Origin of the sequence: Moritella sp. F3 (assembly GCF_015082335.1) — a bacterium.
GTDB lineage: Bacteria > Pseudomonadota > Gammaproteobacteria > Enterobacterales > Moritellaceae > Moritella.
This window is the reverse complement of sequence record NZ_BLRL01000002.1, coordinates 1-57,671: the sequence shown is the minus strand read 5'-3', so window position 1 is coordinate 57,671 and position 57,671 is coordinate 1. Positions and strand designations below refer to the sequence as shown.

Here is a 57,671-nt window from a genome sequence, read left to right as displayed (position 1 = left end):
CTGAGCTCATGTGTGATGATGTCAGCCGTGCCTAAGCGGTTAATGTCTGTCGCCGATATCTCAGGGTGGCTAGATAGAAAGAATTTATTTTTGGCATTGCTGATGAGGATGAAATCATTTTCTGCCAACCAGGGATCACTTAATGCGGTTAAGTCTACTTCGATGACGGCAATGCCAATTAATTTACCTTGATGGTTTATCGGCAAGCTTAAGTAATAATTGGCGATACCGTTGGAAATATAACTGGAGGTGAGCACGCCTCTGTCGTTATCTAATTCACCGTATTTATTTCGTAAGTTGGTGGTAATGTTCAGGGCTTTGTTGGTATCCCAGTTGGTATTATGACGGCTTGATACTAACAAGGAACCATCGGGTTTGAGCAGGTACCAGCCTTTGGTATTGGCTGCTTTATCAAATTGAGTGAGCGTTTGCTGGAGCAGCGTTGTCGGAGCCTGTGAATTAGTCAGGACTGTAATGACGCTTTTTTGCTCTGTGATCAGGTAAGGGAGGTACTTGTAACTTGCGAGTACACGCCTTATATCGACAACATAAGTAAGCAGTTGGTTTTCTGCTTGTTCCCGGTTGGAATCCAATAGCCAATCTCGGCATATTTCGCGTACGCTAAAGGTTGTGATGACTACGCTGCAAAGGATGACTGAAACTATGATTTTAAATTTGTTCGACACCGATACACCGCTGAAAATAAGCCAATCATTAGATAGCTAGTTACAAGAGAGCTAAGTTAACAAATTTTGGCTAATAAAACTGACTTTGTAATCACATTACACCTTATTAATCGCTTATTTTTGGATATAAATATGACGTAATTTAGTTGGGATTTAGCAGTTTAAGTATATAGTGGACTCTCTTATCTGAGCTATTGATGATCCTAGTTATTCATTATCAGTGGCCGATGCTGTTGGAGAAATGACAAAGTGAAAATGATTTCCGGTCTTAGCGACATTATTAACGATTTTGATACCTTTATCTTAGATCAATGGGGCGTGCTGCATAATGGCGGTGATGCCTTTCCTAACGCGATTGCGACATTAGAATTTTTAAAACAACACAACAAAAAAGTAGTGATCTTATCGAACAGTGGTAATACCCACAATTTCTCTTATCAGCGTTTAACCGATTCTGGTATTAGTCGTGATCTGTATATTGATGTGCTGACATCTGGTGATCACATGCGCCACAATTTCAAGCAAGGTAAATTTGACCATTTAGGTTCGAATGCCCTGGTGTTTGGCTGGGGGGAGGGGATTAATGGTACTGTACTCGAAGACTGCTGTTTAACAAGCGTGGCGATTGAAGATGCATCATTTATCATGTGTTATGGCGTTGAACGCGGTACGGTTGCTGATTATCAAACTGATCTGGATATTGCGCTTTCTCGAGGTTTAGAAATGGTCGTGAGCAACCCTGATTTAGTCGCGATGAGCCCAACGGGTGAGTTGAAGCTTTGCCCTGGCTCTATTGCCATTGCGTACGCAGCAATGGGTGGTAAGGTACATTGGCATGGTAAACCACAAGCGGAAGTCTATGCAATGTGTCATACCTTGTTAGGCGGTTGGGATAATGCTATTGCTGTTGGTGATAGTTTAGAGCATGACATCCGCGGCGCGAATACAGCAGGTATCGCTGGTTTGTTTTTAACCACGGGTATTCATGCTGACGAACTCAGTGCAAGAATGGCTAGTAAAGACGATGTGATCAGTGCGTCTGTGGTAGCTGATTTAAGCCGTGAGTTTGACGTAATGCCAAGTCATTATATTGATTGGTTTCAAGTCGATTAATTGATGTTTATGGTTTGTGCATTCAAATCCCAGCAGGTAATCTCTTAGTTAATAAGTTGACCATCTCTAAATAGGTAATAGTTAAATAGGTAATAGCTACATGCTAATGACCTTAAGAGAAAAAGGTTAGCAAAATAACTGAGGGGGTACTGATGGAGTTGGATGTAAGACAAACTGTTATTGTGGCGATTTTGGTGCTGTTTATAGGTAAGTACCTGACACGCAAAGTCGCTTTTTTACAAGAGTATAATATCCCCGAACCCGTTTCTGGCGGCCTAATTGCATCTATTGTCTTTGCTATTATTTATGGCGTATTTGATATCGAATTACAATTTTCATTAGCGGTGCGTGATACGTTATTGATTGTGTTCTTCACTATTATTGGCCTGTCCTCACGATTTTCAACGCTGCTTAAAGGCGGCAAACCGCTAATTATCTTACTGGTGATTGCGGTTATTTATTTGTTTTTACAAAACTTCACGGGCTTAACAGTTGCACAGTTTACCCAACAATTACCGGAAGTCGGTATTATTGGTGGTTCAGTTTCGCTTAGTGGTGGGCACGGGACTGCGATTGCGTGGGCGCCGCTGTTTGTTGAGAAATACAATATCAGCAACGCGATGGAAATTGGTATTGCGTGTGCGACCTTTGGCCTGATCCTTGGTGGTGTTATTGGTGGCCCGATTGCTAAATATTTAATCAGCCATTATAAGCTCGAACCGAGTAAAGAACCTGAACTCACCGTCGGTACTCTACATCAGGCTAAGCTGCATCAAAATAAGCAAAAACAGGCGAACACTGCGGCACCGATTGATTATCACCATATGCTTAATTCGATATTGATTATCAGTATTAGTATTGGCTTAGGCCTCGGGCTTAATGTCATTATCGGCAACCTAGGCTTACATTTACCTGAATTTGTCACTTGCTTGTTTGCAGGCATTATCGTGATTAATTTAGGCCCATTAATATTGCCTAAGCTGACGTGGCCTGAGCGCAGCCGTTCGTTAGCTTTAATTTCTGATTTGAGTTTGGGCTTGTTCCTGGCTATGTCATTAATGAGTTTACAGCTGTGGACATTAGGCGGGCTAGGTGGACCAATATTAATTATGCTTGCTGCGCAGGTGCTGATTGTGACTGGCTTTGTTATCTTTGTGGTCTTCCCGCTAATGGGTAAAGACTATGATGCGGCTGTCATGTCTGCTGGGTATGCAGGACTGGCGTTAGGCGCAACGCCGACAGCGATTGCTAATATGACGGCGGTAACCGAGAAGTTTGGCGCTTCTGCAAAAGCGTTTGTCGTTGTACCGCTGGTGGGCGCATTTTTTATTGATATTGCCAATGCGCTAATTATTCAATTCTTATTGGATATCTTTGCATCGTAACTTGGCTATCGTGTTATCAAATTTTACTGTGGTTTTAATATAGCTTGATAACATGATGGCAGGGTTTATAAGTGCTTCTCTGTTTCTGCTATCAGACTTTTTATGCGTCTCGATTTGTCGTCGTCAACATGGGGTGATTCGGCTATTTCTTTAACTTTTTCAATTGCTTCTATTACCTCTTCCTTAGCTTTATCTAGGCTTTCTTTACTTGACTCATTCATAGTGCGTCACATGTTGTTTAGGGTGTTTTATTTAACAATATAAATACAGCCAGCTTCAATAATAATGCACTAAGATAATGTTAATGTTCCTTTTGTCTTCCTTTTTTCTTTAAATAAAAGCGGGCTATCATCACTGATAAGCCCGCTTTTATTATCGTCGGTAAATACTGACTATCTGGTATTAATTAACATGACCCCACGTATTAACTAATTCCGTTAAGCCAGCGCCAATGCTGGTATCCGGAGTGATGTAAACATGTGTCGGCTTGTTAGCTGCACTTGCTTGATTGTTTGCAAGAGGCATTAATATGTCATTAATAAAGGGGGTTAAGTAATGACTATCTGCTGGATTAGAGCCAGGTGCTTTCGGGAAATAAATCATGTTTTCGTTGTGACGGCCAGAGAGTGTCGCGACAGGATCTTTTTCTCGAACCATATTAATAACGTTGTTGTAACGCATTTTATTGGCAAAAGCATGGATGTATTTTTCGATGATACGGGTTGCTGGTGATGAGAACACGCGTGCTAATACACCGGTTCTGACACTGGCATCAATGGCGGTATAAGCACCTAATGAATGACCTGTTAATACCACATTATAACTTGTCGCTGCGCTCGATGTTTGGTAACCACGGGTTAATGAGGCTGCGTTTGCTGGGTATTGCGCGAGAATTTGTTGAGTAAAATTATACGCATCAACTTGCCAGTCTTCATCTGTTTCTGAAAGGTTGGCCAGTACGAGTTCGATGTCTTGCATTACATCTCCGCCGTTACTCGTGCCTTTAAACGCAATAATGATCTCTTGTTCTAAGTTTTTGCTTGGTACCGCGGGTACTTTAATCGCTACACCGTGGACACCACTGTCACCAACATAACGAGCAATAACATCCAGTTCGAGGCTATTTTCGTTTAGCATTAACTGTTGGAAAGTAGGATTATCGGTAAATGAGAACGATGACGCTCCCTGCTCTGTACTGTAGACGTAACTTGATGCAAATGCATAACGCAGCATATTGTTGTACGCTACTGGCAATTCGCTATTGTTGATACCGAGTGCATCAACTTCGGTCATGACGGGATATTCATAACCTACCGAGCTGTCGGCCGCAAAATAAGTGACATTACTGGTGAACTCGTTTGAGTATTTATTCACTAGGGTGTTTTTACACATACTGGCTAACGTGCTGTGTACTTTATCGGATGTGACGGGCTGTGAATCAATCGCTTTTACGATGAAATAATTTTCAGTGTCAGCATTGTAACCGTTGTCCTTCCAATAACCGTCAAGTTTGAGATATTGATTGTTAGGGTTAACTGCCCATGATTTTTTGATCAAATCAGAGCGTGCGGCGAAACTGTCTTTGACGCCATAACATTGTAAGTAAGTACTATCGAGGGCAAAGCTGTTAAAACTCAGGGTTGATATTAATAACGTCAAAAAAGTGCGCATTTAAAACTCCATGTAATAGCTACTGTAACTAAATCAGACCTAGCGTAATTGCAGTGCGGTTATTACTAACTGCGATTGTTTATTACGCATCACAAATGTTAATTAGTTGTGAACGGAGGGGAGGTTATCGCATCTTTTTAATTAATTGTTCAATCAAGATCGCATTTTTACTTAATGAATAGGTTATTCGCAACAGGCTGTCCTATTTTGTCGTTGTTTTGTGATCAACAGGAACAATTAAGCGTACAACTGTATTTTAAAAGCATATAGGTAGTGAAACTTGGCGCTCTAGTGATTTAAGTTAGGCTATTATGCTGTGGTGCCGAGTCGCTAGTATCATGAGTAATATCCCATTCAGACAGCGGTTTAGGGCGTGCATAATAAAAACCTTGTGCGTAACGACAGCCTAGGCTTTTAAGGTGGTTGGCTTGTTCAATTGTCTCGACACCTTCTGCGACAATGTCGGAATTGAATGTTTCTGTCATGGTGATAATGGCGGCGATAATCGCTGCGTGGTTATCACTCTCGAGCATTTTGCTGACAAAAGAACGGTCTATCTTTAATGAATCAAACTGCAGTTGTGTCAGATAAGCCAGTGATGAATAACCTGTACCAAAATCATCAATAGCAATATGTATGCCTAAATCACGTAGTTCTCCGAGTAATTTATTGGTTAATAATGGCTGATTGACTAAGCGTGATTCGGTTATTTCTAGGGTCAGGTTCGCCGCTGGTAATTGGGTTATCGCCAGAATTTCTTTCACTCTTAATACATAATTTGGGTGCAGTAATTCGCGTACCGACATATTTACATGTAATGCAAAATTGCTTGGCCAATGACCGCTGTCTATTTGTTGTTTCGTTTCACTGCAAGCTTGCAATAAGATGAGTTTACCAATATCCACAATCATGCCAGTGTCTTCGGCGATGGGAATAAAATCCAGTGGTGATACTAGCCCTCGAACAGGGCTGTGCCAACGTACTAAGGCCTCGGCCCCTGCGATGCTATCATTGGTTAAATCAATAACCGGCTGGTAATACACGGTAAATTCATGATTGCTGATAGCACGTTGTAAGTCGGCTATTAAACGGGTTTTTTCTTGTGATGCTACGATCATATAATCTTGATAATGACAGCATTTTACTTGTTCTTGCTTCACGGCATAGGTCAGTGCAAGACTGGAATTTTGTAACCATGCATCCATCTCAATATTATCGAATTGACCACTCATAATGCCTGCGTCAGCACCCACTAATACTTCGGTACCGTTTATGGTAAAAGGGCGTTTAAAGTCGGTTAATAATTTTTCAGCGACTTGATGGCTGTGAGAAAGATCTATAAAGCCCGGATAGAATACTGCAAAGGTATCTTTATCAATGCGGCTGATCGTTACGTTGTCTGCCGCACTTTGTTGTAAGCGACAGGCTATAGCAACTAATAGCTGCTCACTTTTCTGTTGTCCTAAACTATTGCTAATGTGGCGGAACGAGCGTAGTCCAAGTAAGACCAAGATCCCTTGTTTTTGTGAGCTCGGATTATGCAGTTTTTCCACAAACCCATCACGACTTAATAATCCGGTCAGGGTGTCAGATAATAGCTGTTTACGTAATGTGGTAAACGAGTGTTCTAACCGCGACGACATCGACTTAAATGCAGAAATAAGCTGGGTTGTTTCATGCAGTTTGATACTTTCATTGATTGTGACATCCCAGTTGTTATGGTCTAAGTGCTGTGATACCTCAGCAATGTCCATAATCGGTTGAGTGATAGTCCGCAGTAAGAATAGCCCCATCAACAAACCACAAAAAGCGAGGACAAGTGCCGCTGCTAGACCTAAACGTTGCTGGCTTGGTAGCCCACCGAGTAATACGTCTTCTGGTAAGGTAACGACAATAAACCATTGTAGATTATTGTAGTGATAGGTGCTGACACGACTGAAATAACGTACACGCTTATGGTTGAATTCAAATGTTGCGGAACGCTTATCAACTTGTAAATTTTGCTCAATAATTTGCGCCGCGTTAAGCGCAATCAATTTGCTCTCGCTATTGGTCGCTAATATATGCTGATTGTCTGGGTCGATTAAAGGGGCTTGCAAAGAGTTAGCAATTAAAGCGCCATCGGTATTGGTGATATAGGTCAAACCACCGAACTCACTGCTGTCGGGTTTAATAAATTTAGACAATTGTAGTAAATCGATATCGGTGGCGACCACACCTAATAATGTACTGTCACGTATGACTGGCGCTGCACTGGAAATCGTGAAGGTTTTTTCGGCGTCAACGTTACTGTATATCTTTGCCCAACCCGCCGTTCTATTTTCAGCAAAAGGTGCATACCAGGGGCGGAGTATTGGGTTGTAATTTTTAATACTGTCAACAACTGCAGTATCAAGTGTCAATCCTTGATAAAAGTCGAGGTTATTATTGGTGCGTTTGTCTTGTAGGATCAAACTAAGCGTTTTGTCGGCATGACGGCGAAAGCTGACATAATCTTGCTGTTCGCTGGCAAATGCGATATTACTGATTTGTTGTTGCGAGCTATAAATATCAGTCATGGCGGCATGCAGATAGTTTTCAATTTTACTTAAGTCTGCAGCTTGATCGAGTTGATTACGCTGAATGCTATCGGCAATCGTTAGCGTGGTATTAAAAGGCTGTGCTAAAAACCGATCGAGGTTGTTACTGACGTTTTCTGAATAGGAACTGAGTAATTTGGTGCTGATCTCAGTGAGCATTCGTTCATAATTACTATTTTGAACAAAAGTAAGTACGGCCACAGTAAGTAAAAGCAGTAAGGTGAAAGGGAGCATCACCGCTTTACGAAGAGTTTGAGGTTTTGAAATTGTCATTACTGCGATCTTAGATCATTTATAGGGCTGAATACACAACACCATGTTTACTTATATTTGCTGTTTATGCAAAACTTCAAATTTATAATGAGAGTTGAGTCACAGAAAATGGATGCTCACAGCAATGAAACATTGAAGTCTACCCAAAAGAGGTGAATAACGTTTATTGTGGTATTAATAACTTTATGTATTTGTATTGTCGATATTTTATTTTGGTTTTATTTGCTTTAGTAGCGTCTTATTTTTGTGTCCATTGATACCACCCTATATAAATTGGCGGTATCAATGTCGAGTGAGAAGGGGGAAGCATCAATAACGATTTCTTAAGCTTGGTATATCGGTATTGTATTGCACAAATTCAACTTCGTAGCCATTTGGGTCAACAAAGTAAATATTTTCGCGGTAATCATCTTCCATACCGTCTTTGGCAATCGCGAAGCCTGCGTCGTTTAAGCGCTTGATGGTGCCTTTAATATCATCGGTGACAAATGCAAAGTGGGCAAGACCGACTTGATGCCCAGCTAAATCGCGATTTTCACCAACGCCATTGTCGCCAAATGCCAAGTATTGATAATCATCACCAAAATGGATCCAATTTCTTGGTTTTCCTGACCACAAGCCTTTATCGCCACCACGAATTTCCCAGTGTGGAAATGCGGCACGATAAAAAGTGAGTGTTTCTTCGATGTCTCGTACGATTAAATTAATATGCTCTAAATGTATCATAATGATGTCCTTCTATTATGTATTTAAATTAAATGTTTACATGCCGTAACTGTACTGTTCTTGTTGAGAGTAAGGTTGTCGTTGCTGCAGCTGACGAACTTGCCCCAATGCTTGGCTGTACTGATGCAGCGTATGTAAGCTGTAGCCAATTCGATCGCGAATGCTTTTATCTCGATTGTAAACGCCTTGATCTAGTTCGTTGGTCGCCGTCTTATCCACAACAGTATTTAATACATCACCAACATTACGAATGATTAAGTGATCAGGTATTGCTACTAACTTATTATTTTTACAACCATTCATTCTTAATTCTGCGATTGGGTTGGCACCACTAACACCGCCGACGACAGACACTAAGAGTGCGGGTTTATGTGCTGTTTCATCAGGTGCACACATCATCAAAAAGTTCTTTAATATTGGTGTCGCCATACCTTGCCACTCAGGGGTAATAAGCACGAACGCATCTGCTTTAACCAACGCTTCACTAATGAGGGGCCAATCGCAACTAGGTGCTGATTTACTTTTGTCATCGCCATCCCAAAAGGGTAGTTGGTATTTACACAGTTCGATATGTTGCACTGCTTTATATTGGTTTGCTGCGCTGGCGATATACGCTGCTACTTTAGCGCTTTCTGAATATTGTCTTTGACTGCCACTGACGATAACTAATTTCATCTTTAGTAAACCTTTTTGTTTATTAATGTTTAATAAAGTAATCTCTTTACTTAAGTTTGTAAAGCCTTAAACAAAAATAAAGTAAATAAAAAAGTTTACTTAATATTTGTATCGGTAATAATACAGTGATAAAGCTGCTTGAAAGCACTGTTGTCGTTGTTGCTAATGATTGTTCATCGTCATTGGATTGTAATAGTTGGAGTGAAGATGAAAGAAAAAACCAGTGAGAAAATTCTTAGCCTGTTAAAAGTCGAAGGCGCGCTAACAGCTAAAGCATTAGCCAGTGAGTTAGGGTTAACGACGATGGGCGTACGTCAACATTTACAAGCCTTAGCTGATGATGGTGATATTAGTTTTGAAGATAAAAAAGCGGTGCGCGGGCGACCAACGCGTTATTGGTCATTAACGGCGCAGAGTAATAGCCACTTTTCAGATCGCCATGAAGAGTTGACCGTACAGCTTATTGATTCAGTGCAAGTCATATTTGGCGATACAGGGCTCGAACAACTTATTGCGCACCGAGAACAGGCATCGTTTGAACTGTATAGCGACAGACTAGCTGGTCATCCTGATTTATTGGGTAAGCTTAACGCCTTGGCTGAATTACGCAGTGAAGAAGGTTATATGGCGACAGTCATGATGGGAGACGAGAGCGGTATTATTAAAGATGATATCGAGGTTTCTGACGACAATGCTGGCATTGTTAACAGCGGTACTATTTATTGGCTGATGGAAAACCATTGTCCTATTTGTGCTGCAGCGTCGAAGTGCCTTAACTTTTGCCGCTCTGAATTGAATTTATTTCAAAGTCTGTTAGCGGGTATTGCGACTGTTGAACGCGAAGAACATATTGTCGAAGGGGCAAGGCGTTGTGCGTACAAAGTGACAGAATTGAAGATTGAAAGCTAAGATTAAAAGTTAAATAAGCAGGCTACAGCAGTAATAAAAAAGCCCATGTTAAGGTCATTAATATGGGCTTTTTTCATCGACAGTTAACAGATTAGATGCTTTTCGCTTCTGCGTCTGTTAGGTAACGCCATTCACCTAATTCCAGTGTAGGGTCTAATACGATGTCACCGATTTGCTCGCGGTGTAAGCCAATTACGCTGTTGCCTTGGCTGGCAAACATACGCTTAACCTGGTGGTATTTACCTTCTTGGATAGTAAGCAATACTTCTTTTTCGCTTAAAATCTCAAGTTTTGCAGGTAGACAAGGCTTGTCTTCACTACGTAGTTGAATACCCGCTTCAAAATCAGCTACAGCTGTTGGCGCAATCGCCTCTGCAAGTTGTACTCGGTAGCGTTTGTTACATGCACGCTTAGGTGATGTAACACGGTGTGACCATTTACCGTCATCTGAGATTAATACTAAACCTGTAGTATCAACATCAAGGCGACCTGCAATGTGTAATTCTTCACGCTTGTCTGCTTCGATTAGATTCATCACTGATGGGTGTTCTTCATCTACTGTTGAGCAAATTACATCTAATGGTTTATGCATCATGATATAACGCGGTGGGCGTTGGCTTAATGATTTACCACTAAACCAAACATCCATGTCAGCTGTTACTTTATGGTCTGCTTTACGTACAACTTCGCCATCAACTTTTACGTTACTGCGTGCAATCTCACGCTTGGCAAGAGTTCGGGTCAGGTTAGTACTTTGGCAAATAAACTTATCTAAACGCATTTATGTTCAACTTTTGTCTGGTGTTATAGGAATATATCCAAACTGAGCTAGTATTTAGTTCGGTTTGGATAGATGGGCTGATTATCGGCCTTTTTCGCTGTAAGCGCAAAGTATAGTGAACAATATCTCAGAATTCGGAGAATAAGCGCTAAATGATTTGCTTAAAGTTGGCTTATTTTACCTTTTCGATTACAAACTGCGATATAGGCTACTGGCAATCAACCACATGATACAACCGACGGTGATGTCGATAACACGCTGTACCTTTGGCTGGTTTAACCAAACTGAAAACTTTGCTGCACTAAAAGCTAAACCATAAAACCATAAAATGGAGGCTAAGATCGTGCCCCCCGCAAAAGCCAAGCGACTATCACCGCTGAACTGATTACCGACACTGCCTAACACCACCACGGTATCTAAATACACATGGGGGTTGAGCAAGGTGACGGCGAGGGTGGCCATGATCACCATTTTACGGGACTTATGCCCGCCATCTAAGGTTGTTTTACCATATTGATAGCGCCATGCACTGCGAAATGAGATTGCGCCATAACTGGTTAAAAATACAATGCCACCCCAGGTGATAATGTGTAATAAGTCGGGATTTAATGCCAATAAACTGCCTGCACCAAACACACCAGCACTAATTAACAAAGCGTCGCAGATAATACAAATAGTCGCGGTTAAAAAATGGTGATTACGCTTTATGCCCTGATTTAAGATATAGGCGTTCTGCGCGCCGATAGGAATGATCATGCTACCGCCAAGCAGTAGTCCTTGAATTGTTGCTGTTATCATAACGAACCTCTAGAAATTAGGCTGTCGAGATTACAAAATATTTATTGATAAGTATAATTAATAATTATTATGATTGATAAAATTAACTTATGCAGCAAGGCTGCAGCAAAGCAGTAACAGAGAGGATGCGTTGTGGATTACAAATTATTACATGCCTTACAAGTGGTTATTGAGCAGCAAAGTTTTGAACGTGCGGCGAATGTACTGTGTATATCACAACCCGCTGTATCGCAGCGTATCAAGTTGCTGGAAGAGTTTGTTGCGCAACCCGTGTTGATCCGTAGTCAACCGATAGTAGCGACAGGCATTGGTCAACGTTTGCTAAAACATTACAAGCAGGTACAACATTTAGAAGCTGAGTTATTACCAAGTATTAGTGCCACTTCGACTGATAAATCGGTAGTGATGGCGATCGCGCTGAATGCGGATAGCTTAGCGACGTGGTTTATTCCGGCGTTAGCGCCTTTATTGAAGCAATATCCGATAGAGTTGAATCTGCATATTATGGATGAAGCGAGAACCCTAGAGAAAGTGAAAGCGGGTGAGGCCTTTGGTGCGCTGAGTTTACAACATAAACCGCTACCAGGTTGTGAAGCGACGCTATTGGGTGAGTTGAATTATGCATTAGTGGCGACACCTGAATTTGTACAACAATATTTGCCTTTGGGGATCACCCCGCAAGCATTATTGAAAGCGCCAGCGGTCTCGTTTGATCATAAAGATGATATGCATATCAAATTTATTCTGCAGCATTTTAATTTGGCTGGAGGTAGTTACCCTTGTCATATCGTACGCTCGTCAGAGGCGTTTGTCGCAATGGCGAATGCTGGTGTTGCCTATTGCTTGATCCCTGAGTTGCAAATTAAAGCTGAGCTGGCATCAGGTAAACTGGTTAAATTAACCGAGACACAACTGACGATACCGCTTTACTGGCATCGCTGGATCTTGCTCAAAGGCTTATACAAGCAAGTGTCAGAACAGATTATTAGCGCCGCTAAATTGGCAATATCTTAATCGCAAGCGCGGTTAGCCGTAATCAAGGCCAGTAAATACATCAGAAATATGACCTGAAATTATAGTAATCAGGTCTACTAAGGCGTCTAGAATCTGCCGGCTATCTTGCCCCGTGCTGTAACTATATAAAAACATGATGCCTAGAAAGATGAAAAAAGGTGAGATGATTCTTAAGAATAATGAAAACATAGTCCAACTCCTGAAAGCAAAGCTGTTGCAGTTCAATACTTCAAATTATCTAATATGACAGTATAATTGATATTGCCAAATCCGCCTGTTTAGACATTAAAATAGGCAGAACAAAATAGCTATAAATTATAATTTTTTGCTATTTCCCCTACGTATTTTAATGAGTTAGCCTAAGTGGAATTAAAATACAATATGTTATAGTCGTTCAAGTATGTACTGATAGGATATTGGTTGCTGAAACAGCCGAATGACAAGGATGAAGGGATATCATAATGGATAAATTCGAGAATGGATGTATAGTTGAAGATGGTTTAGTTGTTAAAGGTTTAGTTGTTGAAAACTTAGCTGAAGAGAAGTTAACGGTAGCAAGCAATAAGCAACGACAAACGGAAATAACGATTGATGAGCTTACTGCGCAAATTAAGCGTATGACCGACTATGTTCAACAACACAGCCAGTCAAATTCAGCCGCGGTACACAATACGTTAAAAGCAACAATGCGTTACCGCGATAGCTTAGTGGCAAGTCTACACCGCCAAGCTGGAATGACTAAACCGAGTGTTTAACTGACACTGTTACTCGGCCTGTTACTAACAACCTGGGCCACAATCCATGCAATGTTTAATCATGTCTGGACCTAGGTGTAATTTCGCGTTGAGGTCACGTAATGCTGTTCTCACACCTTCTTCGATTACTGGGTGGTAGAATGGCATGTCTAACATTTCCGATACGGTCATTTTTTGCTGATGTGCCCATGCTAATAAATGTGCTAAATGTTCTGCATCTGGACCAATCATTTCTGCGCCTAAGAACAAGCCTGTACCGTGTTCTGCATATACATGTAATAAACCTTTATTGCGTAGCATTACACGTGAGCGGCCTTGATTTTCGAACGATACACTGCCTGTTTCAAAACAACCACAGTTGCCTAAACGGGTAATAATTTGTTTGTATGTCTCACCGACCATGGCAATTTGTGGGTCGGTAAATACTGCCGAGATAACGCTACGGCGTAGACCTGCTCGAATTTGTGGAAAACGTCCCGCATTATCACCAGCAATACGTGCTTGGTCAGCCGCTTCGTGTAACAGTGGAATTTGATTGCTGGCATCACCAGAAATAAAGATACTTTCTACCGATGTTTGCATCGTGTAATAATCCGCTGTTGGTACGCCACGCTCATCTAATTCAAGGGTAGTATTTTGCAGGCCAATTTTATCGACATTTGGACGACGACCTGTCGCAGCAAGAACATATTCAACATTGACTGTTTGTAGTGCTTGGTTATCATCTAAGTATTTAATTTCAACGTGATCGCCTTGGCGCGTCATACTTTCGACTTTCACATCGGCATCAAGATAGAACTCTTCATTAAACGCTTTATTTGCATAAGCCATGACCTCTGGATCTGTGAGTGGACCAACTTGACCACCCAAACCAAACATGATGACGTCCACTCCTAGGCGTTTTAATGATTGTCCTAATTCTAAGCCGATCACACCAGGACCAAATACGGCGATTGATTTTGGTAAATCATCCCATTCAAAGACATCATCATTGATAACTAAGCGGTCGCCTAATTCGTTCCATACCGCCGGATAAGCAGGGCGCGAACCCGTCGCAATGACAATACGTTTCGCATTAATTTGAGTGTGGTCACCGACCAGTAAAGTATTGTTGTTTAAAAATGTAGCGTAACCAGCTATTTTATCTTGTGCAGGGATCTCATCGACACCTTCCACAACAAAGCCGACAAAGCGGTCGCGCTCACTTTTAACACGCGCCATGACTTCGACACCGTTAATAAAGGTTTCGCCTTGCGGATGGATACCGAAGCCCGGCGCTTTTGCAATGTGATGTACACTTTCTGCTGCGGCAATAAGCAGTTTTGATGGCATGCAACCAACACGAGCACAAGTTGTACCATAGGGACCACCTTCGATAATCACAACACTTTCTGAGTGTGCTTTTGCAGCTCGGTATGCGCCAAGTCCAGCTGTACCACCACCAATTACTGCTACTTCTACATTTATCATATTCATAATTCAGCCTTAGAAAGTGTATGACGAAAACGGTTGTCGTTTGTCGTATTGCTTTATATTGTCAATTTAGGTACGAAGCGTGTGCTTCGTGTTGAGCCGTTATTATGCAAAAAATAGGTGTATAGGTATAATCGATTAAACATTTCGTTTTAATAGTTAGTTGCTATTGAATGTTTGTATGAGGTTTGTGTGAGGGTAGTCCAATTTACCATCTAAGACTATTGAGGTAGATAGCATTAATTACCTTAAGTAAACTTGATGTATATCATTATGTTTCATTATTGTTTATACAAAAAGGAAATTAATAGGTATCATTCTCATCTTATATTTTGCAGTGTGCTCACCGAGCGTGGTGCTATTTTTTGAATCAGGAACAGTGATGAAATTTTCAGATATCTCCTTTAAGCATAAAATCATTATGTTATTGGCTTTACCCATGCTGGGTTTTTTGTGGTTAAGTGTCGCTTCGCTTTCACAAAGCATCACCACCAATAACGAAATGTCTGTTTTAACCCAGTACACTGAGCTTTCTGTTGAGTACAGTGAGTTAGTCCATGAGTTACAAAAAGAACGTGGTATGACCGCTGGGTTTATTGGTTCTAATGGCGCTAAATTTAGCAGTAAGTTGCGTACACAGCGCGCTGATACCGATGTTAAACGCAGTAAGTTGATGCGTTTTTTACAGCAAAATGAAATCACTGACCGTCACATAAAGCAATTACAAACGAGTATTCAGCAAGATCTCACTATGCTGGAGGGTATGCGTAATAAAGTGGATGCGCAGAATATACAATTGGGCGCCGCGCTAGCGTATTACACTAAGTTGAATGCGAAGCTATTGAGTGTCTCAGGTTTGATTGTTGATATTAGCACTGATGCCAGTATCACCGCTGAGACAGTCGCTTATTATAACTTTTTACAAGGTAAAGAGCGTGCCGGTATCGAACGTGCCATATTGAGCAATACCTTTTCTAAAGATCATTTTGGGACTGGTAATTTTGTTAAATTTATTGGTTTAGTGGTTGAACAAGACACGTACTTTTCGAATTTTAAAACCTTTGCTACTAGCAATAATAAGCAATTTTTTGAGCAGCAGTTAAATAGTGCTGCGGTGAAAGAGGTGTTGAAGTTAAGAAATATTGCTGAAACAAAATCAAGTGACTTTAATGTCGATGCTGAGTATTGGTTTGCTCAAGCAAGTACGCGTATTGGGCAATTGAAGGCGATTCAAGATGAGCTAGAATCATCACTATTGAATTTAGTTAATACCAATCGTGCGAATGCGATGACTGACTTGATGATGAATATTGTCTTTAGTTTGTTGATTATTTTGATTTCAGCGGCAATTAGCTTTATTACTATTCGAGACTTATTAGCGCGAGTAAAAGAGCTAATGGATGTGATGACCGAAGTGCGTGACAATAATGACCTGACTGTACAAACGCAGCTTGCAGGAGAGAGTGAGTTAGGTCAAATTGCTGAAGCGCTTAATCTGACGTTATCGCAATTTGCTGGTGCGATGGATAACATTTCGACATCAAGTATTACCTTAGCGTCGGCGGCAGAAGAAACGGCGCAAACGTGTGTTTATAGTTCGGCATCACTAGAAGAGCAGCAAGATGGTATTAGTCTGATTGCGACTGCAATTGAAGAATTATCCGCTACTGTAAAAGAAGTCGCCCAAAACACCCAGTTGACTGCAGACTCGGCAAGAGAGGTTGACGCTCAAGCATCTGATGGACTCGAGATAGTGCAGCAATCATCACTGTCAATAGAAACGCTTGCCAGTGAGATTGATAGCTTGGCTCAACGTATTACCAATTTACATCAAAGCAGTAACAACATTACCAATATGGTTGATGTGATTAAATCGGTTGCTGATCAAACTAACTTATTGGCCCTAAACGCGGCAATTGAAGCGGCGCGTGCGGGCGAACAAGGGCGCGGTTTTGCTGTTGTTGCTGATGAAGTGCGTACTCTTGCTAAACGAACGCAAGAGTCAACTGCAGAGATTGAAAGCTTTATTGGTGCATTGCAAGATGATGCGAACGCGGCCTTTAACGTGATTGAAGTGAGTCAGAGTAAAGCGGCTGAAGCGGTGAACAAATCGAAACACGTAGCAAATACACTGCAAGATATTACTAGCGCAGTAAACCAGATCTTTGCCATGACAGAGCAAGTGGCTACGGCAATTGAAGAGCAATCGGTCGTAACCCAAGATGTCGCTGAAAATATTGTCAACGTGAAGCAAAAATCAATGGAGTCTGCGACTGGCGCGAATCAAATAGCCATGACAGCGAGAGAGCAGGCGCAACTGGCAACATCATTACAAGATGTGGCGAGAGTCTTTAAAATTTAAACATTAAGATTAATTTAATTAGAGGTTAGGCTAAAGATGATAAATAAAATGAAAGTAATTGGGTTGGCGTTGGTTGCGGTCGTCATGAGTGGTTGTGCAACGGTGCAGCTATCTACAGCACAACAAGCGTTGTTGGATGATAATACGACGCTTTATACACAAGTCGGTATGTGGACTGAAAAAGACAATGTGATTGCAACTAACTACAAACGTGGTGAACATATTCCGGTTAACTCTGCAGTAAAAATTACTGATGTTAATGCTGCAACAGTGACTTTTACCTATGACGGTCGTAGTATTACGCTGAAGAATATTGAGAAATATACCAAAGTAGATGTAACTGGATTGATGACACGTACTTTCGCTTTGGAACCGGTTAATTTAACGCAATTTAGCGCATTAGAAAAAACAGCAATTGAGCAAGGTGATGTGGTTATTGGCATGACGAAAGATGCGGTGATCATCAGCCGTGGTTTCCCGCCTGCACATCGCACTGCTAATCTAAAACTAGATAGCTGGCGTTTTTGGCAAAACCGATTCGGTACGATTGTTTATGAATTTGAGCAAGGTAAAGTATCAAACATAGTTAAGTAGAAAACACAGTTAAGTAGAAAATATAGTTAAGTCGTATTTCGAGCGCTTAACAACATTTACAAATAAAAAGGAAGCATGCAGCTTCCTTTTTATTTATAAAAAATAGAACCTAATTAACTATAGCAATGGGATGACTGGTTAGGCTGTAACCAATCGACTTGCTTAACCTGTGCTTGTGCGGTAAATTCCCTATCCTTAATTAGCAGTGAATATCACCTTTTAGAGTTTATGAATCGTCAATGGAACCCATGCCTGTAGTCTTACTAGACTTGTTTACCATCACCATTTTTACTGCGATAGGATTGTCATTTTTAGCGGTCATCATGTTATGTACTTGGTTTGGTAATCGTCGCTATGATGGGGTCGGTTATTGGCTTATAGCCTCTTTGCTGGTGTTAGTTTATAGCTTCATTATGGCGGAGCAATTATGGTTATTTAAGTTAGAAGGTTATGCTAGTCATACTTGGCTTAATGTCATGCGCCCCAATATATTACTCTGTTTGGCGGTTTGCCTTATCGCACATGGTTTTCATCGTTTCCTACAAATAAACCAATCGTTATTGTGGCTCTACGCGGCACAATGCTTACTGATAGTCCCTTTGTATGCATATGGTTTAACCTTTGAGTTACTACCACTGCATACAACGGTTTTGACGACTGCATCCACGAGTATCAGTTTTCTTTTTATCTCTCGTTATTTAATCAGTTATCAAGCCAAGCAATATGGTATGACACGCGTTATTTGTCTGTTGACCTGTGGGTTATCGTTGCTGTTAAGTGTGACAAGGCTAGTGCTGTTAGTACAAGAAGAGCCTTTACTTAATTGCGTTGAGATCACGACGGCGATTGCTTGTATTAACATGCTAATGACTCAGTGTTTTCTTACTTTCTGTTATTTGATGCTCTGTACCCAGCGTAATGCTTTTTCATTACAGCATATGTCGTTTACTGACCCGCTCGCTAATATTTACAATCGCCGTGGTTATCAACATGCTATTGCGGCTTTAGCGCCGCATAAAGAAGCGGCTGTGATGATTTTGGACATAGATCACTTTAAGAATATTAATGATGAATATGGTCATGCGATGGGGGATTTAGTGATTAAAGACATCGCCAATATTATTGCTAAAACCTGTGGTTCGATGTGTGTTTATGCACGTACTGGCGGCGAAGAGTTTAGTATTTATTCACCGCTGATATCAGCCAGTAAGATAGAAAATTTGGCAGAAGAAATTCGCCTGGTTATTATGGACCATACTACTGTTAAAGCAGCGCTAGCGATAAAGGTAACGGCCAGTATTGGCATTAGTGTTGGTCAAAGCGTTAATGTCTTTGCCTTGGAAGAAGAGGCTGATAAAGCCTTATACCAAGCTAAACGAGATGGTCGAAACTGTACTGTGATGCAACTATCAATGGCGAGTTGATTTATTTTAGTGGTGGCCGTTATCATCACTAAAATACAGGCGAAAAAAAAGAGCTACTGATAGCTCTTTTTATATACTTAACTTAAATTAAAGAACGTGTCTTTAATTACGCCAAGTACTAGTCTTTAATTACTTTAAGAACGATAGTTTCGCCTAATGTAACTGAACCAGCGAATTTCTCCATGCTCTTAATTTCATCCATGTTTGAGATGATGCATGGTGTAATTACTGATTTAGCTTTAGCTTTTAATAGCTCAAGATCGAATTCAATGATGGTTTCACCAGCTTTGATATGTTGACCTTCTTCAGCGATACGTGTGAAGCCTTCACCGCGTAATTCAACAGTGTCTAGACCGAAATGCACTAGTACTTCTAGACCTTCGTCAGAGCGAATTGCGAATGCGTGGTTAGTTTCGTAAATTTTTACGATCTCACCTGTTACTGGAGCAACTAGTTTGTTACCAGTTGGGTTGATAGCGATACCGTCACCAACAATTTTCTCAGCAAAGATAACATCTGGCACATCTTCGATAGCAACGATTTCACCGGCAAGTGGAGAAACAATGTGTAGCGTATTGCTGTCATTACTGTCGTCTGAAACCAGTTTTTTTAATTTATCGAATAATCCCATTTTTAACTCCTAGCAATTTGGTAGACATAGTTATTGGTTATTTTAAGTGTGAATAACCAATAACTTTACGTTGTCATCATAGCATTATCTTACAAGATTAGATGCTATGAAAACTGAAATAATTAGCAAGCAGCACGTTGTTTGGTGAACTGAGCGATTAACTCTTGGATTTCACCTGCCGTTGCACAGCTTAATGCTTGGTCTGCTAACTCTTTAACATCAGCGAAGTTAGCATTACGGATTGTTTTCTTCACTTTAGGGATAGAGATGCCGCTCATAGAGAACTCATCTAAGCCCATACCAAGTAATAGTAGCGTTGCAGTTTCATCACCCGCAAGTTCACCACACATACCAGTCCACTTACCTGCAGCATGGGAAGCGTCAATAACCTGTTTAATCAGCGTTAGTACCGCTGGTGTAAGTGGGTTATATAGGTCTGAAATCATTTCGTTACCACGGTCTACCGCTAGTGTGTACTGCGTTAAATCGTTAGTACCAATACTAAAGAAATCTACTTCTTTAATAAGGTGATGCGCAATAGCAGCAGCTGCTGGTGTTTCAACCATTACACCTGTTTCGATTGCAGCATCGAAAGCGTGACCTTCAGCTGTTAATTCAGCTTTCAGTGTCGTCAGGATGTCCTTAAGCAGACGAATTTCTTCAACAGAAATAATCATCGGGAACATAATGCGGATTTTACCGAATGCAGATGCACGTAAGATAGCGCGTAGCTGTGCGTTCATAATTTCTGGACGGTCGAAACAGATACGGATCGCGCGCCAACCCAAGAATGGGTTCATTTCTTTTGGTAAGTTTAGGTATGGAAGATCTTTATCACCACCGATATCCATAGTACGGATGATCACTGACTGACCATTCATGCTTTCTGCAACCGCTTTGTATGCTTCAAACTGTTCATCTTCAGTTGGTAAGCTATCACGGTCCATAAATAGGAATTCTGTACGGTAAAGACCAACGCCTTCGCCGCCATTACGGATCACACCAGCACAATCTTTTACTGTGCCAACGTTACCACATACTTCCACATGTTTACCGTCAAGTGTGATTGCAGGTAAGTCTTTCATTTTAAGCAGCTCAGCTTTTTCAGCAAGGTACTGTGCTTGAGTTGCTTTGTATTCATTAATTACGTCTTCTGATGGATTAACAATAACACTATTGTTAATGGCATCAAGGATAACGAAATCACCTGATTTGATGGTTTCAGTTACGTTGCCTGTACCAACAATCGCTGGAAGTTCCAATGAACGAGCCATGATTGACGTATGCGCTGTACGACCACCTAGGTCAGTCACGAAACCTAAGATTTTATCTAGGTTAATCTGTGCTGTTTCTGACGGTGTTAAGTCGCTAGCAATTAGAATCACTTCATCTTCGATTGCGCTTAATGAAACAATTTCCATACCGAGTGCATTTTTTACGATGCGATTACCGATGTCACGGAAATCCGCAGCACGTTCTCTTAAGTATGGGTCGTCTAGTGCAGCCATCATTTCAGCGTTTTCTTCAATGATGCTGTGAATAGCAAGATCTGCCGATGCTTTATTTTTCTTAATAAAGGTTACGATATCGTCTTCTAACTCTTCGTCTTCTAGTAGCATCATGTGCCCTTCGAAGATTTCAGCTTTCTCATCGCCAAATGTTTGGCGTGCCATTTCCGTGATAGCTTCAAGCTGTATCGCAGACTTATCCCTAGCAGCTAAAAAGATAGCTATTTGTTCATCGATCTGTGCAGTTTCAATAGTTTGTTGGTTAAGAACAATTTCTTCGTTAATGAATAATTGTGCTTTACCAAAAGCAATACCTGGTGAGGCGAGAATGCCTGATATCATAACCTTTCCTTACTTCAATACAAAAAATACGTTAATGACTAATGGGATCTATTCTAAGATATCCATAAGAGCAACTAGCGCTTCAACAGCCGCTTGCTCGTCAGTACCTTCAGCAGAAATAGTCATAGTTACACCTTTAGAAAGGCCTAACGTTTGTAATTTAAATAAGCTTGTAGCGCTTGCAGATTTACCGCCAGCTTCAACAGAGATTTTTGACTCGAATTCTTTTGCTTTTTTTACGAAAAGAGCAGCAGGGCGAGTGTGAAGACCGTTTGGTGCGATAATTTCAACTGATTTTTGGTACATGACTTTTCCTTAAAATAACGATTCTAAAAGAGTGTTTTACTATAACCATAAGTGTAAGTGTAATCTAATTTTACAGAGTAAAATAACTATTTCTTATAAAAAATATGGGTATAGATCATGTTTTCGTAAGTTTTACTACAAAACAATGCGATGTAGCTATATTACCCCTAATTCAGGCCATTGTTGTAGTTTAATTACAACAAAAATGGCAAAGTGTGACGGCTATCAACAGGAATAAAAAAAATGCTTAGTACAAAAAAAAGCCGCTAGTGCGGCTTTTGTTAATCTTGTTAATTGTATGTAACTATAAGATTGCGGTTGTAACTATAACAACACGGTTGTGATTATTGTTGGAGTTCTTGCTCAGTAAATACACCATCAAATAATGCAGTACTTAAGTAACGTTCGCCCGATGATGGCAGAATAACGACAATGTTCTTATCTGCAAATTCTGGTAATGCAGCTAAACGTGCAGCGGCAACAACAGCGGCACCTGAAGAGATACCGGCTAAGATGCCTTCTTCTTTCATTAGACGTTGTGCCATTTCGATAGAATCTTCGTTTGATACGAGTTCTACACGGTCAACCATTTCTAAATCAAGGTTACCAGGGATGAAACCTGCACCGATACCTTGGATCTTATGTGGACCCGGCGTTAATGCTTCACCTGATTTTGCTTGGCTAATAACAGGTGAGTTAGTTGGTTCAACGGCAACAGAGACTAAATCTTTGCCTTTATTTAATTTAATATAGCGGCTTGTACCTGTGATCGTACCGCCAGTACCAACACCGGCCACTAATATATCAACTTGACCGTCTGTTGCTTCCCAAATTTCTGGACCCGTTGTTTGTTCGTGGATCGCTGGGTTAGCCGGGTTTTCAAATTGTTGTAATAAAATAGTAGTTTCAGGATTTGCATCACGGATTTCAACCGCTTTATCAATCGCGCCTTTCATGCCTTTTGCGCCATCAGTCAACACAAGGTTAGCACCTAATGCCTTAAGTAGTTTGCGACGCTCAAGGCTCATTGTATTTGGCATCGTTAATGTTAGCTTATACCCACGAGCAGCGGCAACAAATGCTAATGCGATACCTGTGTTACCACTTGTTGGTTCAACAATCTCAATACCTTCTTTTAAGGTACCGTCTTTTTCTGCCTGCCAGATCATGTTTGCACCGATACGGCATTTAACACTGGCACTTGGATTACGGCTTTCAATTTTTGCAAACACGTTACCTGTAGTAACTCGGTTTAAACGTACTAGTGGTGTATTACCGATAGATAGTGTGTTGTCTTGTAAAATTTGGCTCATGGGATTTCCCTATATAAATGATTACACGTAACTTATATGTATTTAGTAATTATACGTATGTGGTAACTGTTATTTGTGAACGAATTAACTAACTTATGTCTTAAGCATACTGATAAGTTTGAAAATTGAAAATGCTGTTTTGTTATATCGTTAGGTTCTTAAATGATAAGAACTTATAACGATTAGTTATGCATAGTGTTTAAATTCCATTTCTACCACCACTTAATAAAGCGTATATAAGGCATTCGAATGCGGGGGTATGGTGTTGAGTCCTCTCTATATATAGACCAAATTGGCGTAATTAGTTCCAGCTAATAAATTAATTCGGTGTTTACGCCGTTTTTTTTAAGCATTAATTTGATTGCCGAGGTACTATTTTTTCATTTTTGTCGGATGCACAGCTAGATCTAGTACACAGTTTGCTTTATTTTAGTTAACTCTGTATCCCAATTTAGCTGATAGCGATCCAACACCATGAGTCGCTAAAGGACAATGTAATGAGTAATGTAGTAATTAGTGGTAGCGGTTTATTTACCCCTCCAGATGCAATCAGTAATGATGAACTAGTAACAAGCTTTAATAGTTATGTTGATAATTTTAATACTGACAATGCCGCGGCGATCGAAGCTGGTGAAGTGACAGCTAAAGCACATTCAAGCAGTGAATTTATTGAAAAAGCATCGGGTATTAAAAGTCGTTTTGTGATGAGCAAAGCGGGTATTTTAGATCCTGCGATCATGCGCCCTATATTTCAACCGATTAGCGATGATGAGCCAAGCATTACCGTACAGATGGCGCTGGTTGCGGCCAAGCAAGCTTTAGCTGCTGCCAATAAAGAAGCACAAGACATCGATTTAATTATTTTTGCTGCGTCAGGGTTCCAACGTGCTTATCCTGCTATGGCGGTTGAACTACAGCACTTCTTGGGTGCTAATGGCTTCGCCTACGATATGAGCGTGGCGTGTTCGTCGGCTACATTTGCGATTGCTAACGCGATGGATGCGGTTAAGTCTGGCCGCAGTAAAGCGGCATTAGTGGTAAATCCTGAAATTTGCTCTGCGCATTTAAACTTTAAAGATCGCGATAGCCACTTTATCTTTGGTGATGTGTGTACCGCGGTTGTGATTGAAGACAAAACGACGGCGACAAGTGAGTACTGTTACGAAATCATTGATAGTAAGTTGTTTACGCAGTATTCAAATAACATCCGCAATAACTTAGGTTATTTAAGCCGTAGTGAAGGCGCTGATATTAACGCTGATTCAAGCTTCTTCATGCAAAATGGCCGTAAGGTATTTAAAGAAGTATTACCGACTGTGTATAACTTGATCACAGAACAACTGAGCGGCTTAGACTTACAAGCAAGTAACTTTAAACGCTTGTGGTTACATCAAGCTAATATCAACATGAACAACTATTTGGCTAAGAAGCTATTGGGTCGCGATCCATCAGCGACAGAAGCACCGATCATTCTTGATACTTACGCGAATACCGCGTCAGCAGGTTCTATTATTGCGTTCCATTTACACCAAGACGGTGTGGAAAGTGGTGACTTAGCGTTAATCTGCTCGTTTGGTGCGGGTTATTCTGTGGGTTCGTTGGTATTGAAACGCTGCTAGTCATCTAGCTCGCTCCTATGGCTATTCATGGAATTTATATAAATGCCATGAATAAACGGTAAGTAATAAAAAGCCCCAGTTAAGTGATTAACTGGGGCTTTTTTAACGCTACTGTTTATAGTCATTATTTACAGTACTGTTTATTACGGCTGTTTACCGCTGTTATCAACCCACATTGCTGTTGCACCACAAACGGCAACCGGCATGATCATGAAGTTCACCACGGGAATGGATTGGCACAGTGCAACCATCGAGCCAAAACTTAATGATTGCATACGATTGGATGACAATTCATTACGCATCTCATCAAAGCCGACTTTGTTATTATCAAACGTATAATCGGCATATTGGATTGCTAACATCCAAGCGGTAAAGATAAACCACAATACTGGAGCAACTGTCTGACCAACGACTGGGATAAAAAATAACAGCAGTAAACCGATTGCACGCGGGATGTAGTATTTTATTTTTTTTAGCTCTCGCGTCAGTACGCGCGGGATATCTAATATGATGTCTTTGATACTCATTTCTGGTAGCGGCTTATTACTTAATAACAGCTCTGTTTGTTCCGCCAATAAGCCATTAAACGGTGCGGCAATAATATTGGCAATCGCGCCAAAAAAGAACCCAAAGACCAGCAAAATGACAATAAAGGCGAGGGGCTTAATAATATAAACCAACCAGCTCAACCAGTCGAAACTAGCCTCAAGCTCCAGCAACCAAACGTCGATTTGTTGAAATAAGAAGTAAAAGCTAACCGAGAACAAAATCAAGTTTACTAATAGTGGGATCAATACAAAAGGTCTTAACTTAGGTTGACGGATCAAATCAAAACCTTGTAAGAAATATTGAAATCCAGATAGAGATGGTTTTACTGAAAGCATATTCTATGGAGCCTATGTAAGTGGTTTAAGTGGCATATCTTATCATGCAGTTGTTATGGTGCTGCTATCATTGCATTAAAAGAGACCCCGATTGGCGTAAAAAGTGCAGTAAAAAGCAGCAGCTTTTCTATTCTCATCAGAGGAATCTTTAATATTGCAGGCACATCTGCTAAAGTTTTCTGGTTATTCTATATTCGTTGTTTGATATGTACCTTAAAAAGATCAAAATATCTGGTTTTAAGTCGTTTGTGGATACCACAGAACTGCTTTTCCCCCATGATATGACTGCGGTTGTTGGCCCTAACGGCTGTGGTAAATCCAATATTATTGATGCAGTCCGCTGGGTGCTGGGCGAAAGCTCAGCTAAACACTTGCGTGGCGATGCCATGGCTGACGTTATTTTTAACGGTTCAGTGGCGCGCGCGCCTGTGTCGAGAGCCAGTGTGGAATTGCTATTCGATAATGCCAAACAACGAATTGATCATGCTTTATTGCAATATAATGAAGTGTCTATTCGTCGCGAACTTTACCGTGATGGTACTAATCAATATTATCTCAATGGTAAAAAATGTCGCCGTAAAGATGTTACTGAGCTGTTTTTAGGCACAGGTTTAGGGCCGCGTAGTTATGCGATTATTGAGCAGGGTATGATCTCGCGCTTAATCGAATCTAAACCCCATGAATTACGTCATTTTATTGAAGAAGCGGCAGGTATTTCTAAATATAAAGAAAAACGCCGTGAAACCGAGCAACGCATTAATCAGACCAAAGACAACCTTAACCGACTCGCAGATATCCGCATTGAATTAGGCGTGCAAATTGACAAGTTAAAAGTACAGTCAGCGGTTGCGAAGCAGTTTCGAGCGTTAAAGCAGCAGCAACGTGAAGCGAAAAGTCGTCTTGGTTTAGTGCAGATATATGATGTTGAACGTTCGATTAATCAGCTTGCTCAACAAAAACTCGTGCTGATGAATGAACAAGAGAAACTGACGGCAACAGAGACTAAGTTGCAAACTCAGATCACCGACTTGGACGTACAGTTAAGTGAACTGTCGATATTAATTGAAAATCAGCAACAAGCGTTTTATTTACAGGGCACAGAATTAACCAAGATTGAGCAGAAATTACTGCATCACAAAGCACGCAAGCAAGAGTCGGCAGGTAAACAACAAGAACATCTGCAGCAAAGCGAAAAATTAAAGGTATTACTGCAAGAAGAGCAAGCGCAATTACAGGTTCATCAGCAACAGGCCTTATTGACCGAGGCTGACTATAATAGACTATCTGCAGAATTAGTGGTGATTGATCAATCTCTCGCGACAGCGACGATCACGAGTGATCAGGCGATTGCTCAACATGCGGTATACCTGGAAAAAGTGCAACGTTTTAGCAGTAAACTGGATGTGCTGACTAACGCGGTGAAAAGCGCTGAATCAGTATTGAATAAAAGTAAACTGCAGCGCAGCGAATTAGCTGAAGAGCAACGACAATTTGTTCAGCACAGTAAGCAAGTTTTAATCAGTGATAAAACCGCTGAGCTGCAACGGCTACAATCACAAGAAACACAGCTCGCGCATGAATTAGCAGGGCTGAATAACGGCGCTCAAGGCATTGATAAACAAGTATCAGTACTCGACACGAATATAGGTAAAAATGCGGCTGAAAAAATTGAAATTAAAGCCTCACTCAGTGTTATCGCAGAGCTACTTCGTAAAGCTGAGCATGCCGACCATGCACATACTTGGTTAGAGTGTAATTTCGATTCAATTCCGTTAAAGTTATTACAGCAGCTAGATGTTGAACCTGGTTGGGAGTCTGCAGTTGAAAAAGTATTGGCGAATTGGCTAGATGCTTACTGTATTTCGGATGAGCAATTGGCTCAGTTTGATCTTGATGAGTTACCGGCTTTGCAGTGGTTTAAACCGAGTCAGTGTGACGCGCGTATTGGTTCGTTAGCAGATAAAGTTAAAAACAATTTATTTAACCGTCAGCTAAATCAAGTGACTTGTGTCGCGAACATTAACGACGCGAAAGCGGGTGTGGAAAATCACAGCCAATACAGTTATATCACCGCACATGGCGATTGGTTTACCGACGAAGGTGTGTGGCTATCACAGCATGCTAAAGCCAATGTGTCGGCGCCACAAGGGCGTATTGAAATGCAACTGCAAGCATCACTGTTGCAAGGGCGTTTAACGGCCACTGAAACCCTGATAGATAAGCAGCACAATCAATTAATAGCGCTGAAGGTGACTCAGGACGAATACCAGTATCAAACGGCGCAGTTGCAAAAGAATTTACATGACAAGCAAAGTGAAGTGAAACAGTTAACCGTTGAGCTGGGCTTATTACAGCAGCAGCAAGCTCAATGGCAGCTTCAAAATGATCAATTAAATACTCGATTATTAACGCTGGATAATTTACTCGCGATTGAAGCTGAAGAAGTGCAGCGCTTTAACGAGCAGATAATGTCGACAAAAACCGCAATCACTCAGCTCGCGAATGATGATGGATTGATTCAAAAAGCGGAATCAGCAAAAGCAGATAAAGCTAAATTTTTACAAGAACAACAAGTGCTTGCAAAACAAGTACAAGAATTACTCTTGGTGAAAACTAAGTTTACCGTTGAAATAGAGAAGCAGCAGCAGCTTATTGCCAAAACAGATGCACAATATCAAACTATTTTACAAGATATAGCTGCATTAGGTGACGACTCATTATATGCTGAAAGCTTACAGCAACTAGAAACCGCACGTGCGATCGCGGCTGAAAAACAAATCGCTATCGAAAGTGACAACAACGCGAAGAAACTAACACGCGCAAAACTGATTGATGACAGGCGTCATGTTGAAGAAAAACGTGCTAGGATAATGTCAAGTAGCTTAAAAGTGAAAGACAAAGTTCAGCAGTTAGATTTAAAGCAGGCTAACAACAAAGCAAGAGAACAGCTACTATATCAACAAATTGCGGATGACCATGTGGATGTAGACACATTGAAACGTGAGTGTGTTAATATATTAACGCTAAAAGAATACCAGCAACAGTTGAAACAACTGGAAGCACAATTACAAAAGATAGGCGCTGTTAACTTGGCGGCTGTCGAAGAATTTGAACAACAATCGCAGCGTAAGCAGTATTTAGACGAACAAACCGATGATTTAGAGAAAGCTATCGAAACGCTTGAAGCGGCGATTGTTAAAATTGATAAACAGACTCGTACTCGGTTTGCGACAACGTTTGAAAAAATTAATACTGATTTTAAAGCATTATTTCCAAAAGTATTTGGTGGTGGTGCAGCTTGGTTAGAACTTACATCAAGCAATTTATTGGACACGGGGGTCACCATTATGGCGCGTCCTCCGGGTAAAAAGAATGCGCGCATTTCATTGCTTTCGGGTGGTGAAAAAGCCTTAACAGCACTCTCGTTAGTGTTTGCGATATTTAGATTAAACCCTGCGCCATTTTGTATGCTAGATGAAGTGGATGCGCCACTCGATGAATTAAATGTCGGGCGTTTTTGTAAACTGGTTCAGGAGATGTCAGAAACAGTACAATTTATTTATATTAGTCATAATAAGTTAGCCATGGAAATGGCTCAGCAATTAATAGGAGTGACCATGCATGAACCAGGGGTCTCTCGAATCGTCGCTGTCGATATATCGGCTGCGGTAGAACTTACAGACAATTAACATTAAGAGATAGGCTGTTATGCAAGATTTGCGACTTGTTCTCATCATATTAGGGTTTATTGCAATTGTTGCTTTAATTGCCCACGGCCTTTGGTCGAATAAAAAGAACGAAGTAAAACCATTAAAAGATAAACCGTTAGGCAAACTTGAGCAGAACGTTAAAGATAATCAAGGTTTTGACCTTGATGGCATTGGTGAAAAACGTGTTGTGACTAAATCTGTCGAACCGACAATGAACTTAGGCCGTGAAGAATCGACACCTGTTGAAGTTGAAAAAATTGAGCCGCAGTTTAGTCGTGCTATAAATAATACTGTGACAAAGAACAGTGCTATAAATAACAGTGTTATCAAGAACAGCACTGTCAATACTAGTGGGTTAACGAGTTCGTTTTCTGCAACTGATGTTGAAGGATCTTTGGCAGCATCAGAGACTAACGCGCATGTTAAAAACGATTTAAGTTATGATGTTGTTAGCGCAGAAGTCGAAAATAGCGTTGAAGATGAACCGGCAACACAAGATGATGAAGTGATTCGTCCTGTGGTTCACATGGTCAATGACAGCGTGATTGCTACAGCCGTTAATAGCGACGAGATTGAACGCAATATTCAAGCTGTTGATCACGCTGCGATGGTGATTGAGGCTGCACGTGAAGACTCTGCTGTTGTTAACACTGTAGTTGATACAACAGCCCAGTCTGAAGAGGCATTGCCTGATGAAGCTGTATTCGTAATAAACATTATGGCGCGTGAAGGCAAGAGCATTGCTGGCGCTGAATTATTACAAGAATTGTCTGCTTTTGGTTTCAAATTTGGTGCAATGGATATTTTCCACCGCCACGTTGATGCTGCAGGTAAAGGTGCTGTTATCTTTAGTCTTGCGAATATGGTTAAACCAGGTACGTTTGATATTGATACGATGGAGCAGTTTGAGTCTCCTGGGGTTTCATTATTCATGATGTTCCCGTGTGCAGGTCAAGCATCACATAATTATGGCCTGATGCTAAGTGCAGCAGAGCGTATCGCTGATGGCGTAGATGGTTTATTAATGGATGGCAGTCGTCACCCGTTAACAGAAGAATCTATTGAGCAAGAACAAGTGTTTATTCGCAAATTAGAAAACCGTTCACTAACAAAGTAACGTATTAGCGAAAAATAGCACTAAATAAACAATGTTATCCAGATAAACGCCTCACTTCTGTGGGGCTTTTTTTGATCTTCGGAATTTTTTATCTTTGGAAATAAAGATGTCAGAACAAGCAAAACAGATTCAAACCTTAACACTTCAATTAGAAGAGTATAATCACCAGTATTACGTGCTGGATAATCCGACTGTACCCGATGCGGAATACGACCGCTTATTGCGTGAACTAAAACAGTTAGAAACAGAACACCCAGAACTTGCACTCGCCACATCTCCAACTCAAAAGGTCGGTGGCGAAGCGCTGACTGCTTTTAGTCAAATTAAGCATGAGATACCGATGTTGTCATTGGATAATGTGTTTTCTGCAGAAGAGTTATTGGCGTTTGAAAAACGTCTACAAGATCGTTTATTGACTAAAACCGAGATCAAATTTAGCTGTGAGCCAAAACTCGATGGTCTTGCTGCAAGCATTTTGTATGAAAACGGTCACTTTGTCCGTGCAGCAACCCGTGGCGATGGTCAAATTGGTGAAGACATTTCTGAAAATGTAAAAACCATTAAATCAATTCCACTGCGTTTACGTGGTGATGACTTTCCAGCGCGTTTAGAAGTACGTGGTGAAGTGTTCATGCCGAAAGCCGGTTTTGAACAGCTGAATGTTAATGCCAAGAAGAAAGGCGAGAAGACCTTTGTGAACCCTCGTAATGCGGCTGCTGGTAGCTTACGTCAGCTGGATCCAAAGATTGCAGCAAGTCGCCCGTTAGCTTTTAATGCTTATTCATTAGGTGTTGTGGAAGGCGAGGTCGAAGGTAAAGGCTTATCGAACTCTCATGCAGAAAACCTACAGAAACTAAAGCAATGGGGTTTACCTGTTTGTGCTGATGTTACTGTGGCAATGGGCTATCAAGGTTGCTTAGATTTCTATGAAGACATTGGTCAGCGTCGTGATGCACTGTCGTATGACATTGACGGTGTCGTATATAAAGTTGATGATTTAGAGTTGCAGAAAACACTCGGTTTTGTTGCGCGAGCACCACGTTGGGCAACGTCGCATAAATTCCCAGCGCAAGAAGAAATCACCACGTTACTGGATGTTGAATTCCAAGTGGGTCGTACTGGCGCTATCACGCCTGTAGCACGTTTAGAACCTGTCTTTGTTGGTGGCGTAACGGTGAGTAATGCGACGCTACATAACTCCGATGAAATTGCGCGTTTAGGCATTAAAATTAAAGATCAGGTGATCATCCGCCGAGCAGGCGACGTGATCCCACAAGTCGCGCGTGTGATGTTAGAGCGCCGACCTGATGATGCACAAGACATCGTTTTCCCATCGACATGTCCGGTGTGTGATTCTGAAGTCGAACGTATTGAAGGCGAAGCAACGGTACGTTGTACTGCAGGATTGTATTGCGGCGCTCAACGTAAAGAGGCGATTAAACATTTTGCCTCACGTAAGGCGTTGAACGTTGATGGATTGGGTGACAAGCTAGTAGAACAATTAGTGGATGCTGAGTTAATTAAAACACCAGCCGATCTATTTACTGTGACGTTTGGCAAACTGACCTTGCTTGATCGTATGGGGCCAAAGAAAGCCACTAATTTACTCGAAGCGTTAAAAGTAGCAAAGCACACTACACTTGCTAAATTCCTTTATTCTTTGGGTATTCGTGAAGTGGGTGAAGCGACTGCAGCGAACCTGGCCAATGACCTGCTAACATTAGAGTTCATCAAAAAAGCCTCGGTTGAGCGTTTAGTGTTGATCAGTGATGTTGGTGAGATCGTTGCGAAGCATATTTATTACTTCTTCCGTGAAGCACATAATCTTGAAGTGATTGACCAGTTAATTGAAGCGGGCATGACTTGGGATGACGTGGCGGTTAAAGAAGAAAGTCAGCAACCATTGCTTGGTACGATCTATGTGATCACGGGAACACTAGTGAATATCTCGCGTGCTGATGCGAAAACGCGTTTACAAGATTTAGGCGCGAAGGTTGCTGGTAGCGTGTCGAAGAAAACAACAGCGTTAGTGGCCGGTCCTGCTGCAGGTTCTAAGCTCACTAAAGCACAAGAGTTAGAGATCGATATTCTCTCAGAAGATGATTTATTGGCGCTTTTAGCTTCACATAATTAGTTAATAGCATCGCATAGCTAATATGTTGATGTGTGTTAGTAGTTAATTTTAGTTCGCGTGTTGTTAGTTTTAGCTTTAATGGTAAAATGCGCAGCATCATGTGCTTAACCTGTCGTGGGTTAAGCTAATTAAATAATGTAAAAGGTATTGTGAGACTTATGACTGTTAAGACTCGTTTTGCACCTAGCCCAACTGGCTACTTGCACGTAGGCGGCGCACGTACAGCGCTTTATTCTTGGTTACATGCAAAAAGCCAAGGTGGTGAATTTGTATTGCGTATCGAAGATACTGATTTAGAGCGTTCTACTCAAGAAGCGGTTGACGCGATCTTAGAAGGCATGAAATGGGCTGGTCTGGATTGGGATGAAGGTCCGTATTTCCAAACTCAACGTTTCGATCGTTACAACGAATTAGTTGATCAACTACTTGCAGAAGACAAAGCATACAAATGTTATTGTTCACGTGAGCGTCTTGATGAATTACGTGAAAAGCAAATGGCTGAAAAAGAAAGCCCACGTTACGATGGCAAATGTAGCCATGGTGACATTGCTGACACGGGTGCTGATTTCGTTGTGCGTTTCCGCAATCCGAAAGAAGGTTCTGTTATCGTTGATGACAAGATCCGTGGCAAAGTTGAATTTGCTAATAAAGAATTAGATGATCTGATCATCCGCCGTACAGACGGTTCACCAACATACAACTTCTGTGTTGTTGTTGATGACTGGGATATGGGTATTACTAATGTTGTTCGTGGTGAAGATCACCTGAACAATACACCACGTCAAATCAACATCCTAAAAGCACTAGGTGCGCCAGTTCCACAGTACGCTCACGTTGCAATGATCTTAGGTGATGACGGCGCTAAACTATCTAAGCGTCATGGCGCTGTAGGTGTGATGCAATACCGTGATGACGGTTACCTACCTGAAGCACTACTAAACTATTTAGTACGTTTAGGTTGGTCACATGGCGATCAAGAAATCTTCAGCACTGAAGAAATGATCAAACTGTTTAGCTTAGACGATGTAAACAAAGCGCCTTCAGCGTTTAATACAGAGAAGCTACAATGGGTAAACCAACATTACATTAAAACACTAGCACCTGAATATGTTGCAACTCACCTAGAGTGGCACATGGCAGACCAAGGCATCGATACGACTAACGGTCCAGCACTAGCTGAAATCGTTAAAGTACTTGCTGAACGTGCTAAGACACTAAAAGAACTTGCGACTTCTAGCCGTTACTTCTTTGAAGACTACGCTGAATTTGATGCAACTGCGGCGAAGAAACACTTACGCCCAGTAGCTAAAGAAGCGCTAGTTAAAGTTCAAGAAAAACTAGCTGCGATTGCAGATTGGAGCGATGCTGAAGTATTACATGCTGCAATTAACGATACTGCGACTGAGCTTGAAGTGGGTATGGGTAAAGTTGGTATGCCTCTACGTGTTGCTATTACTGGTGCCGGTCAATCACCGTCATTAGATGTAACATTAAAGCTTATCGGCAAAGAACGTAGCCTTGCTGGTATCGACAAAGCGTTAGCATTTATTGCTGCACGTGAAAACGCCTAACGGTGTGTAAATAATATACTTTCTGTCGTTTGGTCTTAATTTTTTATTGTAGATATTGACACCAAAACGGCAGATGCATATTATCCCTGCAGTAGCGCAAGCTGCTGTAGAAATGGGGCCATAGCTCAGTTGGGAGAGCGCGACACTGGCAGTGTCGAGGTCATCGGTTCGATCCCGTTTGGCTCCACCATTTCTACTTCTTCAATCTAGTTCATCAATTTCATTCTATTCCGATTCCAGATTCATTTTTTACCATTCTAAACTTCTCTATTGTTTATATTTTAGCGACTGCATCCATATAATATGATTAGTGTTTCTATCAAGTTAAGGTTATATTCATCTATCACGTCGTAGAATGTCAGCGACGATTAGCCCCTGTGGCACCTTATATGAGTAACTATGAAACTAATTCTAAACGAAAATAGCCAAATGCGTAATTTGGTGATGATAGCGGCGGTGATCATTATTCTCGGTGGTATTAAAATAGCCACACCGATTATTATCCCATTCTTACTGGCGATATTTATTGCCATTATCTGTAATCCATTGGTCGAGTTGATTACGCGTTGCCGTATACCTCGGGCAATTGCTATTTTTGTTGTATTGATTATTGCCATCCTGATTGGCCTTACTATTACCAGCGTGATTGGTTCAAGCGTGCAGCAACTTACCAGTAATATCGGCGACTACCAAAGTCAAATCAAAGGGCACTACGGCGATTTAGTGGTGTTCTTAAATAAATACAATATTCAAATATCATCAGATACTTTATTAGAATACTTTAACCCTGGTACGGCGGTTACTATGGTATCTAGCATGGTGAGCAGCTTATCTGGGGTGATGGCTAATATTTTTCTGATCTTGTTAACGGTTGTATTTATGCTGTTTGAAGGTGATGTATTACCGAAGAAATTACATTTAATGTTCAAAGACCCTGATTTTAAATTAGCCCAGTTAGATAAGTTTTTAGATTCGGTGAACAAGTACGTCGCGATCAAAACTTTAGTCAGTATTGCGACAGGTATTTCAGTTGGTTTAATGCTGTTTATAATGGACGTTGATTTCTATCTGTTATGGGGATTGATTGCCTTCCTACTTAACTACGTACCTAATATCGGTTCTTTAATTGCTGCTGTACCGGCGGTGATCTTAACTACCTTACAACTCGGTTTACCACAAGCTGGTGCGGTCGCTGCTGGTTATGTGACGATTAATTTGATCATGGGTAACGTTGTTGAACCTCGCTTCATGGGCAAAGGGCTTGGATTATCAACCTTAATTGTTTTCTTATCATTAATCTTCTGGGGCTGGTTACTTGGCCTTGTCGGTATGTTACTCGCTGTACCACTGACGATGATTGTGAAAATTGGTTTAGAAACCATTAATGAGCAAAATTGGATGTCGATACTGATCAGTAGTGATGTCGATGTGAAAAAATAACCGAGCGGCTTGATCGCATTTTAGTGCTAATCAAGTATAATACGGTGAATTGAATAAAGGGATGTACAGTGTGCATCCCTTTTTGTTTTGTAAGATTAATTAAGGTGAATAAGATTGTGACTGTCGCTATGTCTGAGGCTGATGTGAAATTGCCGCTTGAATTTATTGATTTTTCTGCGGTTGCAGAAGATGCTTGTCGCTTGTTCCATGGTCGTGGCCATACGTATGCTGGTTTTGAGCATATGAACATTGATTGGTTGTCACCAGTTGCACTTATTACGTTATACAAAGAAGAAGAAAACGAGTATTTGATGCTGCTAGCTGAAGCGCTACAAGCACAACTTGGCGAGCAGTGTAAAACGGTTTTAGTGCAATTCCGTTGTCGTGAACGCGCGCCGACATCATTATTCCTTGGTGAAGAGTGTAATCGTACTGAAATTACTGAAAATGGCATGACCTTCAATCTTGAGTTTGGGCGTGCGCAAAACACTGGCTTGTTCCTTGATATGGCCAATGGCCGTCAGTGGGTTAAAGAGCAGTCTGAAAATGCTAACGTATTGAACTTGTTTTCTTATACGTGTGCTTTCTCTGTGGCCGCATTAGCGGGCGGGGCAGATAAAGTGATGAATGTTGATCTTAGCCGCACATCACTGACGATGGGTCGTGATAATCACCGCAGTAACGGTCATGATCTTAAGAAGGTTAAATTTGAAGGTGTTGATATCTTTAAATCATATGGCCGTTTACGTAAGCATGGTCCTTATGATTTGTTAATTTCTGATCCACCGTCGTTCCAGAAAGGCAGTGTCGATATCAAACGTGATTACAGCAAGATCATTAAACGTATCCCGCAGTTAATGAAGCCGGGTGGTAAAGTGATGTTATGTTTGAACGCTCCTGAATTGGGTGAGCAGTTCTTATTTGATAATGTTGCTGAGCATTGCCCTGATTGCGTGTTCCAAGAACAACTGCCAACACCAGCTGTGTTTAAAGAAGCTGAAGCGGGCAAAGGCCTTAAAGTATTAATCTTCATTTACTCGCCAAAAGCGGAGTAATTGATATCAGCCTGTCGTTTTAACTATTACGCTAAAACGACAGGCTAAATTAGTCATTTTCACGCTAATTAGTGTAATTTCGATATCAAAGCTCCCCTTTACATTATTTTCTTTGTTTCTTTAAACTCAAATTTCCCTCAAAATCGGTGAATATTTATCACTTTAGCATCAAAACCCCTTTATATTACTTTTTGATATAACTTATATTAAGTTGTTCTATTTTGTTTATTATCGTTCAGTTTTAGTCAACTGGTTATGTTTTGAGGCCGTAGATCCTTTCTTATATCCTGCATTTGCTTTCATATGAAGAGCTGGTAACCAAAATGTTGATAAATAATTACAGAATGAATTTATTGACGAGGATCAATATTTTCATCGTGAACAACAAATATTGCGGACTTAAAATGCTGTGTTAGGATTAATACATGGACTGGGCAGAAGGTTGTTCCAGGGAAGTGTGATAAGCGGATTATCGATTATCGGCATATTTTAAAGATGTACTGTTAAGTACTATTAAGGTGGTTATGATGGACTATAATGAAAACGATTTATCGTATTATCAACTTCAAGACGAATTGAAACAAGAAATGGAAGCGGAACTACGTGACCAACTTGATGATGAAGCTGGCGTAAACTAATCTAACCGACAGGCTAGATTCGCGATAGCAAATTGATTATTAAAAAGCCTCTATTGAGGCTTTTTTTATGCCTTTTTTATGCCTTTCCTGATACCTCTACTTCACTTAACTTTTAAATCATCATGTTATACACAGGTTAGTATTATTTATGTATATACTCGCTTAGTTGTATTTCGCTTGTGCATAACTTTAAGCATAAAATACGTGTTGTGGACTAAATTAGTTATATTCCGCGATCGTTTTGTGAATAATTGACTTTTTTGTTAGGTTATCCACAGATTCTGTGGATAACCATGTGTGTTAACTTGAGGTGTCAGTGTAAGTCGTTGTATTCAAATGATTTTACTTAGTTGCATTTATATTTCATGAAAAATCAAGAAAAAATTAGAAATTAAATACAACTAAAGACTGAATAATTAAGTTGTTTTTGTTATATAAAATGGCCTCGCAGGACTCTTCAACGGCCTCTTTTAAATTTGAGATACAGGGGTTGAATATTCAGCTTTAATCGCCCTGAGCGCTATTGTGGACATCGTATGTAAATCAGTGTCGATGTTACGCAAATAAGTGTCAACAATCTTGGGTAACGAGACGCTATGCCATATATTAATTGTGAGTTAATTAATGAGGAAGAGCCTAAATATGAATAGCAGCAAATTATTTCAACAATTACTGAGCGAAGGTAAACAGCTATTAGAGAAAAATAGCGGTAAATTAAGCAGCCAAAATATCAATGTTGAATCAGCTAAAAAAATGGCATCAGGATTTGGTGGTGGACTTGTTTCAGGCGGTATCTTAGGTACTCTTTTAGGTAGCAAAAAAGGCCGTAACTATGCAGGTAAAGCGGCAAAAGTAGGCGGCGTAGCAGCGCTGGGTGGCGCGGCTTATTATGCTTATCAAAAGTGGCAATCAGATCAGAAGGTCGCTCCTGCAAGCCAGGCATCGAATCAGGTAAACTCGACATCATTCCAAAATCAGGCTGAATTAACTTCAGAGCCGGTATTACAGTGTAATACCGACTTGTTACTTGATGCCATGATTGGCGCTGCGAGAGCTGACGGACACATAGACGCTGAAGAACATCAAGCTATTATCATCAAGTTAAACGGCCTAGGTATCGATGATGGCACGAATCAACTCATTGAAGCTGCACTTGCGAAGCCATTGGATCCCGCTGCGTTAGCGGCAAGAATTACCTCGATAGAACAAGCCTGTGAAGTGTATTTAATTTCGTACGCGGTTATCGATGTTGACCACTTCATGGAAAAAGCATATCTGCAGGAATTAGAAAAACACTTGAATCTCCCGCCAGCGTTAATTCAAGAACTGAAACAGCAGCTTGGTGTATAGAGAACTGGAGGTATATTTACAGGGACAAAAAAGGCTCCCGAGGGAGCCTTAGTACACGTTTAACAGGTTTTCAAACTAGTTGCTTAATTGCTTAGCTTGAATTGCTGTTAGCGCGATTGTGTAAACGATATCGTCTACTAATGCGCCACGTGATAAATCATTTACTGGTTTACGCATGCCTTGCAGCATTGGACCAATAGAGATTAGGTTTGCAGAACGCTGTACCGCTTTGTAAGTTGTGTTACCAGTATTAAGATCTGGGAATACAAATACAGTCGCTTTACCAGCAACAGGGCTGTTTGGCGCTTTACTTTTTGCAACATTTTCCATAATAGCAGCATCGTACTGTAATGGACCGTCGATGATTAGATCTGGGCGACGTTCTTGTGCAAGTTTAGTTGCTTCACGCACTTTCTCTACATCACTACCTTGGCCAGATGAACCAGTTGAGTAAGAGATCATAGCAACGCGAGGTTCAATACCGAACGCTTTAGCAGAATCAGCAGATTGAATTGCGATATCAGCTAGTTGGTCAGCATTTGGATCAGGGTTAATTGCACAATCACCGTACACTAACACTTGATCTGGTAGCAACATAAAGAAGATCGAAGATACTAGGTTTGAACCCGGTGCCGTTTTGATCAACTGTAGTGCTGGACGGATTGTGTTTGCTGTCGTGTGAACGGCACCAGATACAAGACCATCAACTTCAGCTTGTTCTAACATCATAGTCGCAAGAACAACACTATCTTGTAGTTGTTCACGTGCTACTACTTCAGTAAGGCCTTTCGCTTTACGCAGTTCAACCATAGGAGCAACATATTTTTCACGACATGTTACTGGATCTACAATTTCAACACCGTCACAAAGCACGATACCTTGGCTTTCTGCAACACGTTTAATTTCAGCAGGGTTACCCACAAGTACTGGGATCGCGATACCGCGTTCAGCACAAATGTTAGCCGCTTCAATTGTACGTGGTTCTTCACCTTCAGGAAGAACAACACGTTTCTTCGCTTGACGTGCTAATTCTGTTAACTGGTAACGGAATGCAGGTGGTGATAGACGACGAGTACGCTGTGTACCAACTGTTAACGTTTCAATCCATTGCTTGTCGATATGACTTGCGATGTATTCTTGAACCGCTTCGATGCGCTGTTTGTCATCTGCAGGGATATCAAGATTGAAGTTTTGAAGCGTTAATGCAGTCTGCCAAGTGTTTGTCGGCGTCAACATGATTGGTAAACCAGTTGCCATCGCTTGTTGACAAAGTTTTAATACGCTTTCGTCTGGACGAACATCACCAGTTAATAGTAATGCGCCAACTTTGACGCCGTTCATTGCAGCAAGACATGCAGCAACAATAACGTCAGCACGATCGCCAGAAGTAACTAATAAGCCACCTGGACGGAAGTGCTCAAGCATGTTCGGGATAGAACGTGCACAGAAAGTGATACCCACTAGACGACGTTCTTCGATTTCGCCTTCGTTTAGGATTTCAGCATTTAAGTGTTTAGCTAGATCTTTTGCACGTGGTGCAATTAGCTCTGCGCTCCATGGGATACAACCCAGGATAGGCATTGGGCTTTTGCCAAATACTTGTAGCACTTCTAGGTTATGGCTAGCATTACCTGTGTTTGCTTCAAACATTTCTGCAAGATCTGGACGGCTACGACCAGCTTCATCAAGTGGTGCGCCAACTTTGTTGATCACACAACCAATGATGTTTTTGTTTTTGCTGCCGCCGAAGTTAGAACAAGCGATCTCTAAACGATCTTTAAGTTGTTCTGAAGAATCTGTGCCAGGGTTAGTCACAAATACCATTTCAGCGTCAAGTGCTTTAGCGATGTTGTAGTTAACATCGTTAGCAAATGGCTGTTTTGATGTTGGTACTAGACCTTCAACAACAACGATTTCAGCATCAACCATGTGCGATTCGAAACGTTCAACGATATCTTCAAGAAGTACGTCAGTTTTACCAGCACCGATTAATTTTTCAGCGTGTGATAAAGTGAACGGTGTTGCAGGTGATGCATTCGTTCCTTGACGGATAATTTCAGTTGAAAGCTCTGGACCTTTTTCGCCTTGGCGAGGTTGAGCAACAGGTTTGAAAAAGTTAACGTTTAGGCCGTTGCGTTCAAACGCACGAACCATACCTAGACTAACAGAAGTTACGCCTACGCCTACGCCAACTGGGATAAGCATTATAGTGCGAGCCACTAGCGTCCCCTTATATTGGGATTGAGAAGAAAGAAAGGTGCAGTCACACCTTTCTTATAAAAGTTAAACTTAGTTAAGTTAACTAGCTAATTAGATTAAGCTTACTGCGTCTTGTGCAATAACTAGTTCTTCATTAGTAGAGATAACCATAGCTTTAATTTTACTGTTTGCTGTAGTGATTGTACCTTCAGAACCGAAACGTGCAGCTGTATTTGCAGTTTCATCTACTTCGATACCGAAGATAGAAAGTTGGTTAAGAACTAGTGAACGGATAACGTCAGAGTTCTCACCGATACCACCAGTAAATACGATAGCGTCGATACGGCCTAAAGCAGCTGCGTATGAAGCGATGTATTTAGCTAGACGGTAGCAAGAAAGTTCCATTGCGCGTACTGCGCCAACTTTACCTTCAGCATGGCCATCTTCGATAGCACGGCAATCGCTAGAAATTTCAGACACACCTAGTAAGCCACTTTCGTTGTTCAGCATGCTGTTAACTTCAGCAAGTGTGTAGTTACACTGTGTAACAAGGTGGTTGATGATGCTTGGGTCAAGATCACCACTACGCGTACCCATTACTAGACCTTCAAGTGGAGTCATACCCATGCTTGTGTCTACTGATTTACCATCTTTAATTGCACAAACAGAAGCGCCGTTACCAAGATGACAGTTGATGATGTTAGTTTCTTCAACTTTTTGACCAAGAAGCGCAGCAGCTTCACGACCAATGAATAGATGGCTAGTACCGTGCATGCCGTAACGACGGATGCCATTGTCGCGGTATAGTTTGTATGGTAAAGCGTATAGGTATGCTTTTTCAGGCATAGACTGGTGGAACGCAGTATCAAATACAGCAACTTGTGGTAGTGTTGGGAATGCAGCTTGTGCAGCACGGATACCGATTAGGTGAGCCGGGTTGTGAAGCGGTGCTAAAGTTGCACAGTCTTCGATGCCTTGCATTACTGATTCATCAATGATTACTGATGAAGTGAATTTTTCGCCGCCGTGAACAACACGATGACCGATAGCTACAATAGCATCGCTCATTTCTTTTTGGTCTTTAAGAATGTTATTTACAATGTACGCTACAGCTTCTTTATGTGAAGCGCCTGCGCCTAGATCGGCAGTGCCTTTGTTGCCGTCAAGTTTCCACTTGATACGTGCATTTTCTAAATTAAAGCATTCAGCAAGACCAGATAATTTTTCATCACCTGATACTGAATCAAGAACTGCAAATTTAAGAGAAGAGCTACCACAGTTTAGAACTAGAACGAGTTTATTCATGCGTAAAAACCTATTATGAAATAATCAATAAAATAACTGATAACAATACCTAGCGATTTTCGCTCTGGTATCGTATCTTTATTAAAGCAAAGAGATTGTCTGTGCTTAGCAAATTGGCTGACACTGTCATTTTTACGTACGATGTCGTAGTTGATACGACGAATGTTCGTTACTAAATATCCATCTTAAAAAAATGACAACTTGTTAAAACTGTGAGTTGTGTCACTCACATTTTCCCTTAAAGTGTTAACTGCTTCATAGTTTACTTGCAATGGGACGATATCTCAAAGTATATTTGTAATAAAGTTGATCTAAACCATTAACGTGACATTCATATACTATTTTACCTGTACCACGACATAGTGTATGGTTTGAATTATAGATAATTTATCTTTTTATGGGAGGATGCTGATGGGTGTGTTTAAAGATACGCTTTATAAAGGTCAACATTATATGACGCGTTGGCCGATGAAAAAAGAATTGGCAGCCCTTTTTCCTGAAAATAGAATTATTGCTGCGACTCAGCTTGGCTTTAAGACAATGCCGCCATTAGCAATTTTAACGGTAATGATGCAATACCTTTATGGTAATATGCAACAATTGCCAGCAAGTATTGCGATTGCATTATTATTGATTACTTTACCGATGCAGGGTTTGTATTGGTTAGGCAAACGTTCTAGCGAGCTATTACCTGTTTCACTTGCGACTTGGTATCGAGAGTTATATCAAGGATTAGTGACGCAAGGTTGCGAACTTGAACCTGCAGCAAAAAATCCACATTACAGTGAATTGGCTGACATTTTAGAAAGTGCATTTAAGCGGATGGACAAAGCCTTTATGGCAAAATAAGACATGGTCTTAAAGATAGCCTAAAAGTAAATACCGATATTAGCGATAATACCGGTATTTTTTTGTCTGAAAAACGAGTCGTACGCTAACCGAAATAGAATAATTATAATCGACTAGCTAAGCGGTACGTTTATACAGGGTGATATTAAAGTCTAACGTAAGGGTTAAGTCAGCCGCGTAGAGCGCTGCTTTTTGCTCATCATTCATTTTCCACGCCAGCGGCGTCATTTCTAATAAGTTCTTGCTGTCTTTGGCTTGCGTAAGAGTGATCACATCCGTTAAACGCTGTTGTTCAATCACGTCAAATCCTGCAATGTCTTCCACCGTCATGTCATGCTTTTCAGGTGTTTGATAAATCTTTTGTTTTAACTCAAACAAATGCTCAGCAGCAGGCGTTACTGTGATTAAGTAACCGTCAACTTTGACAATACGGGCTAGTTCAGCATCTTGTGATGGCGCGTAAATACGTGTGACTAAATCTTGGCTGGCATCAGCAAAAGGAGTCGCGTACGCGCTTGCCACACAAAAGCTAATACTCTTATAGCGTTTTGCCGCATAGCGGACCGCTGATTTAGAAATATCCAGCCCCGCGATTTGTGGTATGGCATTGCTAGTTGTATCAGAATTAGACATTACTTGCGCTAAGCGGTGGGTGTAATAACCTTCGCCACAACCTAGGTCAAGGATGTTCGGGGCTTCAACAGTGCTTAACGCCTGCTTAGCAATGCTATTGACCTTATCCGACAGAGATTGATAGAAGCCTTGATCGAGAAACTCACGACGCGCTTGCATCATTTCTTTGTTATCACCAGGGTTTTTCGATTTTTTGTTTTGTACCGGCAGTAAGTTTACGTAACCTTCTTTTGCGAGATCAAATTGATGGCGTTGCTCGCAAGCGAGACTTTTATCTTGCAGGGATAATGGACCCGCGCAGATAGGGCAAAGGTAGGTAGGGCAAAAGTTGTTCATGTGATCTCATTATTCTGATGGCGATTAGCAAAAAGGCTAAAACAAAAAACCGATCATAGCATAGAGCTAGGATCGGTTTGAAATAGAATTCTGTTCGGACCATTAATAAATTACATTATCTTTATATTCTAATAAGATAGCTTGAATGCGGTCCATGGTGTCTTTGCTTGGCGGCGGCACACCGTCAAGGGGGTAATCAAAGCCCATTGTTTTCCATTTGTGCAGGCCTAATTCGTGATAAGGCAGCAATTCTACTTTTTCAATATTATTCATGTGTTGAATAAACTTACCTAATTCATGTGCAGATGCATCATCATCGGTAAAACCTGGTACCACAACATAACGGATCCATGTTTTTTGATCGCGCTTGGCTAAGTACTCGGCAAATTCAAGGGTACGTTTATTACTGACGCCAGCGAGTTCTTGGTGGATCTTGTCGTTCATTTGCTTTAGATCAAGCATGACTAAATCACTGACATCGAGCACTTCATCAATAACATCGGTGTATTTACGAATATAGCCGTTGGTATCTAAGCAAGTATTAACACCTTCAGCTTGGGCCGCGATGAAAAAATCACGGACAAACTCAGGTTGGAGCATTGCTTCACCACCTGATGCAGTGACACCACCACCTGTAGCGAGCATAAATGCCTTGTATGAAACCAGTTCACGCATTAATTCATCAACGGTGGTTTCTTTACCTGAATGTAAATCCCATGAATCACGGTTGTGACAATACAAGCAACGCATTAAGCAGCCTTGCATGAAAACGATGTAACGAATACCTGGTCCATCTACAGAGCCAAAAGATTCGGTAGAATGAATGCGTCCGACAGTGCTACATAACTCAGTAGAATCAATAGGCTTAATAAGCGACATAATATCTCCAAACGATAGGGCTATATGACTATTATAAATGTAAAATCGATTATAAATACAAAAGCCTTACATGTGTAAGGCTTTTATTTCTTGGTAGGATTAAAACAACCGTAGTCGTTTTATCCTACTATTCCGACAGTCTTAGAATGATTGTTGGAATGTACGTGTAATCACGTCTTGCTGTTGCTCAGGTGTTAGCGAGTTGAAGCGTACCGCGTAACCAGACACACGAATGGTCAGTTGTGGGTATTTTTCAGGGTGCTTAACAGCGTCAAGTAGCATTGAACGATCCATCACGTTTACGTTTAAGTGCTGACCACCTTCAATTACACTGCTGTGCTTGAAGTAACCATCCATTAAACCAGCTAGGTTAGTACGACGGATATCGTCTGTTTTACCTAGTGCGTTTGGTACGATAGAGAAAGTATAAGAGATACCATCTTTTGCGTATTCAAACGGTAGTTTTGCAACTGAAGTTAGCGCAGCGATCGCGCCTTTCTCATCACGACCATGCATTGGGTTTGCACCCGGTGCGAATGGTGCGCCTGCTTGACGGCCATCTGGTGTTGTACCTGTTTTCTTACCGTATACAACGTTAGATGTAATCGTTAGTACAGACTGCGTTGGTTTCGCATCACGGTACATTTTGTGGCTAGCAACTTTCTTCATGAAAGTTTCAACAAGGCTACAAGCGATATCATCGACACGTGCATCGTTGTTACCAAATTTAGGGTAGTCACCTTCGATTTCAAAATCAGTAGCAATACCATTCTCATCACGAATCGGTTTAACTTTCGCGTATTTGATTGCAGAAAGTGAATCAGCTGTAACAGATAGACCCGCAATACCACATGCCATTGTACGTTCAACGTCACGGTCATGTAATGCCATTAGTGATGCTTCATACGAGTATTTGTCGTGTGAATAGTGAATTGAGTTAAGTGCAGTAACATACGTTGTTGCTAACCAATCCATCATTTTGTCTAAACGTGCTGCTACGTCTTCGTAATCAAGCACATCATCTGTGATCTTGTCTACAACTGGACCAATTTGTACTTTTAGTTTTTCATCTACGCCGCCATTGATTGTATATAACAATGCTTTAGCAAGGTTACTACGTGCGCCGAAGAACTGCATTTGTTTACCAACAATCATTGGTGATACACAACAAGCAATTGCATAGTCATCATTGTCGAAATCGGTACGCATTAAATCATCATTCTCGTACTGGATTGATGAAGTATCAATTGATACTTTCGCACAGTAGCGTTTGAAGTTTAATGGTAGGTTTTCAGCCCACAATACCGTGATGTTTGGCTCTGGTGAAGGACCCATAGTGTATTGTGTGTGTAGTACACGGAATGATGATTTAGTTACTAATGAACGACCATCTGTACCCATACCTGCGATAGTTTCTGTAGCCCAGATTGGGTCACCAGAGAATAGCTCATCGTATTCAGGTGTACGTAGGAAACGTACCATACGTAGTTTCATTACTAGGTGGTCAATCATTTCCTGAGCGTCAGTCTCAGTAATGATACCTGCTTGTAAATCACGTTCGATGTAAACGTCTAAGAAAGTCGTTACACGGCCAAAGCTCATTGCTGCGCCATTTTGTGATTTAACTGCAGCAAGGTAGCCGAAGTAAGTCCACTGAATAGCTTCTTTCGCGCTTGTTGCTGGACCAGAAATGTCGAATCCGTAAGTTGCCGCCATCGTTTTGATGTCGTTTAGTGCACGATACTGCTCTGAAATTTCTTCACGTAAACGCATTGTTGCTTCTAGGTCTTCACCAGAGTAGAACTTCGCTTCTAATGATTTTTGTTGTGCAAATTTGTCCTTCATTAGGAAGTCGATGCCGTATACAGCAACACGACGGTAATCACCAATGATACGACCACGGCCATATGCATCTGGTAAACCCGTTAAGATACCTGACTTACGACATTTCATGATGTCGCTTGTATAAACGTCAAATACACCTTGGTTGTGCGTTTTACGGTATTCAGAGAAGATTTTAGCTGTTACTGGATCAAGTTCTTTGCCATATGCTTTACAAGAACCTTCAACCATACGGATACCGCCATTAGCGATAATTGCACGCTTTAATGGTTTCTCAGTTTGTAGACCAACAATTGTTTCTAAACCTTGATCGATGTAACCAGCGGCATGAGAAGTAATTGTTGATGGTACTGAAGTATCAAAATCAAGCGGCGCGTGTGTGCTGTTCTCGATTTTGATGCCTTCCATGACATTGTTCCAAAGCGTATCAGTTGCTTCAGTTGCGTCAGCTAAGAAAGACTCATCACCAGTAAATTCTGTGTAGTTCTTCTGGATGAAGTCACGTAAGTTAACTTCGTTTGTCCATTCACCAGTAGTGAAACCTTGCCAAGCTTGATCAAATATTGTTTGTTCAGTCATAAGTACACCTAATCTATTAATATTCTAAAAAATGTAATTTCAAAGTTTGTTATCTGTTATTACTAACAGATATTAAGATTCTTTTTTACAGTAGATAGCCCAGTAAGTAAGGCCAACTAATACGCCACCACCAATAATGTTGCCAATGGTGACCGGAATAAGGTTATTAAATACAAAGTTAGATAATGTTAAATCGGTAAAATCTGCTGGGTTAGCGCCAGTTGCTAGCCAAAACTCTGGGCCAGAAAAGTTCGCAATAACATACCCGAGTGGGATCATAAACATGTTAGCAATACTGTGCTCGTAGCCTGATGCAACGAACATGCTGACAGGTAATGCCACGGCAATAAACTTGTCAGTAATTGAGCGCGCAGCGAAGCTCATCCATACCCCAAGGCAAACAAGTAGGTTTGCAAGGATGCCGAGTGTGACAGCTTGAATAAAGGTATGGTGTAATTTGTGTTGGGCAATCTTCATGGCATTGATGCCCCAAGCACCATCAGCAACGAGATGCTGTTTTGCTAAAAACATTAATAAGACAAAGAAGATACAACCAACAAAGTTACCAGCATAAACAACGGCCCAGTTTTTCGCTAATTGCAGTGTCGTAATTTTGTTATTAGCACGGGCAATAATAGTCAGAATTGAACTAGTGAAGAGCTCACCGCCGCAAACAACGACAAGTAATAGACCAAGGCTAAAAGCAAATCCGCCCATGAATTTTTTTAAACCATAAGCAACATCGGTGGTACCGGTTGTGACTGTAGTATAGAAGGCAAACGCGATGGAGATAAAGACACCGGCTGTGATTGCAAGCATGAAGGCTTGTCTAGGGGCTTTAGTTGCTTTTGCTACACCGATAGATTCTGCTTTAATTAGCAGTTCGGCTGGTAGAATTGCATCAAATGGGCTTACTGTTTTCATTGCTTAGTCTCAATAAATAACCTACGCACATTATTACCTAACTAGTGGTATTTATAAAGTGATCTAGATCAAATTTAGGTTGTTTTATGTTTTTTTATTACGAAAAGAACCAAGGTGGTACTTATTGCCCTTGGCTAAAGTGTAACTTAATTACACTTTTGCACGGTTGTCAAAACTTTATTTTAAATATAAAACAAAAGTTTAATGAACTATTTAAGTAAATTTAAACCATCACAAATACCAATATAGCGGTACTGGCTAGTGTTATCTATTGATGGTGTTAAATCCTGCGTTTATCTTTTAACTGGACGATAAGACCTAGTGTTGTCTTTAGCGTGGAGTTAATGACTAAATTTAAGTCGTTTTATGTTATCTGAATTGCTAATTTGTTATGTTAAGTGCTGTTTTTATGTTGCAGTCTTTAATCATAGTTTGAATTTAAGTGTTGCACATGACTTATATTGTTATAAAGCGTATTTAGGATGAATAGAATGAGTAGCAGTCCCACATTAGACATCAAGAATTTACATAAATCATTTGGTGACAATGAAGTCTTAAAAGGCATCGACCTGACTGCGAATAAGGGAGATGTAATTTCGATCATCGGTTCTTCGGGATCGGGTAAAAGTACATTCTTACGCTGCATTAATTTGTTAGAAATGCCAACGTCGGGTGATATCTCGGTCAATGGCGAATTAATCGAGATGATGACGGACCGTGACGGTAACCGCAATATAGCCAATAAAAAGCAAGTTCAACGTATTCGTTCCCGTTTAGCGATGGTGTTTCAGGGTTTCAATTTATGGTCGCACATGACGGTCATTGAAAATGTGATTGAAGCACCAATTCATGTTTTAGGGCTCTCGCGCAGCGATGCATTGGCGAGTGCAGAACAATATCTTAAGAAAGTTGATTTGTGGGAAAGAAAGGACTATTACCCAAGTCAGCTATCTGGTGGCCAAAAACAACGTGTTGCAATTGCGCGTGCATTAGCGGTTGAGCCGGAAGTATTGTTATTTGATGAACCTACTTCAGCGTTAGATCCTGAACTCGTCGGTGAAGTATTACGTGTGATGCAAAGTCTGGCTGAAGAAGGTCGCACTATGTTAGTGGTTACGCATGAAATGGCGTTTGCACGGGATGTATCGACTAAGGTTATCTTTTTACATCAAGGTCAGATTGAAGAGCAGGGCGATCCAAAAGAACTGTTCGATAATCCAAAATCAGAGCGTGTGAAGCAGTTTTTAGCACCTAAGTATTAAGAGCTAGCACCTAAGTATTAATAGTGAACACCACAATTAATACTTAAACAATAATTAAAAAGAAATAACAAACAACACAACAAGGGTCATTGATTGACCCAATTATAATAATAGGGAAATATGTATGAAAAAATTAGCGACTGTCATTGCAACAAGCTTATTACTTTCTTCAGCTGTGGTAGCGAAAGAATGGACTGATGTGCGTTTAGGTGTTGATGCACCTTATAAGCCGTTTGAATACAAAACGCCAGATGGCGAGCTAACCGGTTTCGAAATCGATTTAGGTAATGAAGTGTGTAAGCGCGCTAATTGGAACTGTACTTGGGTAGTACAATCTTGGGACGGTATTATCCCTGGTTTATTATCACGTAAGTACGATGCTATCTTCTCATCAATGTCGATTACTGATGCACGTAGAAAACAAGTTCTGTTCTCTGAACCTTACTACAATACGCCAAGCGGTTGGTTTGCAGCGTCAGACTTTAAACTGGATGTAACAGATAAAGCAGCCTTTAAAAAACTTCGTATTGGTGTACAGCGTGGCACAGTGCAAGATACGCATGTAACTGAAGAATATGCTAAAAACAACACTATCAAGCGTTATAATACCAGCGGTGATTTATTGCTAGATCTTGAAGGCGGTCGTTTAGACATGGTATTACTGGATTTCCCAGTTGGTGATACGACGTTATTGATCCCAGAAAAGAAAGGTGCTTTTGCAGCAGTCGGTGATACATTTCAGCTAGGTGAAGGCATGGGTGTTGCATTGCGTAAACGTGATAAGTCACTTGCTGCAACATTCAATAAAGTATTAGCCGAAATCAAAACAGATGGTACATACGAAACTATCCAAGCTAAATACTTCAGCTACAGCATTAAAATGTAGTTTCTTTATCGTCGCGCATTAGCGTGTGACGATAATAAAAATGGGCGCGACTCTTTGTGGCATTCTGTTATGAGCTAAGGCGATTAACGAGGGCTGTTCACGAAGGGGTTCGTCCACTGCTTTCTGGGAATATTATGTTAGATCTTCAAGGTTATGGCCCTAGTATTTTTAATGGCGCTATATTAACCGTTAAACTTGCCATTTTTTCATTAATTATCGCGGTGTTACTCGGGTTGATCACCGCTGTTGCACGCTATTCTGGCGGTAAAATTTCTTCTGCTCTTGCACTTACTTACACGAGTTTGGTTCGTGGTGTACCTGATCTCGTGCTTATGATGCTGATTTATTTTGGTTTGCAAGTTGGCTTGAATAATTTTTCAGAGTGGTTGTATGAATTACATGAAACTTACGCCATCAATGAATTTTATATTGAACAAGGCTGGTTAACCTTATCGGCGTTTTATGAAGATGGTATGTATATAACTATCGATGAATTTAGTGCGGGCGTGGTAACGATTGGCTTTATCTTTGGTGCTTACATGGGCGAGACATTCCGTGGTGCATTATTATCTGTTGATAAAGGCCAGTTAGAGGCGGCTATAGCATATGGCATGTCTGATTGGCAAGTATTCCGTCGTGTGATGTTCCCACAAATGATGCGCTTTGCATTGCCGGGCATTGGTAATAACTGGCTAGTGCTGGTTAAAACAACCGCGCTGGTATCTGTAATTGGTTTGTCTGATATGGTCAAGCTCGCTAAAGAAGCGGCAATGACAACCTACGAACCGTTTTTATTCTTTATTCCTGTGGCATTTGTGTATTTAGCCATTACTACGGTGAGCGAGATTGTACTGAAATATTTAGAACGTCACTTTAGCAAAGGCGTAGAGGGTCATTAATATGTTAGATCAACTGGTTGCTTTGCTTGAGCAAAATGAAATGTTTACGCCGAATACCTTAAATGAATATTGGGATGGTACCGTATTGACGGTACAGCTGACGTTCTTGTCTGTGGTGATTGGTTTCTTTTTAGCGGTGCCGTTAGCGATCATGCGCACCAGTCAGTATGTGTGGTTATCGCGTAGCATTTGGTTATTCACTTATGTGTTCCGTGGTACGCCATTATTGATCCAGTTGTATATGATTTATTATGGCGTGACCATGATTGATGGTATCCAAGACAGCTCAATTTGGTTCTTACTTGAAGATGCGTTTTATCCTTGTCTGTTAGCGTTTGTATTAAATACGGCGGCATACAGTACCGAGATCATCCGTGGTTCATTAGTGACGACGGACAAAGGTGAGATTGAAGCTGCGCAAGCCTATGGGATGAATTATTGGCAGATATTACGCCGTATTATTTTACCGTCGGCGTTTCGTCGTGCATTACCTGCGTACAGTAATGAAGTGATCTTTATGCTGCATGCAACATCCATTGCCAGTGTGGTGACTTTAGTTGACATTACGGGTGCTGGTTACAATGTGTATTCCCGTTTTTATGCCCCGTTTGAAGCATTCACCTTTGCTGGCGGTATTTACTTGTGTCTCTGCTTTGCTATTTTTGCGGTATTCAAACGCTTGGAAAAACGTGCGTTTAGACACTTAGCTTAAAGGTGCACTAGAGAGTTATAAATAGTAGGCCGTTGTGGATATCCACAACGGCCTTTGTGGTTTAGGGCATGAGCTAAAGGGTTTAACTAATGGGTATTAGCGCGTGTTAGCCACTTGCTGTTCAGTTAACTGGGTTTCGTTAATTTGATAACGCGATGCGAGTAAATAGGTGATGTAAAATTTATAAATGTTGTTTACATAATCCACTGTCTCTCTACCAATAACTTCTGCTGCAATCTTCTCGACATGATTAAACCAAATATTGGGGTTTAAGCCTTGTTTCACTGCTCGTTTTCTTAATCGAATTAACTTTGTTGGACCGGCGTTATAAGCGGCAAAACTGAGTAATAGCGAGTCGAGTTCTGTGATTTTTTCATGGCTAAAGTAACGCTGTTGCATAAAATGTAAATACTTCACTCCCGCATGAATATTACCGTCTACCTTGTTGATGTTTTTAATATTGACATAAGGCTCATTAGCCGTTGAAGGTAATACCTGCATTACCCCAACAGCGCCACGATGGCTAATGGCTTTTTGGTTAAGCCTTGATTCTTGATAGGCTTGAGCCAGAATAAGTTGCCAGTCGAACTGGTACTGTTTAGCGTATTTCTTAATGATTTTTTCGGTTTCTAAATAACGGTTTTCAAATTGTTGATGAATGACTTTTTTTAACCAGGGGTGTCTCACCAGGTAGCGGCGGTGCAAGATATTGCCGATCTTGGTGCCCTTTTTATGATTAGCGATAAACTGATTTAAGCTATTGGTTAACTGTGGCGTGTTATTTTGTACTGCCCATGTACTTGGAATGTGGCTGCCGACGCTTAATTCGGGGTGTATTTTTATATTTTTATATAAGCGTTTCCACAAACGTAAACTGTGATTCGAGATCATCGTCATGAATATTTTCTTATTGTTCACCATGGCTAAGATCTCGAAATCTTCAAGTTCGTCACTGACAATATGGATATAAATAGGTGGTTTGTTGAAGTAGGATAACTGCTTGTTGATGTGCTGTAATTGCTGATGGTAGATACTATTTCGGCGTATCCATATTTCTTTACCAGAGAGCTGCTTTATATCTTGATACGCACTTGTGGACTTATGGCTGACGAGCAATAACTGATGGTCGGTATAGATAGGCTCGGTATGCGTTACTTGATTCTGCTGGCGTAGTGGGGTCATTAGTGGACCGATGGCGATATCGCCATAACCTTGTGCGAGCAAGCTGACTATCTGGCTGCTTGGTACTGGAATAAACAGGATGTTTAGTTTTAACTTAGTATCTTTGAAGTGTTTTTGATTTAAGCGTTGTTCGTATTCACGCATCATGTCATAGGCGAGTCCACGTGGACGGCTTTGATAAATAAAATAATAAGCAGGGTGGTTCACCACAAGTACTTTTATCGTGCGTTTTGCTAATAGCTGGGGAAGGTCTTCAAAGCTCGGTTGACTATGAATATCAAGCTGCTGCTGGGCTATTGTATAAGGTAATGTTGGTGCCGGGAAGTGAGATATCGCATCAGGAACATGAGATTTTATATTAGCGGAATACTGGGCATTAGCAGGAGATATGTTCACTAAAACACATAAAATTAAGCTGTTTGCCGTTGCGCGTATCTTAGTCCACTGCATCGTCATGATTGCATCTGATATCTGAATGTCTGGGTAACATTAAGGTTAGACACATATTTTTAAAATGCGTTTTTGATATATTAAATAGCCTAGGAGCTAGCTCCTAAGCGATTGTCTTATATTGATAAATACAGCGTCATATTATTAACCAAACGTTGTCCAGATAGGCGCATGATCAGAAGGTTTTTCGATGCCGCGTAGTTCGTAGTCAACATCACTCTCAACCACTTTCGCGTTTAGCGTAGCGGTTGCTAAAATTACATCGATGCGCAGGCCTCGGTTGTCAGGGAAGCCTTTTGAGCGGTAATCGAACCAGCTGTAGCGGTCGCTTACTTCTGGCTTAATAGTGCGGAATGTATCGTGTAGACCAAACCCTTGCAGTTTTGCTAACCATTCACGTTCTTCTGGCTGGAAGCTACATTTACCAGTTTTTAACCAACGCTTGGCATTGGGTTCACCGATGCCGATATCTTTATCTGCAGGGGAAATGTTAATGTCGCCCATTACAATCACATCGTCTTCTGCTGTGTGGTTGTCGTTAAGGTAGATATTCAAATCTTGATAGAATTTACGCTTGTACGGATATTTCGTTTCATGGCTGATGTTTTCGCCTTGCGGGAAGTAACCGTTTAGTACCGTGATTGGTTTACCTGATGTTTGGTCAAACGTCACCATGATCATACGTTTTTGCGCTTCTTCATCATCAGTCGGGAAGCCGTACTGTACGTTAATAGCTTCAATGTCAGCGACCGTGCTTTTCTTCACCATCATAGCAACACCGTAATGGGCTTTTTGACCGTGGAAAAATACGTGATAACCCATTTCTTCAACGGCTGCTACAGGGAACATTTCGTTGTGTACTTTGATTTCTTGTAGGCCAATTACGTCAGGCGAATGCTTGTCTATAATCGCTTGTAATTGATGTAATCGAGCGCGAAGGCCGTTTATATTAAACGAAATTATTTTCATTGGTATTTAACCCTATATGATCTACAAAATTATCTAAAAACTTGTTATGCCATAGCATCTATTATTCATGCGTCAGTGGCGACTAATAACCTATGCATGTGAATAGATTAAACCTAGTGTTTATGACTATATCATGCGCACAGCTTAGGACATCATGATTTTAATATACTTAATTATTAGCTCTTCTTTTCTCATGCATACGTTGAATATTAAACTCTTTTCTCAGGTCTGCTTTACGCTCTGCTTGTTGCTCAGATAGCGGAAAGTTTTCTAATTCGATAAACGTATCTGATACTTTTTTGGTGATTTCTGGCCACGGACGTTCAATTTTAGTCAATAGTGCGAGGCAGACCTGAACTTTATTTAGCGCTGCACCGGTATTGAGTGGGGCGATAGACAACGCCGTTTCAAAGTGTTGCAGGGCAACTTCAAGATTACCTTCGGTAAACGCATCAATACCCAGTTTGTTGTGATGTTGAAATTTAATTTCTTTACTGTCTTCTACACCACTGATGTTCGCAAGTAATTTTTCGCTGTGTACATCGCCTTGTTGGAGGTAAGGTCTGAGTTTATCGGCAAGCTCAAACTCTTCTAATTCAGCCAGCAAGTTGACTAACTGTGGCCCTAACCATTCAGGCGTCTCTTCGGGTTCAACAAAGTAGGCTTCATTACTTTTCAGTAGGGTATTCTTGGCCTTAACTTGATTGCCTTTGACGTTATGAATTGACGCTAAGCTGTAACCTTCAAGCGCTAACAGCTCACCTTCTTCCACATAAGGGTGCTGCTGAGACGAACGGTGAAATAAACCGCTAATCTCTTGCAGCAAACGGCCTTGTTTAAAGCGATCTTCTTCGTGTTTCGCTACGAGTATGATCGCTTGCACATAGTTAATCAGATGTTGTGGGTTCTGATGTATGGTGTTCTTGGTTTGCATTAAAATAGCGAAAAAGGCTTCTTTGGCTATCGTATTCATATTGGTATCAAGGGCTAGTTCTGCTAATAAACCTTGGCGCTCTAATGACAAGTGTGAATGTTTGATTGCACGCTGCACTATGTCTAATGCTTTTTCTGTATCACCGCCATCTTTAAAGCATTGCGCTAACCAATCATAACCATCGAGTATCATCGGGTTATATTTAATGATTTCAGTTAATAGTGGAATGGCTTGCTGGTATTTTTTCTCTAGATAATAGACACGACCTAGCAATAGCTGCGCCTGAGTGTGTGGATGATCTTCTATAAAATCTTCCAAGATAGTACGAGCTTCGGCATACATTTCTTTTTCAATTAATAATTCTGCTTTAAACAAACGGCAGTAATTTCGGTAACGGGCAGAGTAGATGATCGCATTGTCACATTCTTCCATTGCTTGAGCGAAATCATTATTTTTAATCGCCTGGTAGATAGGTAGCAGAGCATCTTTTTTATTGAAGGCTTTTTGAATGCGTAAATTTAACTCATTTTGTGAAAATGGCTTCATCAAATAATCATCAGGCGTCATCTGAATTGCGCTTAATACAATGGCTTTGGAGTTATCACCGGTGACCAAGAAAAAGACGGTATGGATAGGTAGTAAATTATCCATCTTGAGTGCTTCAAATAGCTGTCGACCATTAATTCCAGAGCCAAGGTTATAGTCAACGAGTAATAAGTCAAAGGTGTCGTGACGACATAATTTTAACGCATCCTCAGCACTGCCGACATGGGTTACGTCTTTAGCACCAAAATTAATTAACATCGTTTTGAGCATGATCTGAAAAGCGCGTTGGTCATCAACAATGAGTACGCGTTTATTTCGATAGTCAAAATTCTTATTCATGTTTATTAAATACTCAAGCGTAATAGATAAGTTTAGGTGCTAATAATTAGCGTTAACCACAATAGCAGGTATGCATAATACTGTCTTGAGAGGTGCCTGATTTTGTTACGCTAAGCAGTAAACTGCATATTTTTTGTGCGACAAAAATAACGCGAGTTGATTCGGTATTACCTATCAATAACCACACTTTAAATGTGTATAAAATACTTTATGGCGCAGGGCTGTTAGCTTATAATGCGATAATTAAAGGTTGTAGTGATATTACAAGCTAATTTGTGAATTAAAATAAAGGATAATATGGGGTTTAGGGCGAAAGGTTTTACTCTCATTGAGATGACAATTGTTATTGTCATCCTTGCGATTATATCGGCAATTGCAGTACCAAAATTTGTTAACTTATCCGGAGATGCGAAAAAAGCTAAGATTGCCAGTGTTGCGGCTGAGTTACGAACCGCCATTGATTTGATTTATTATAAATCTTTGATTTTGGGTTTGGAAAATGAATGCCATGACGGTACTACTGACGAAGTCATCGTTGATGGTTTTTTAACTTGTGCAGGTTATCCAATAGGATATATCAGTTCGATTAAAAAACTGTTAAATCTGGATAATGATGATGGGTTTATTTTTAATAATACAACTTATAAAAATCAGCGAATATTAGCCATTTCATTGAATGATAGTTATTTTAACGAGGGCATGCTTGTCGACTCGAAAGGTAATATCGTGAATGCGGATGGTGATGTTTTAAGTGTAAACAAAGAAAAAGACATAACGATGAACTGCCAATTACTTTATCAGCCAATGAGTGTACATAAAGTAGTTGTTTTTGATGGCGATTGCTAATTCTCATGGCATTAATAAGGGCGTTATATACGCCCTTTTTAATATCTATGGTTTGTATAAAAGTGCATTTAATAGCATGTGCCATTTATAGATAAAAGTTAGTAATACAAAGGTTTATATGAAATTATATATTGGAATTGGATCTTTTAAGAAGAGTATATTTGAAGATTATTTAGATAGTATAGAGAGTGGTGGAGGGAGAAGGATTCGAACCTTCGAAGGCTGAGCCGTCAGATTTACAGTCTGATCCCTTTGGCCACTCGG

Annotated in this window: 44 protein-coding genes and 1 tRNA gene (1 of these 45 running past the window's edge); 23 read left to right on the top strand and 22 right to left on the bottom strand. The window is 40.8% G+C overall.

All coding sequences use genetic code 11. The features are described from left to right. Window positions 1-686, bottom strand: partial view of an ATP-binding protein gene (locus tag JFU56_RS03420; protein WP_198435896.1) — the beginning only. The gene continues 1,366 nt to the left of window position 1, outside the view; 686 of the gene's 2,052 nt are visible here — the first part of the coding sequence; its start codon is at window positions 684-686; its stop codon lies beyond the left edge, outside the window. Window positions 687-941: 255 nt separating this feature from the next. Here JFU56_RS03420 and JFU56_RS03415 point away from each other — a divergent pair, with 255 nt between their 5' ends. Together JFU56_RS03415 and gltS are read left to right on the top strand one after the other, a co-directional pair. Next, on the top strand, window positions 942-1,799 hold the full coding sequence (locus JFU56_RS03415) for a TIGR01459 family HAD-type hydrolase (protein ID WP_198436398.1): 858 nt from the start codon (window positions 942-944) through the stop codon (window positions 1,797-1,799). Window positions 1,800-1,951: 152 nt separating this feature from the next. Beyond that, on the top strand, window positions 1,952-3,184 hold the full coding sequence (gltS, locus tag JFU56_RS03410) for a sodium/glutamate symporter (RefSeq protein WP_198435895.1): 1,233 nt from the start codon (window positions 1,952-1,954) through the stop codon (window positions 3,182-3,184). A gap of 402 nt (window positions 3,185-3,586) precedes the next feature. Here the strand turns inward: gltS and JFU56_RS03405 are convergent, their stop codons facing one another. The 4 genes from JFU56_RS03405 to JFU56_RS03390 form a co-directional block, all read right to left on the bottom strand. Next, a complete protein-coding gene (locus JFU56_RS03405; RefSeq protein ID WP_198435894.1) occupies window positions 3,587-4,855 on the bottom strand; it encodes a hypothetical protein in 1,269 nt (422 codons plus the stop codon). 296 nt (window positions 4,856-5,151) lie between these two features. Beyond that, complete coding sequence (locus JFU56_RS03400) at window positions 5,152-7,707, bottom strand: EAL domain-containing protein (protein WP_198435893.1); 2,556 nt, start codon at window positions 7,705-7,707, stop codon at window positions 5,152-5,154. 309 nt (window positions 7,708-8,016) lie between these two features. Further along, the gene (locus tag JFU56_RS03395; RefSeq protein WP_198435892.1) at window positions 8,017-8,433 is read right to left on the bottom strand and encodes a VOC family protein; all 417 of its coding nucleotides are present in this window, start codon (window positions 8,431-8,433) and stop codon (window positions 8,017-8,019) included. Between the two features lie 36 nt (window positions 8,434-8,469). Further along, window positions 8,470-9,108: an NADPH-dependent FMN reductase gene (locus JFU56_RS03390; protein WP_198435891.1), complete on the bottom strand. Its 639-nt coding sequence runs from the start codon at window positions 9,106-9,108 to the stop codon at window positions 8,470-8,472. Between the two features lie 207 nt (window positions 9,109-9,315). Between JFU56_RS03390 and JFU56_RS03385 the strand changes: the two genes are divergently transcribed. Continuing rightward, window positions 9,316-10,017: a metalloregulator ArsR/SmtB family transcription factor gene (locus tag JFU56_RS03385; protein WP_198435890.1), complete on the top strand. Its 702-nt coding sequence runs from the start codon at window positions 9,316-9,318 to the stop codon at window positions 10,015-10,017. 91 nt (window positions 10,018-10,108) lie between these two features. Here JFU56_RS03385 and rsuA read toward each other — a convergent pair whose 3' ends face one another. Next, window positions 10,109-10,798: a 16S rRNA pseudouridine(516) synthase RsuA gene (gene rsuA, locus JFU56_RS03380; RefSeq protein WP_198435889.1), complete on the bottom strand. Its 690-nt coding sequence runs from the start codon at window positions 10,796-10,798 to the stop codon at window positions 10,109-10,111. A gap of 189 nt (window positions 10,799-10,987) precedes the next feature. Continuing rightward, window positions 10,988-11,596, bottom strand: a complete 609-nt coding sequence (locus tag JFU56_RS03375; protein ID WP_198435888.1) for a LysE/ArgO family amino acid transporter — start codon at window positions 11,594-11,596, stop codon at window positions 10,988-10,990. 132 nt (window positions 11,597-11,728) lie between these two features. On the opposite strand from JFU56_RS03375, the gene JFU56_RS03370 reads away from it, so the two are divergent. Together JFU56_RS03370 and JFU56_RS03365 are read left to right on the top strand one after the other, a co-directional pair. Beyond that, window positions 11,729-12,610 (top strand): LysR family transcriptional regulator ArgP, encoded by an 882-nt coding sequence (locus JFU56_RS03370; RefSeq protein WP_198435887.1) that lies wholly within the window; start codon window positions 11,729-11,731, stop codon window positions 12,608-12,610. Between the two features lie 461 nt (window positions 12,611-13,071). Further along, the gene (locus tag JFU56_RS03365) at window positions 13,072-13,365 is read left to right on the top strand and encodes a hypothetical protein (RefSeq protein WP_242065831.1); all 294 of its coding nucleotides are present in this window, start codon (window positions 13,072-13,074) and stop codon (window positions 13,363-13,365) included. Between the two features lie 24 nt (window positions 13,366-13,389). Here the strand turns inward: JFU56_RS03365 and JFU56_RS03360 are convergent, their stop codons facing one another. Further along, window positions 13,390-14,841 carry a dihydrolipoyl dehydrogenase gene (locus JFU56_RS03360; protein WP_198435886.1) on the bottom strand — a complete coding sequence of 484 codons (1,452 nt, stop codon included), beginning with the start codon at window positions 14,839-14,841 and terminating at the stop codon, window positions 13,390-13,392. 379 nt (window positions 14,842-15,220) lie between these two features. On the opposite strand from JFU56_RS03360, the gene JFU56_RS03355 reads away from it, so the two are divergent. The 3 genes from JFU56_RS03355 to JFU56_RS03345 all read left to right on the top strand — a co-directional run bounded on the left by JFU56_RS03355 (window position 15,221) and on the right by JFU56_RS03345 (window position 19,218). Beyond that, entirely contained in the window at window positions 15,221-17,200 is a 1,980-nt protein-coding gene (locus JFU56_RS03355) for a methyl-accepting chemotaxis protein (RefSeq protein WP_198435885.1), read from the top strand. A 48-nt stretch (window positions 17,201-17,248) separates the two neighbouring features. Continuing rightward, window positions 17,249-17,794: a hypothetical protein gene (locus tag JFU56_RS03350; protein WP_242065830.1), complete on the top strand. Its 546-nt coding sequence runs from the start codon at window positions 17,249-17,251 to the stop codon at window positions 17,792-17,794. A gap of 248 nt (window positions 17,795-18,042) precedes the next feature. Further along, window positions 18,043-19,218: a GGDEF domain-containing protein gene (locus tag JFU56_RS03345; protein WP_198435883.1), complete on the top strand. Its 1,176-nt coding sequence runs from the start codon at window positions 18,043-18,045 to the stop codon at window positions 19,216-19,218. A gap of 118 nt (window positions 19,219-19,336) precedes the next feature. Here the strand turns inward: JFU56_RS03345 and crr are convergent, their stop codons facing one another. The 4 genes from crr to cysK form a co-directional block, all read right to left on the bottom strand. Beyond that, window positions 19,337-19,849: a PTS glucose transporter subunit IIA gene (gene crr, locus JFU56_RS03340; protein WP_198435882.1), complete on the bottom strand. Its 513-nt coding sequence runs from the start codon at window positions 19,847-19,849 to the stop codon at window positions 19,337-19,339. 122 nt (window positions 19,850-19,971) lie between these two features. After that, on the bottom strand, window positions 19,972-21,699 hold the full coding sequence (gene ptsI, locus JFU56_RS03335) for a phosphoenolpyruvate-protein phosphotransferase PtsI (protein WP_198435881.1): 1,728 nt from the start codon (window positions 21,697-21,699) through the stop codon (window positions 19,972-19,974). A 48-nt stretch (window positions 21,700-21,747) separates the two neighbouring features. Beyond that, window positions 21,748-22,005, bottom strand: a complete 258-nt coding sequence (locus JFU56_RS03330) for an HPr family phosphocarrier protein (RefSeq protein ID WP_019442913.1) — start codon at window positions 22,003-22,005, stop codon at window positions 21,748-21,750. A gap of 344 nt (window positions 22,006-22,349) precedes the next feature. Beyond that, entirely contained in the window at window positions 22,350-23,318 is a 969-nt protein-coding gene (cysK, locus tag JFU56_RS03325; RefSeq protein ID WP_198435880.1) for a cysteine synthase A, read from the bottom strand. A 497-nt stretch (window positions 23,319-23,815) separates the two neighbouring features. Between cysK and JFU56_RS03320 the strand changes: the two genes are divergently transcribed. Beyond that, complete coding sequence (locus JFU56_RS03320) at window positions 23,816-24,937, top strand: beta-ketoacyl-ACP synthase III (RefSeq protein WP_198435879.1); 1,122 nt, start codon at window positions 23,816-23,818, stop codon at window positions 24,935-24,937. Between the two features lie 143 nt (window positions 24,938-25,080). Here JFU56_RS03320 and cysZ read toward each other — a convergent pair whose 3' ends face one another. Further along, window positions 25,081-25,821 (bottom strand): sulfate transporter CysZ, encoded by a 741-nt coding sequence (gene cysZ, locus JFU56_RS03315; protein ID WP_198435878.1) that lies wholly within the window; start codon window positions 25,819-25,821, stop codon window positions 25,081-25,083. A 206-nt stretch (window positions 25,822-26,027) separates the two neighbouring features. Here cysZ and smc point away from each other — a divergent pair, with 206 nt between their 5' ends. The 8 genes from smc to JFU56_RS03275 all read left to right on the top strand — a co-directional run bounded on the left by smc (window position 26,028) and on the right by JFU56_RS03275 (window position 38,836). Beyond that, window positions 26,028-29,510, top strand: a complete 3,483-nt coding sequence (gene smc / locus JFU56_RS03310) for a chromosome segregation protein SMC (RefSeq protein ID WP_198435877.1) — start codon at window positions 26,028-26,030, stop codon at window positions 29,508-29,510. Window positions 29,511-29,529: 19 nt separating this feature from the next. Further along, window positions 29,530-30,648 carry a cell division protein ZipA gene (zipA, locus tag JFU56_RS03305; RefSeq protein ID WP_198435876.1) on the top strand — a complete coding sequence of 373 codons (1,119 nt, stop codon included), beginning with the start codon at window positions 29,530-29,532 and terminating at the stop codon, window positions 30,646-30,648. Between the two features lie 106 nt (window positions 30,649-30,754). Beyond that, the gene (ligA, locus tag JFU56_RS03300; protein ID WP_198435875.1) at window positions 30,755-32,782 is read left to right on the top strand and encodes an NAD-dependent DNA ligase LigA; all 2,028 of its coding nucleotides are present in this window, start codon (window positions 30,755-30,757) and stop codon (window positions 32,780-32,782) included. A 158-nt stretch (window positions 32,783-32,940) separates the two neighbouring features. After that, the gene (gltX, locus tag JFU56_RS03295; RefSeq protein WP_198435874.1) at window positions 32,941-34,353 is read left to right on the top strand and encodes a glutamate--tRNA ligase; all 1,413 of its coding nucleotides are present in this window, start codon (window positions 32,941-32,943) and stop codon (window positions 34,351-34,353) included. A gap of 114 nt (window positions 34,354-34,467) precedes the next feature. Beyond that, window positions 34,468-34,543 (top strand) — tRNA-Ala (locus tag JFU56_RS03290). Window positions 34,544-34,752: 209 nt separating this feature from the next. Continuing rightward, window positions 34,753-35,793, top strand: coding sequence for an AI-2E family transporter (locus tag JFU56_RS03285; protein ID WP_198435873.1), 1,041 nt, complete (start codon window positions 34,753-34,755; stop codon window positions 35,791-35,793). Between the two features lie 116 nt (window positions 35,794-35,909). After that, complete coding sequence (locus JFU56_RS03280; RefSeq protein WP_198436396.1) at window positions 35,910-36,848, top strand: class I SAM-dependent methyltransferase; 939 nt, start codon at window positions 35,910-35,912, stop codon at window positions 36,846-36,848. A 1,280-nt stretch (window positions 36,849-38,128) separates the two neighbouring features. Next, complete coding sequence (locus tag JFU56_RS03275) at window positions 38,129-38,836, top strand: tellurite resistance TerB family protein (RefSeq protein WP_198435872.1); 708 nt, start codon at window positions 38,129-38,131, stop codon at window positions 38,834-38,836. Between the two features lie 75 nt (window positions 38,837-38,911). Here the strand turns inward: JFU56_RS03275 and pta are convergent, their stop codons facing one another. Further along, window positions 38,912-41,041 carry a phosphate acetyltransferase gene (gene pta, locus JFU56_RS03270; protein ID WP_206759240.1) on the bottom strand — a complete coding sequence of 710 codons (2,130 nt, stop codon included), beginning with the start codon at window positions 41,039-41,041 and terminating at the stop codon, window positions 38,912-38,914. Between the two features lie 105 nt (window positions 41,042-41,146). Then, window positions 41,147-42,340 (bottom strand): acetate kinase, encoded by a 1,194-nt coding sequence (locus JFU56_RS03265; RefSeq protein WP_198435870.1) that lies wholly within the window; start codon window positions 42,338-42,340, stop codon window positions 41,147-41,149. Between the two features lie 411 nt (window positions 42,341-42,751). On the opposite strand from JFU56_RS03265, the gene yfbV reads away from it, so the two are divergent. Next, window positions 42,752-43,189: a terminus macrodomain insulation protein YfbV gene (gene yfbV / locus JFU56_RS03260; RefSeq protein WP_198435869.1), complete on the top strand. Its 438-nt coding sequence runs from the start codon at window positions 42,752-42,754 to the stop codon at window positions 43,187-43,189. A gap of 117 nt (window positions 43,190-43,306) precedes the next feature. Here yfbV and rlmA read toward each other — a convergent pair whose 3' ends face one another. The 4 genes from rlmA to focA form a co-directional block, all read right to left on the bottom strand. After that, window positions 43,307-44,158: a 23S rRNA (guanine(745)-N(1))-methyltransferase gene (gene rlmA, locus JFU56_RS03255; protein ID WP_198435868.1), complete on the bottom strand. Its 852-nt coding sequence runs from the start codon at window positions 44,156-44,158 to the stop codon at window positions 43,307-43,309. A 102-nt stretch (window positions 44,159-44,260) separates the two neighbouring features. Further along, a complete protein-coding gene (gene pflA / locus JFU56_RS03250; RefSeq protein WP_198435867.1) occupies window positions 44,261-45,037 on the bottom strand; it encodes a pyruvate formate lyase 1-activating protein in 777 nt (258 codons plus the stop codon). A 141-nt stretch (window positions 45,038-45,178) separates the two neighbouring features. Next, entirely contained in the window at window positions 45,179-47,458 is a 2,280-nt protein-coding gene (gene pflB, locus JFU56_RS03245) for a formate C-acetyltransferase (protein WP_198435866.1), read from the bottom strand. A gap of 72 nt (window positions 47,459-47,530) precedes the next feature. Next, complete coding sequence (gene focA, locus JFU56_RS03240; RefSeq protein ID WP_198435865.1) at window positions 47,531-48,382, bottom strand: formate transporter FocA; 852 nt, start codon at window positions 48,380-48,382, stop codon at window positions 47,531-47,533. Between the two features lie 491 nt (window positions 48,383-48,873). Here focA and JFU56_RS03235 point away from each other — a divergent pair, with 491 nt between their 5' ends. From JFU56_RS03235 to JFU56_RS03220, 4 genes are all read left to right on the top strand, one after another. After that, window positions 48,874-49,644 carry an ABC transporter ATP-binding protein gene (locus JFU56_RS03235; protein ID WP_198435864.1) on the top strand — a complete coding sequence of 257 codons (771 nt, stop codon included), beginning with the start codon at window positions 48,874-48,876 and terminating at the stop codon, window positions 49,642-49,644. A gap of 124 nt (window positions 49,645-49,768) precedes the next feature. Further along, a complete protein-coding gene (locus JFU56_RS03230; protein WP_198435863.1) occupies window positions 49,769-50,530 on the top strand; it encodes a transporter substrate-binding domain-containing protein in 762 nt (253 codons plus the stop codon). A gap of 134 nt (window positions 50,531-50,664) precedes the next feature. Continuing rightward, window positions 50,665-51,429, top strand: coding sequence for an ABC transporter permease (locus JFU56_RS03225; protein WP_198435862.1), 765 nt, complete (start codon window positions 50,665-50,667; stop codon window positions 51,427-51,429). 1 nt (window position 51,430) lies between these two features. Then, window positions 51,431-52,141 carry an ABC transporter permease gene (locus JFU56_RS03220; protein ID WP_198435861.1) on the top strand — a complete coding sequence of 237 codons (711 nt, stop codon included), beginning with the start codon at window positions 51,431-51,433 and terminating at the stop codon, window positions 52,139-52,141. A 96-nt stretch (window positions 52,142-52,237) separates the two neighbouring features. Here the strand turns inward: JFU56_RS03220 and JFU56_RS03215 are convergent, their stop codons facing one another. The 3 genes from JFU56_RS03215 to JFU56_RS03205 all read right to left on the bottom strand — a co-directional run bounded on the left by JFU56_RS03215 (window position 52,238) and on the right by JFU56_RS03205 (window position 56,561). Further along, a complete protein-coding gene (locus JFU56_RS03215) occupies window positions 52,238-53,779 on the bottom strand; it encodes a lytic transglycosylase F (protein WP_198435860.1) in 1,542 nt (513 codons plus the stop codon). 138 nt (window positions 53,780-53,917) lie between these two features. Further along, window positions 53,918-54,742 (bottom strand): exodeoxyribonuclease III, encoded by an 825-nt coding sequence (gene xthA / locus JFU56_RS03210; protein ID WP_198435859.1) that lies wholly within the window; start codon window positions 54,740-54,742, stop codon window positions 53,918-53,920. Window positions 54,743-54,911: 169 nt separating this feature from the next. Continuing rightward, on the bottom strand, window positions 54,912-56,561 hold the full coding sequence (locus JFU56_RS03205) for a response regulator (protein ID WP_198435858.1): 1,650 nt from the start codon (window positions 56,559-56,561) through the stop codon (window positions 54,912-54,914). A gap of 297 nt (window positions 56,562-56,858) precedes the next feature. Here JFU56_RS03205 and JFU56_RS03200 point away from each other — a divergent pair, with 297 nt between their 5' ends. Then, the gene (locus JFU56_RS03200) at window positions 56,859-57,407 is read left to right on the top strand and encodes a prepilin-type N-terminal cleavage/methylation domain-containing protein (RefSeq protein ID WP_198435857.1); all 549 of its coding nucleotides are present in this window, start codon (window positions 56,859-56,861) and stop codon (window positions 57,405-57,407) included. The last annotated feature ends 264 nt before the right edge of the window (window positions 57,408-57,671 follow it).

Excerpts from the sequence above, each read along its gene's own strand:
- JFU56_RS03415 (WP_198436398.1), top strand. The coding sequence starts at position 942 with ATGATTTCCGGTCTTAGCGACATTATTAACGATTTTGATACCTTTATC.
- gltS (WP_198435895.1), top strand. The coding sequence starts at position 1,952 with ATGGAGTTGGATGTAAGACAAACTGTTATTGTGGCGATTTTGGTGCTG.
- JFU56_RS03405 (WP_198435894.1), bottom strand. The coding sequence starts at position 4,855 with ATGCGCACTTTTTTGACGTTATTAATATCAACCCTGAGTTTTAACAGC.
- JFU56_RS03400 (WP_198435893.1), bottom strand. The coding sequence starts at position 7,707 with ATGACAATTTCAAAACCTCAAACTCTTCGTAAAGCGGTGATGCTCCCT.
- JFU56_RS03395 (WP_198435892.1), bottom strand. The coding sequence starts at position 8,433 with ATGATACATTTAGAGCATATTAATTTAATCGTACGAGACATCGAAGAA.
- JFU56_RS03390 (WP_198435891.1), bottom strand. The coding sequence starts at position 9,108 with ATGAAATTAGTTATCGTCAGTGGCAGTCAAAGACAATATTCAGAAAGC.
- JFU56_RS03385 (WP_198435890.1), top strand. The coding sequence starts at position 9,316 with ATGAAAGAAAAAACCAGTGAGAAAATTCTTAGCCTGTTAAAAGTCGAA.
- rsuA (WP_198435889.1), bottom strand. The coding sequence starts at position 10,798 with ATGCGTTTAGATAAGTTTATTTGCCAAAGTACTAACCTGACCCGAACT.
- JFU56_RS03375 (WP_198435888.1), bottom strand. The coding sequence starts at position 11,596 with ATGATAACAGCAACAATTCAAGGACTACTGCTTGGCGGTAGCATGATC.
- JFU56_RS03365 (WP_242065831.1), top strand. The coding sequence starts at position 13,072 with ATGGATAAATTCGAGAATGGATGTATAGTTGAAGATGGTTTAGTTGTT.
- JFU56_RS03360 (WP_198435886.1), bottom strand. The coding sequence starts at position 14,841 with ATGAATATGATAAATGTAGAAGTAGCAGTAATTGGTGGTGGTACAGCT.
- JFU56_RS03355 (WP_198435885.1), top strand. The coding sequence starts at position 15,221 with ATGAAATTTTCAGATATCTCCTTTAAGCATAAAATCATTATGTTATTG.
- JFU56_RS03350 (WP_242065830.1), top strand. The coding sequence starts at position 17,249 with ATGAAAGTAATTGGGTTGGCGTTGGTTGCGGTCGTCATGAGTGGTTGT.
- JFU56_RS03345 (WP_198435883.1), top strand. The coding sequence starts at position 18,043 with ATGCCTGTAGTCTTACTAGACTTGTTTACCATCACCATTTTTACTGCG.
- crr (WP_198435882.1), bottom strand. The coding sequence starts at position 19,849 with ATGGGATTATTCGATAAATTAAAAAAACTGGTTTCAGACGACAGTAAT.
- ptsI (WP_198435881.1), bottom strand. The coding sequence starts at position 21,699 with ATGATATCAGGCATTCTCGCCTCACCAGGTATTGCTTTTGGTAAAGCA.
- JFU56_RS03330 (WP_019442913.1), bottom strand. The coding sequence starts at position 22,005 with ATGTACCAAAAATCAGTTGAAATTATCGCACCAAACGGTCTTCACACT.
- cysK (WP_198435880.1), bottom strand. The coding sequence starts at position 23,318 with ATGAGCCAAATTTTACAAGACAACACACTATCTATCGGTAATACACCA.
- JFU56_RS03320 (WP_198435879.1), top strand. The coding sequence starts at position 23,816 with ATGAGTAATGTAGTAATTAGTGGTAGCGGTTTATTTACCCCTCCAGAT.
- cysZ (WP_198435878.1), bottom strand. The coding sequence starts at position 25,821 with ATGCTTTCAGTAAAACCATCTCTATCTGGATTTCAATATTTCTTACAA.
- smc (WP_198435877.1), top strand. The coding sequence starts at position 26,028 with ATGTACCTTAAAAAGATCAAAATATCTGGTTTTAAGTCGTTTGTGGAT.
- zipA (WP_198435876.1), top strand. The coding sequence starts at position 29,530 with ATGCAAGATTTGCGACTTGTTCTCATCATATTAGGGTTTATTGCAATT.
- ligA (WP_198435875.1), top strand. The coding sequence starts at position 30,755 with ATGTCAGAACAAGCAAAACAGATTCAAACCTTAACACTTCAATTAGAA.
- gltX (WP_198435874.1), top strand. The coding sequence starts at position 32,941 with ATGACTGTTAAGACTCGTTTTGCACCTAGCCCAACTGGCTACTTGCAC.
- JFU56_RS03285 (WP_198435873.1), top strand. The coding sequence starts at position 34,753 with ATGAAACTAATTCTAAACGAAAATAGCCAAATGCGTAATTTGGTGATG.
- JFU56_RS03275 (WP_198435872.1), top strand. The coding sequence starts at position 38,129 with ATGAATAGCAGCAAATTATTTCAACAATTACTGAGCGAAGGTAAACAG.
- pta (WP_206759240.1), bottom strand. The coding sequence starts at position 41,041 with ATGCTTATCCCAGTTGGCGTAGGCGTAGGCGTAACTTCTGTTAGTCTA.
- JFU56_RS03265 (WP_198435870.1), bottom strand. The coding sequence starts at position 42,340 with ATGAATAAACTCGTTCTAGTTCTAAACTGTGGTAGCTCTTCTCTTAAA.
- yfbV (WP_198435869.1), top strand. The coding sequence starts at position 42,752 with ATGGGTGTGTTTAAAGATACGCTTTATAAAGGTCAACATTATATGACG.
- rlmA (WP_198435868.1), bottom strand. The coding sequence starts at position 44,158 with ATGAACAACTTTTGCCCTACCTACCTTTGCCCTATCTGCGCGGGTCCA.
- pflA (WP_198435867.1), bottom strand. The coding sequence starts at position 45,037 with ATGTCGCTTATTAAGCCTATTGATTCTACTGAGTTATGTAGCACTGTC.
- pflB (WP_198435866.1), bottom strand. The coding sequence starts at position 47,458 with ATGACTGAACAAACAATATTTGATCAAGCTTGGCAAGGTTTCACTACT.
- focA (WP_198435865.1), bottom strand. The coding sequence starts at position 48,382 with ATGAAAACAGTAAGCCCATTTGATGCAATTCTACCAGCCGAACTGCTA.
- JFU56_RS03235 (WP_198435864.1), top strand. The coding sequence starts at position 48,874 with ATGAGTAGCAGTCCCACATTAGACATCAAGAATTTACATAAATCATTT.
- JFU56_RS03230 (WP_198435863.1), top strand. The coding sequence starts at position 49,769 with ATGAAAAAATTAGCGACTGTCATTGCAACAAGCTTATTACTTTCTTCA.
- JFU56_RS03225 (WP_198435862.1), top strand. The coding sequence starts at position 50,665 with ATGTTAGATCTTCAAGGTTATGGCCCTAGTATTTTTAATGGCGCTATA.
- JFU56_RS03220 (WP_198435861.1), top strand. The coding sequence starts at position 51,431 with ATGTTAGATCAACTGGTTGCTTTGCTTGAGCAAAATGAAATGTTTACG.
- JFU56_RS03215 (WP_198435860.1), bottom strand. The coding sequence starts at position 53,779 with ATGACGATGCAGTGGACTAAGATACGCGCAACGGCAAACAGCTTAATT.
- xthA (WP_198435859.1), bottom strand. The coding sequence starts at position 54,742 with ATGAAAATAATTTCGTTTAATATAAACGGCCTTCGCGCTCGATTACAT.
- JFU56_RS03205 (WP_198435858.1), bottom strand. The coding sequence starts at position 56,561 with ATGAATAAGAATTTTGACTATCGAAATAAACGCGTACTCATTGTTGAT.
- JFU56_RS03200 (WP_198435857.1), top strand. The coding sequence starts at position 56,859 with ATGGGGTTTAGGGCGAAAGGTTTTACTCTCATTGAGATGACAATTGTT.